At 62.9% G+C, this 56,922-nt stretch carries 52 protein-coding genes and 2 tRNA genes (2 of these 54 only partly in view); 10 read left to right on the top strand and 44 right to left on the bottom strand.

From position 1 onward, the window contains the following. The 6 genes from BM171_RS06600 to BM171_RS06625 all read right to left on the bottom strand — a co-directional run. A protein-coding gene (locus BM171_RS06600) for an MFS transporter (protein WP_093010032.1) crosses the window boundary here: on the bottom strand, positions 1–600 show its start. 657 nt of this gene lie to the left of the window's left edge; the window shows 600 of its 1,257 coding nt (coding positions 1–600); the start codon lies at positions 598–600; the stop codon falls past the left edge of the window. Positions 601–637: 37 nt separating this feature from the next. Then, entirely contained in the window at positions 638–1,975 is a 1,338-nt protein-coding gene (locus BM171_RS06605; RefSeq protein WP_093010033.1) for a serine hydrolase domain-containing protein, read from the bottom strand. Between the two features lie 100 nt (positions 1,976–2,075). Further along, entirely contained in the window at positions 2,076–2,531 is a 456-nt protein-coding gene (ccmE, locus tag BM171_RS06610) for a cytochrome c maturation protein CcmE (protein WP_093010034.1), read from the bottom strand. A gap of 55 nt (positions 2,532–2,586) precedes the next feature. After that, the gene (gene olsA / locus BM171_RS06615) at positions 2,587–3,423 is read right to left on the bottom strand and encodes a lyso-ornithine lipid O-acyltransferase (protein WP_093010035.1); all 837 of its coding nucleotides are present in this window, start codon (positions 3,421–3,423) and stop codon (positions 2,587–2,589) included. Beyond that, entirely contained in the window at positions 3,420–4,181 is a 762-nt protein-coding gene (olsB, locus tag BM171_RS06620) for an L-ornithine N(alpha)-acyltransferase (protein WP_093010036.1), read from the bottom strand. The genes olsA and olsB overlap by 4 nt, the downstream gene beginning before the upstream one ends. Before the next feature lie 116 nt (positions 4,182–4,297). Continuing rightward, positions 4,298–4,486 carry a DUF3553 domain-containing protein gene (locus tag BM171_RS06625; RefSeq protein WP_093010037.1) on the bottom strand — a complete coding sequence of 63 codons (189 nt, stop codon included), beginning with the start codon at positions 4,484–4,486 and terminating at the stop codon, positions 4,298–4,300. Between the two features lie 11 nt (positions 4,487–4,497). Here BM171_RS06625 and BM171_RS06630 point away from each other — a divergent pair, with 11 nt between their 5' ends. Beyond that, positions 4,498–5,118 (top strand): histidine phosphotransferase family protein, encoded by a 621-nt coding sequence (locus tag BM171_RS06630; RefSeq protein WP_175497502.1) that lies wholly within the window; start codon positions 4,498–4,500, stop codon positions 5,116–5,118. 9 nt (positions 5,119–5,127) lie between these two features. Here the strand turns inward: BM171_RS06630 and BM171_RS06635 are convergent, their stop codons facing one another. From BM171_RS06635 to BM171_RS06665, 7 genes are all read right to left on the bottom strand, one after another. Next, positions 5,128–6,393 carry a glutamate-5-semialdehyde dehydrogenase gene (locus BM171_RS06635; RefSeq protein WP_093010039.1) on the bottom strand — a complete coding sequence of 422 codons (1,266 nt, stop codon included), beginning with the start codon at positions 6,391–6,393 and terminating at the stop codon, positions 5,128–5,130. Between the two features lie 41 nt (positions 6,394–6,434). Then, entirely contained in the window at positions 6,435–7,541 is a 1,107-nt protein-coding gene (gene proB, locus BM171_RS06640; RefSeq protein WP_093010040.1) for a glutamate 5-kinase, read from the bottom strand. Beyond that, on the bottom strand, positions 7,529–8,578 hold the full coding sequence (obgE, locus tag BM171_RS06645) for a GTPase ObgE (protein ID WP_093010041.1): 1,050 nt from the start codon (positions 8,576–8,578) through the stop codon (positions 7,529–7,531). Before obgE ends, proB begins: the two co-directional genes overlap by 13 nt. 116 nt (positions 8,579–8,694) lie before the next feature. Next, positions 8,695–9,234 carry a GNAT family N-acetyltransferase gene (locus BM171_RS06650; RefSeq protein WP_093010042.1) on the bottom strand — a complete coding sequence of 180 codons (540 nt, stop codon included), beginning with the start codon at positions 9,232–9,234 and terminating at the stop codon, positions 8,695–8,697. A gap of 196 nt (positions 9,235–9,430) precedes the next feature. Beyond that, positions 9,431–9,700 carry a 50S ribosomal protein L27 gene (rpmA, locus tag BM171_RS06655; protein WP_093010043.1) on the bottom strand — a complete coding sequence of 90 codons (270 nt, stop codon included), beginning with the start codon at positions 9,698–9,700 and terminating at the stop codon, positions 9,431–9,433. 28 nt (positions 9,701–9,728) lie between these two features. Then, positions 9,729–10,379, bottom strand: a complete 651-nt coding sequence (locus BM171_RS06660) for a 50S ribosomal protein L21 (RefSeq protein WP_093010044.1) — start codon at positions 10,377–10,379, stop codon at positions 9,729–9,731. A 205-nt stretch (positions 10,380–10,584) separates the two neighbouring features. Further along, entirely contained in the window at positions 10,585–11,391 is an 807-nt protein-coding gene (locus BM171_RS06665) for a DUF2059 domain-containing protein (RefSeq protein ID WP_093010045.1), read from the bottom strand. Between the two features lie 145 nt (positions 11,392–11,536). Between BM171_RS06665 and BM171_RS06670 the strand changes: the two genes are divergently transcribed. Continuing rightward, a tRNA-Ser gene (locus BM171_RS06670) sits at positions 11,537–11,626 on the top strand. A gap of 172 nt (positions 11,627–11,798) precedes the next feature. On the opposite strand, the gene BM171_RS06675 is transcribed toward BM171_RS06670, so the two are convergent. The 11 genes from BM171_RS06675 to BM171_RS06725 form a co-directional block, all read right to left on the bottom strand. Next, the gene (locus tag BM171_RS06675; RefSeq protein ID WP_093010046.1) at positions 11,799–13,364 is read right to left on the bottom strand and encodes a bifunctional metallophosphatase/5'-nucleotidase; all 1,566 of its coding nucleotides are present in this window, start codon (positions 13,362–13,364) and stop codon (positions 11,799–11,801) included. A 175-nt stretch (positions 13,365–13,539) separates the two neighbouring features. Further along, entirely contained in the window at positions 13,540–14,421 is an 882-nt protein-coding gene (locus BM171_RS06680) for an intradiol ring-cleavage dioxygenase (protein ID WP_093010047.1), read from the bottom strand. 10 nt (positions 14,422–14,431) lie between these two features. After that, the gene (locus BM171_RS06685; protein ID WP_093010048.1) at positions 14,432–16,216 is read right to left on the bottom strand and encodes an FAD-dependent oxidoreductase; all 1,785 of its coding nucleotides are present in this window, start codon (positions 16,214–16,216) and stop codon (positions 14,432–14,434) included. Between the two features lie 48 nt (positions 16,217–16,264). After that, positions 16,265–17,311 (bottom strand): branched-chain amino acid ABC transporter permease, encoded by a 1,047-nt coding sequence (locus tag BM171_RS06690; RefSeq protein ID WP_093010049.1) that lies wholly within the window; start codon positions 17,309–17,311, stop codon positions 16,265–16,267. Further along, positions 17,311–18,174: a branched-chain amino acid ABC transporter permease gene (locus BM171_RS06695; RefSeq protein ID WP_093010050.1), complete on the bottom strand. Its 864-nt coding sequence runs from the start codon at positions 18,172–18,174 to the stop codon at positions 17,311–17,313. The genes BM171_RS06690 and BM171_RS06695 overlap by 1 nt, the downstream gene beginning before the upstream one ends. Beyond that, a complete protein-coding gene (locus BM171_RS06700; RefSeq protein ID WP_093010051.1) occupies positions 18,171–18,878 on the bottom strand; it encodes an ABC transporter ATP-binding protein in 708 nt (235 codons plus the stop codon). Before BM171_RS06700 ends, BM171_RS06695 begins: the two co-directional genes overlap by 4 nt. Continuing rightward, entirely contained in the window at positions 18,878–19,600 is a 723-nt protein-coding gene (locus BM171_RS06705; RefSeq protein WP_093010052.1) for an ABC transporter ATP-binding protein, read from the bottom strand. The genes BM171_RS06700 and BM171_RS06705 overlap by 1 nt, the downstream gene beginning before the upstream one ends. A 58-nt stretch (positions 19,601–19,658) precedes the next feature. Then, positions 19,659–20,939, bottom strand: a complete 1,281-nt coding sequence (locus BM171_RS06710; RefSeq protein WP_093010053.1) for an ABC transporter substrate-binding protein — start codon at positions 20,937–20,939, stop codon at positions 19,659–19,661. Between the two features lie 31 nt (positions 20,940–20,970). Beyond that, positions 20,971–22,026, bottom strand: coding sequence for a maleylacetate reductase (locus BM171_RS06715; RefSeq protein WP_093010054.1), 1,056 nt, complete (start codon positions 22,024–22,026; stop codon positions 20,971–20,973). Next, positions 22,023–22,667, bottom strand: coding sequence for an alpha/beta hydrolase (locus tag BM171_RS06720; protein ID WP_175497503.1), 645 nt, complete (start codon positions 22,665–22,667; stop codon positions 22,023–22,025). Before BM171_RS06720 ends, BM171_RS06715 begins: the two co-directional genes overlap by 4 nt. Positions 22,668–22,671: 4 nt before the next feature. Then, positions 22,672–23,637 carry a VOC family protein gene (locus BM171_RS06725; RefSeq protein ID WP_093010056.1) on the bottom strand — a complete coding sequence of 322 codons (966 nt, stop codon included), beginning with the start codon at positions 23,635–23,637 and terminating at the stop codon, positions 22,672–22,674. Between the two features lie 140 nt (positions 23,638–23,777). Here BM171_RS06725 and BM171_RS06730 point away from each other — a divergent pair, with 140 nt between their 5' ends. Beyond that, on the top strand, positions 23,778–24,725 hold the full coding sequence (locus tag BM171_RS06730) for a LysR family transcriptional regulator (RefSeq protein ID WP_093010057.1): 948 nt from the start codon (positions 23,778–23,780) through the stop codon (positions 24,723–24,725). 63 nt (positions 24,726–24,788) lie between these two features. Here BM171_RS06730 and putP read toward each other — a convergent pair whose 3' ends face one another. Continuing rightward, on the bottom strand, positions 24,789–26,258 hold the full coding sequence (gene putP, locus BM171_RS06735; protein ID WP_093010125.1) for a sodium/proline symporter PutP: 1,470 nt from the start codon (positions 26,256–26,258) through the stop codon (positions 24,789–24,791). A 291-nt stretch (positions 26,259–26,549) separates the two neighbouring features. Beyond that, positions 26,550–26,963, bottom strand: a complete 414-nt coding sequence (locus BM171_RS06740; protein ID WP_093010058.1) for a universal stress protein — start codon at positions 26,961–26,963, stop codon at positions 26,550–26,552. Positions 26,964–27,199: 236 nt separating this feature from the next. On the opposite strand from BM171_RS06740, the gene BM171_RS06745 reads away from it, so the two are divergent. Further along, complete coding sequence (locus tag BM171_RS06745) at positions 27,200–27,472, top strand: hypothetical protein (protein ID WP_093010059.1); 273 nt, start codon at positions 27,200–27,202, stop codon at positions 27,470–27,472. A gap of 12 nt (positions 27,473–27,484) precedes the next feature. Here BM171_RS06745 and yjfF read toward each other — a convergent pair whose 3' ends face one another. From yjfF to chvE, 11 genes are all read right to left on the bottom strand, one after another. After that, positions 27,485–28,465 carry a galactofuranose ABC transporter, permease protein YjfF gene (gene yjfF, locus BM171_RS06750; protein ID WP_093010060.1) on the bottom strand — a complete coding sequence of 327 codons (981 nt, stop codon included), beginning with the start codon at positions 28,463–28,465 and terminating at the stop codon, positions 27,485–27,487. Continuing rightward, entirely contained in the window at positions 28,462–29,487 is a 1,026-nt protein-coding gene (locus BM171_RS06755; RefSeq protein ID WP_093010061.1) for an ABC transporter permease, read from the bottom strand. Before BM171_RS06755 ends, yjfF begins: the two co-directional genes overlap by 4 nt. Beyond that, complete coding sequence (locus BM171_RS06760; protein WP_093010062.1) at positions 29,487–30,995, bottom strand: sugar ABC transporter ATP-binding protein; 1,509 nt, start codon at positions 30,993–30,995, stop codon at positions 29,487–29,489. The genes BM171_RS06755 and BM171_RS06760 overlap by 1 nt, the downstream gene beginning before the upstream one ends. A 52-nt stretch (positions 30,996–31,047) precedes the next feature. Continuing rightward, positions 31,048–31,989: a galactofuranose ABC transporter, galactofuranose-binding protein YtfQ gene (ytfQ, locus tag BM171_RS06765; RefSeq protein WP_093010063.1), complete on the bottom strand. Its 942-nt coding sequence runs from the start codon at positions 31,987–31,989 to the stop codon at positions 31,048–31,050. Positions 31,990–32,094: 105 nt separating this feature from the next. Continuing rightward, positions 32,095–33,612: an aldehyde dehydrogenase (NADP(+)) gene (locus BM171_RS06770; protein ID WP_093010064.1), complete on the bottom strand. Its 1,518-nt coding sequence runs from the start codon at positions 33,610–33,612 to the stop codon at positions 32,095–32,097. After that, positions 33,609–34,553: a Gfo/Idh/MocA family protein gene (locus tag BM171_RS06775; RefSeq protein ID WP_093010065.1), complete on the bottom strand. Its 945-nt coding sequence runs from the start codon at positions 34,551–34,553 to the stop codon at positions 33,609–33,611. The genes BM171_RS06770 and BM171_RS06775 overlap by 4 nt, the downstream gene beginning before the upstream one ends. Beyond that, positions 34,540–36,282, bottom strand: coding sequence for an L-arabinonate dehydratase (gene araD / locus BM171_RS06780; RefSeq protein WP_093010066.1), 1,743 nt, complete (start codon positions 36,280–36,282; stop codon positions 34,540–34,542). The genes BM171_RS06775 and araD overlap by 14 nt, the downstream gene beginning before the upstream one ends. After that, positions 36,279–37,271 (bottom strand): AraD1 family protein, encoded by a 993-nt coding sequence (araD1, locus tag BM171_RS06785; RefSeq protein ID WP_093010067.1) that lies wholly within the window; start codon positions 37,269–37,271, stop codon positions 36,279–36,281. Before araD1 ends, araD begins: the two co-directional genes overlap by 4 nt. Positions 37,272–37,275: 4 nt before the next feature. Continuing rightward, positions 37,276–38,484, bottom strand: a complete 1,209-nt coding sequence (gene mmsB, locus BM171_RS06790; protein WP_093010068.1) for a multiple monosaccharide ABC transporter permease — start codon at positions 38,482–38,484, stop codon at positions 37,276–37,278. Further along, entirely contained in the window at positions 38,481–40,016 is a 1,536-nt protein-coding gene (mmsA, locus tag BM171_RS06795) for a multiple monosaccharide ABC transporter ATP-binding protein (RefSeq protein WP_093010069.1), read from the bottom strand. The genes mmsB and mmsA overlap by 4 nt, the downstream gene beginning before the upstream one ends. 86 nt (positions 40,017–40,102) lie before the next feature. After that, on the bottom strand, positions 40,103–41,167 hold the full coding sequence (gene chvE / locus BM171_RS06800) for a multiple monosaccharide ABC transporter substrate-binding protein (RefSeq protein WP_093010070.1): 1,065 nt from the start codon (positions 41,165–41,167) through the stop codon (positions 40,103–40,105). 195 nt (positions 41,168–41,362) lie between these two features. Here chvE and BM171_RS06805 point away from each other — a divergent pair, with 195 nt between their 5' ends. From BM171_RS06805 to BM171_RS06830, 6 genes are all read left to right on the top strand, one after another. Further along, on the top strand, positions 41,363–42,301 hold the full coding sequence (locus BM171_RS06805) for a LysR substrate-binding domain-containing protein (protein WP_093010071.1): 939 nt from the start codon (positions 41,363–41,365) through the stop codon (positions 42,299–42,301). 277 nt (positions 42,302–42,578) lie between these two features. Next, the gene (locus BM171_RS06810) at positions 42,579–42,863 is read left to right on the top strand and encodes a hypothetical protein (protein ID WP_139218674.1); all 285 of its coding nucleotides are present in this window, start codon (positions 42,579–42,581) and stop codon (positions 42,861–42,863) included. Positions 42,864–42,944: 81 nt separating this feature from the next. Continuing rightward, complete coding sequence (locus BM171_RS06815; RefSeq protein WP_093010073.1) at positions 42,945–44,210, top strand: tyrosine-type recombinase/integrase; 1,266 nt, start codon at positions 42,945–42,947, stop codon at positions 44,208–44,210. A 324-nt stretch (positions 44,211–44,534) separates the two neighbouring features. Further along, positions 44,535–44,744 carry a helix-turn-helix transcriptional regulator gene (locus tag BM171_RS06820; protein ID WP_093010074.1) on the top strand — a complete coding sequence of 70 codons (210 nt, stop codon included), beginning with the start codon at positions 44,535–44,537 and terminating at the stop codon, positions 44,742–44,744. Positions 44,745–44,850: 106 nt separating this feature from the next. Then, positions 44,851–45,471, top strand: a complete 621-nt coding sequence (locus tag BM171_RS06825; RefSeq protein ID WP_139218675.1) for a hypothetical protein — start codon at positions 44,851–44,853, stop codon at positions 45,469–45,471. Continuing rightward, on the top strand, positions 45,468–47,618 hold the full coding sequence (locus tag BM171_RS06830) for an AAA family ATPase (RefSeq protein ID WP_093010076.1): 2,151 nt from the start codon (positions 45,468–45,470) through the stop codon (positions 47,616–47,618). The genes BM171_RS06825 and BM171_RS06830 overlap by 4 nt, the downstream gene beginning before the upstream one ends. Before the next feature lie 415 nt (positions 47,619–48,033). On the opposite strand, the gene BM171_RS06835 is transcribed toward BM171_RS06830, so the two are convergent. From BM171_RS06835 to BM171_RS06870, 7 genes are all read right to left on the bottom strand, one after another. Beyond that, entirely contained in the window at positions 48,034–48,801 is a 768-nt protein-coding gene (locus BM171_RS06835) for an HNH endonuclease (RefSeq protein ID WP_175497504.1), read from the bottom strand. 1,271 nt (positions 48,802–50,072) lie between these two features. Then, positions 50,073–50,735, bottom strand: a complete 663-nt coding sequence (locus tag BM171_RS06840) for a DUF4276 family protein (protein ID WP_175497505.1) — start codon at positions 50,733–50,735, stop codon at positions 50,073–50,075. Beyond that, positions 50,728–51,852: an AAA family ATPase gene (locus tag BM171_RS06845; protein ID WP_093010079.1), complete on the bottom strand. Its 1,125-nt coding sequence runs from the start codon at positions 51,850–51,852 to the stop codon at positions 50,728–50,730. Before BM171_RS06845 ends, BM171_RS06840 begins: the two co-directional genes overlap by 8 nt. Before the next feature lie 1,127 nt (positions 51,853–52,979). Continuing rightward, positions 52,980–53,069: transfer RNA gene (locus tag BM171_RS06855), tRNA-Ser, on the bottom strand. Positions 53,070–53,158: 89 nt separating this feature from the next. Then, positions 53,159–53,878 (bottom strand): alanyl-tRNA editing protein, encoded by a 720-nt coding sequence (locus BM171_RS06860; protein ID WP_093010081.1) that lies wholly within the window; start codon positions 53,876–53,878, stop codon positions 53,159–53,161. A gap of 6 nt (positions 53,879–53,884) precedes the next feature. Beyond that, positions 53,885–56,437, bottom strand: a complete 2,553-nt coding sequence (locus BM171_RS06865) for a DUF3772 domain-containing protein (protein ID WP_093010082.1) — start codon at positions 56,435–56,437, stop codon at positions 53,885–53,887. After that, positions 56,434–56,922 carry the 3' portion of a cysteine synthase A gene (locus BM171_RS06870; RefSeq protein WP_093010083.1) on the bottom strand. The gene runs 540 nt beyond the window's last position, so 489 of the gene's 1,029 nt are visible here — the last part of the coding sequence; its start codon lies off the right edge, out of view — the gene reads right to left on this strand; its stop codon occupies positions 56,434–56,436. Before BM171_RS06870 ends, BM171_RS06865 begins: the two co-directional genes overlap by 4 nt.

The following is a 56,922-nucleotide window of genomic DNA, read 5'->3' on the forward strand; positions in this document are numbered from 1 at the left end:
CGAATTGCGCCAGAGCGCGCGAAGATTGAGCGAGACCTGCGTCAGCGGTTTCGGCGTCATCGTCGCGCTCATCGCGGTCGGCAGAAGCGCGAGACAATAGACCATCGCGGCGATCACGAAGAAGACGTAACCGGACGCATCGCCGAGGGTCAGCGACATCTGTCCGGCGGTGGAGGCGAAGAGGTTCACCATCGTGTAGACGCCGAAGATCCGCCCGCGAGAGCCCGCCTCGGCGCGCTCGTTCAGCCAGCTCTCGACGATCATGGCCGCGCCCGCGAAACAAAAGCCCGACAAGGCCCGAACCGGGATCCAGACCCAAGGCGTAATGAGGAGCAGCGACAGCAAGACCGCGATCGCGGCAATCGCGCACATCGCGCCGAAAGACCGGATGTGGCCGACCCGCGCCACGAGTCTCGGCGTACCGAGACAGCCCGCGACATATCCAATGGCCCAGCCTGTGCCGAGCAGGCCGAGCGAAGCCGCTGTGAAGCCTTCCGCCTCACCCCGGACCGGCAGGATCAACCCGTTGAGGCCACCGGCAAAGAGGAGGAACGCGGACCCCATCAAGAGGGCCGTCAGAGGAAGAAGGCTGCGTACCATGACACGGAAGCTGGCGGTTGTGGTCGCCCGCCTCCTATCAGCCTTCGAAGGCGGCGATCAATGCCTCGGCCAGCGGCAGGGCCGAATAGCCGAGGTCTGACGGCGTAAGGCCCAGCCGCACGATCACCATGTCTTCCGACGGGAAGATGCCGACCGATTGCCCGTCATGACCGCGCATCCAGAACGCGTCTGCGAACTGCGCGCCGTTCCGGGTCCCTTCGAGCCAGAGATGTCCCTGCCCGTAGCGTCCCTCGGACGCGGCGACAGGCGCTTCCATCCAATCCGTGAACCCTTCCGGCAGAAGCCGCGCGCCGCCCCAGGAACCATCCTGCAGAAGGAATTGGCCGAACCGGGCCCAGTCACGCGCGGTCGCGTACATGTAGCTCGAGCCGACATAGGTATCTTCGGCATCGGTCTCCATCACGGCCGAATTCATGCCGAGGGGACCGAAAAGCGCATCGCGCGGATAAGAGAGGCTGCCGTCTCCCACAACGTCCTGCCAGCGGCGCGATAGCATCGTCGAGGTGCCGGAAGAATAGGTGAACTCCGCGCCGATCTCAGCCGCGAGCGGCTTGTTCGAGGCGTAACCGGCCATGTCATCGGTCAGGTAGAGCATCGAGGTCACGTCGGTGACGTTGCCGTATCCTTCGTTCCATTCGAGCCCGCTCGACATCGCCAGCATGTCTTCGACGGTGATCGCCGACCGGTCGTCTTCGGACCAGGCCGGGAAACTGCCCGTGAGATCGCCGTCGCGCGTCATCTCTCCCGACGCGATCAGCGTGCCGATCAGACCGGCGGTCACGGTCTTGGTCATCGACCAGCCAAGAAGCGGCGTCTCGGCGTCGAATCCTTCGGCATATGTCTCTCCAACGATCCGGCCGCCGCGCACGACGACAATCGCGCGGTAACCAGGGCCGAGCAGCGCCTCGTCCGACAGAACGGCGTCTATCTCGGGATCCTGCGAGGGCGCGACCTCGTTGCCTTCGGGCCAGAGCCCTTGAACGTCAGCGGTTACGGGTTCGAGTTCGGCATCGCTGAGCGCCGCGCCGTGAACATTGGTGCAACCAAGCCCCGGCCGATATTCCGAGCGCGCTGGTGCGAAGAACCGGAACAGGCGCGCGTCGACGGCACGCTCGTCTTCATCCACGGTGACGGAGATGTGCCGCAGCAGAGGGTGGCCAGGCGCCTGCACGTCTTCGGCCAGCACCTCGCCCGCATCGCGACCGGCGAGGAAGACGTTGGAACAGACGATCTTCGCGGAATAGTTCGTGCCGACCCGCAGAAGGTCCGGCGGCGCGACAAAAAGGAACCCGATGAGCCCGACAGCCGCGACGACGATGACGCCAATCACCCCGGCAAAGATTTTCCTGAACATCAGATTGAGCCCTTCCCGCTACGTGCGGGACCAGACTGCGCGAGCCAGAGGGCGGCTTCCAGCCTTCCGCGGCGTTACCGAGACCGCTCCTGCCCGGCCCTCAGCTCTCGGGCGCACTTTCCTGATAGACACCCTGCTCTTTCAGCGCGTCGACCACCTCTTTGGGCATATAGGTCTCGTCGTGCTTGGCAAGGATCTCGCTCGCCTCGAAGGTGCCATTCACGTAGCGCCCGGTGCCGACCATGCCCTGGTTCTCTTCGAACAGGTCGGGAAGCACGCCGGTATAGGTGACGGGCACGCTGGCACCGCCATCGGTGACGCGGAAGGAAATCGTCTCCCCCTGCCCGCGCACGAGGCTGCCCTCCTCGACAAGCCCGCCGATGCGAAACACCTCGTTCGGCGCGGGCGGCTCTTCGGCGACCTGGCTCGGCGAGCGGAAGAAGTTGATCCCGTCGCGCATGGCATAGCCGATGAGCGCGGTGGAGATCACCAGCGCCACGGCTGTCAGGGCAACGATCTGGATGCGGCGTTTCTTCTTGAGCGACGTAAGGGCCATGTCACCTCGGAAATAAGGGTATCAGCGAAGATATAATCGATCGGGCGGACCGCGCCTAGAGGCGCTCCTGCCGCAGGGCTGCCTCGTGCCGGGCGCGCAATTCGGCCTCGAGATGCCGGGCAAGCGCTTTGCGATCCGCGAAATCCCCAACGGCGACGGGCGGTGCGAAGACAAGCGTGACGGAGCCGTGTCGCTTTGCCGCCAGCATCCGCAGAAGATGCGGGCCAAAATCCATCTCACCCCACCACCCGTAGAAGTCAGGCCGCGCCGATTTTGGGGCGTGGTAGATGACCGCGACGGATTGCAGATGCATCCGCTCGCTCAGCCCCTCGGTGCGGAACGCTTCGAACAGTGTCGTCTTGAAGGGCAGCACCCGCATCCCGTCCGTGGACGTGCCTTCGGGAAAGAAAAGCAGACGATGCCCGTGGCGGAGCCGCGCCTCGAAAAGCCTGGCCTGCGCTGCGGCATGACGGCGGTCGCGCTCGATGAAAACGGTGCCCGTTGCCCGGGCGAGCCAACCAATCCCCGGCCAGCCGGCAACCTCGGCCTTCGAGACGAAATAGAGGTTTGTCGCGGCGTTCAGCACGAAAATATCGAGCCAGGACGCATGGTTGGCCACCATCGCGCCGGGCTCTTGCAAAGGCGTGCCCTCGCGCACGACCTTGATCCCGAGGATCGCGAGCGAGGCTTGGCACACGCAGCGCGTGATCGAGGGCGTCACCGGCCGACGCATGCCGAAAAGCGGACGCTCGATGAGGCGCAGAACCAGCGTCAGCGCCAGCCCGCCAAAGACGACGCAGCCCATCGGGGCGCCGCGCAGCGCGATCCTCAGCCAGTCGCTTGGTCCGAAGATCGGCTGCGGCGGCTCGGGTGCACCGTGCCAGGTGCTCATGCGCGACCCTTGGCGTAAATCGCCCGCCGCATCGGCTCGAGCGTCGCTGTGTCCATCACGAGGCAGACATCGACGGTATTGAATGCGCGGTCCACGAACGCGCCCTCGCCTACCGCACCGCCGAGCCGCAGATAGCCCTTGATCAGCGCCGGGGTCTCTCGCACGGCCCGTGGCCGGTCCAGCGCGTCTTGAGGAACCAGATCCATCCGCTCGAACGCACGGGAGCGCACACGCAGCACTTCGGGTGCGAGGTGATTGTAGTGAAGATTGGACAGCGGCTGAGCCAGCGCCGAGGTATCGGTGCCATGAAAGGAGGCAACGCCGAAAAGGATCTCGATCCCGTGACGCTCCACATAATCGGCAAGCCCCTGCCAGAGATGCATCATCCCAGGCCCGCCGCGATAATCGCGGTGCAGGCACGAGCGCCCGAGCTCCATCAACCGGCGGCCCGAGGCGTGGAGCGGCGAGAGGTCGTACTCGTCCTCGGAATAGAACTGGCCGATCTCGCGGGCCTGCGTGTCGGGCAAGAGACGGTAGACGCCGACAACGGGATCTGCGGGACGCGCATCGTCAAATAGCAGAAGGTGGTCGAAGATCGGATCGAACCGGTCCATCTCGAGCCGCGCCGCGTGATCGACCATTGCGCCCGATCCGCCCAACTCCTCGACGAACACCTCGTAGCGCAAGCGCTGCGCGGCACGAAGATCGGCCTCGCTCTCGGCAAGGGCCACGCGGAACTGAGGAGCGGTCTTGAACATCGCGAGATGAACTGCCTGATCGTCGTTTCGCGCCCGTTTAGGACAGCAGGGGACCCGATTGCAACTCGAGGCCGGTCCGAGGGTTCGGCCGTTAACCCTTTGCTAACGATGCGCGGCTAGTCTTCGCCGAAGATCGGCACAAGCGACACGCGCTTGCCGTCGATGACGACCTTGCCTTCTTCCCGGAAGTTGACCGTGATGCGCCCACCGATATTCGATTGCACCTGCCCGCGCCCCCATTCGGGCTTGTCGGGATGCTCCACGATCATGCCGGGCTCGAGGATCGAATTCAGGTCTTCGGACATGGGGGACTCTTGTGTCTGAACTCGCCACTCTCGATGGGCGCGACGTTGATCTTGCCGGGCTGATCGGCGCTCGCATCTGTCATGACCTGATATCTCCGATCGGGGCTATCGGCAACGGGCTGGAACTTCTGGAACTGTCCGGCGCAAGCGCCCACGCGCCCGAGATGACACTTGTCGCGGAAAGCCAGCGCGCCTGCGTCGCGCGCATCGGCTTTTTTCGCGTGGTTTTCGGGCCTGCCGGCGCCGATGCGCTGATCGCCCCGACCGACGCCGGCCGCCTGATCGCGGACTTTGCGAGGGATGGCCGCACAAGCCCGGTCTGGCGCGTCGAAACAGCCCTGTCTCGCGCAGAGCTGCGGTTCGGTTTTCTGGCGTATCTCTGCCTCGATACGGCCCTGCCGCGCCGTTGCTCGGTGGAGATGCGCCATGAGGGCGGCCGGTGGCAGCTCTTGACCCAAGGCGCCCTCCCCCGTCTCGACAAGGCGCTCTGGGGTGGGCTGACCGCCCCCGGCCAGACCCTAGAGGTCACGCCCGCGACGGTTCAATTCGCGCTTCTCGCAGAGGCTGCGCGGACAGCAGGGCGTGACATCCGGCTCGACGTCGATGCCGAAGCGGTCACGCTTTTCATCTGACCGGCAGGATCAGGCGCGCACCGTACCGTCGCCGACGACGATATATTTGAACGAGGTCAGCTGCTCGACGCCCACGGGGCCCCGCGCATGCATCTTGCCGGTCGCGATCCCGATTTCAGCGCCCATCCCGAACTCGCCGCCATCGGCGAACTGGGTCGATGCGTTGTGCATTAGGATCGCCGAATCGACGCGCGCGAAGAACCGCTCCGCCGCGCTCGGCTCTTCCGTGAGGATGCACTCGGTATGCGAGGAGCTGTAGCGCGCGATATGCGCGATGGCCGCGTCGATATCCGGCACGACCCGGGTGGCCACGATCATATCGAGATATTCGCGCCCCCAATCCTCCGCATCGGCAGGGGTCACGCCGTCGATGGCTTGAAGGCGCTCGTCGCCACGCACCTCGACGCCCTTGTCGATCAGTGCACGGATCACGCCCTGCCCGATCGTTTCCACCACGTCTTCGTGGATCAGAAGGCATTCCGCCGCGCCGCACACGCCTGTGCGCCTGGTCTTCGCATTCAGCACGACATCGAGCGTTTTCTGCGGGTCGGCGTCCTTGTCGATATAGATATGCACGATCCCCTCGAGATGCGCGAAGACCGGCACCCGGGCCTCGCGCTGAACGAGACCGACAAGACCCTTGCCGCCGCGCGGCACGATCACGTCCACATACTCCGTCATGCCGAGAAGATGCGACACGGCCGCCCGGTCGCGCGTCGGCACGAGCTGGACGGCATCCTCCGGCAGACCAGCCGCCTGCAAGCCCTGGACAAGGCAGGCATGGATCGCGCGGGAGGAATGAAAGCTCTCCGAACCGCCGCGCAGGATCGCCGCATTGCCCGCCTTGAGACAGAGCGCACCGGCATCGGCGGTCACGTTCGGGCGGCTCTCATAGATCACGCCGATCACACCGAGCGGTGTCCGGACGCGCGAGATATGGAGCCCCGTCGGACGGTCCCATTCGGCCATGACAGATCCGACCGGGTCCGTCAGCGCCGCGACCTCGCACAGCGCCGCCGCAATGGCCGCAACGCGCGCATCGTCAAGCATGAGCCGATCCATCATCGCATTCGAAAGACCCTTTTCGCGGCCGAACTCCAGATCCTGGGCGTTCGCGGCAACGATCTCGGCCTTCTGCGCGTCGATGGCGTCCGCGGCTTCGGTCAGGGCACGGGTCTTGGCCGCAGGTGTGGCATAGGCCAGCTCAGCCGCCGCCGCTTTGGCGCGTGCGCCGATCTCGTCCATCGTCGCGGCGATATCGCTGTGGTCTTTCATCTCTGTCGCCCTCTTCTCTGGCAGCGCAAGCCTAACATGGCTCAAAGCGCCATGTCGTCCCTGTGGATCAGCACGGCCCGGCCCGGATAGCCGAGGATCGCCTCGATCTCGTTGGACTTGTGTCCCCGGATCGCGCGCGCCTCGGCCGCGGTGTATCGCGTCAGCCCATAGCCCAGCATCGCGCCGCCCACAGTCTTGATCGCAACCGGATCGCCCCGACCGAAACTGCCTTCGACATTGGCCACGCCCGCGGGCAGAAGCGACCGGCCCGCCGTGAGCGCGGTCTCCGCGCCGGCATCGACAACGAGGGCGCCGCGGGGTTTCATAGCCGCGATCCAGCGCTTGCGGGCGGTATGCGGGTCGGTCTGAGGCGTGAACCATGTCACAGGCGCGCCCGCTTCGAGCGCGCTGAGTGGCTTCACCCCCGATCCTTCGGTGATCGCCATCGCACAACCGGCCGCCGTCGCCGTCTTGGCCGCGAGAATCTTGGTTTTCATGCCGCCCTTGGACAGACCTGACCCCGCATCGCCGGCCATGGCCTCGATCTCTGGCGTGATGCGCTCGATCACGTCGAAGCGCCGCGCGCCGGCATCGAGCGCGGGATTTCCCGAGTAGAACCCGTCGACATCCGACAACAGGATCAGCTGGTCCGCCCCGACCGTCACGGCGACCTGCGCTGCGAGCCGGTCATTGTCACCATACCGGATCTCGTCGGTCGCGACGGTATCGTTCTCGTTCACGATAGGCACGACGCCATGCGCCAGCAGCGCTTCCATCGTGGCGCGCGAATTGAGGTAACGTCGGCGATCGGCGCTGTCCTCGAGCGTGACGAGCACCTGCGCGGTGGTGATGCCGTGGGGCGCGAGGCCCTCTTCCCAGGCGCGGGCCAGCCGGATTTGACCCACAGCCGCCGCCGCCTGGCTCTGCTCGAGCGGCAGGTCGCTGCGCGGCAGGCCCAGCACGCCGCGCCCGAGAGCGATGGAGCCCGACGAGACCAACACGACATCAGCGCCCCGCGCGCGCAGCCGCGCCACATCCTCGGCCATACCGCGCAACCACGCGTCGCGGAACGCCCCGGTTTCCTTGTCGACGAGTAGCGCCGAGCCGATCTTGACGACGACGCGGCGCGCGTCGCTCAGGGCTGCCATCCGCCGCTCTCCTCCTCGTCGCCCGCTTCTTCGCGGCGGCGCAGCGCACGGGTCGCCTCGACCTCGGCGCGCAGCGCGCGCAGAACATGGGTGACGCCCTCGCCCGAGATACCGGACATCACGAAGACGCGGGATCCGGCCACCTCCTCCAGTTCCTCGCGCAGGAAAGTCCGCTCTTCCTCGTCAAGCGCATCGACCTTGTTCAGAACGGTGATGCGCGGCTTGTCGGCGAGTCCCGATCCGTATTCCTCGATCTCGTTGATGATCGTCTTGTAATCCTCAAGGAGCGTGCCGGACGTGCCGTCCACGAGATGCAAGAGCGCCGCGCAGCGCTCCACATGTCCCAGGAACAGATCGCCGAGGCCCCGTCCCTCATGGGCGCCCTCGATGAGGCCCGGAATGTCCGCGACCACGAATTCCACGTTGTCGACGCCGACGACCCCAAGATTGGGATGCAGCGTGGTAAAAGGATAATCGGCGATCTTCGGCCGCGCATTGGAGGTGGCGGCAAGGAAGGTGGACTTGCCCGCGTTCGGCAACCCCAGGAGCCCCACATCCGCGATGAGCTTGAGCCGCAGCCAGATCGTCCGCTCGACGCCTTGCTGACCCGGGTTGGCGCGGCGCGGCGCCTGGTTCGTGGCGCTCTTGAAGTGGACGTTGCCCCAGCCGCCATTGCCACCGCGCGCAAGCTCGACCTTCTGTCCAAGCTCGGTAAGGTCCGCGAGAACGGTCTCCTGGTCCTCATCAAGGATCTCTGTCCCCACGGGCACGCGCAGGGTGATGTCTTCGCCGTCGCGGCCCGTTTTTTGACGGCCCATGCCTGCCTGGCCGTTCTGCGCGAAGAAATGCTGCTGGTAGCGGAAGTCGATCAGCGTGTTGAGCCCGTCCACGGCCTCCACCCAGACAGACCCGCCCGAGCCGCCGTCGCCACCATCCGGGCCACCGTATTCGATATATTTCTCGCGCCGGAAGCTCGCAGCACCCGACCCGCCGGAGCCGGAGCGGATATAGACCTTGCAGAGGTCGAGGAATTTCATGAGCCGGGCCTTTCCTGTCGCGCCCTCGCCGATACGTCCAAAACGCGCCGGCCTCAAGGGATCGGCTTACAGGCGGCGATCATACCGCCTGTCGCACACCCCTCTGCTCATGCGCGTCAGGCGAGCTTCTTGATGTAGGTCCAGGTCGGAACCTTGGCCTCGCGAGCGACGCAGAACGTCTCCGCATCGCCGATATACTCAAAGCCGAGCTTCGTCAGCACACGCGCCGAAGCGGTGTTGTCCTGGAAGACGCTGGCGAACATCGTGCCATTTCGCATCGGGTTGGCCGCGACCAAGGCTTCGACCGCATCCGAGGCAAGGCCGGTATTCCACAAGGCCGGCACGACCCAATAGCCGATCTCGGACTGGTTGCGGTCCATCCGCTTGAGAGAAATCACGCCCATGAGCTCGGGTAGATCGGACTTCTGACCGTCGATCGCCCAGATATCCTCGGTCCGATCGGGGGCATTGGCGCGCGTGACGTAGGCTTCGGCCGCGCCGGGCGGATAGGGATGCGGGATCGCGCCGGTCATGCAGGCCACGCGCTTGTCGCCGGCGTGATGGGCGATGAGACCCTGATCCGACATGCGTAACGGGCGCAGATCGAAGCGCGCCGTCTCGATGACCGGCTGCGTGATGACCTGGTCGAGGCTCATTGTGTCTCTCCTCCACTCATGCCCGCGCATTCCTCCAAAGCTGATGCCGGCATGCATGTTAAATTGGTCTCGGTCCGTGCGATGTCCAGATTATCTTGCACCGAAATGACCAAGCCGTTTCCGGCCATGTCGAGAACGAAAAAAGGGACCGGTGTTTCCACCGATCCCCTGGTTATTCGTGCCCGACGGGGTCGGCTTACTCGGCGGCCTCGGCCACTGGAAGAACGGATACGAAGGTACGTCCCTTGAGACCTTTCGAAAAGGTCACGGAGCCTTCGGCCGTTGCGAACAGCGTGTGATCCTTGCCCATGCCGACGCCATTGCCTGCATAGAACTTGGTGCCGCGCTGACGCACGATGATGTTGCCGGGGATCGCGCGCTCGCCACCGTAGAGCTTTACGCCCAGACGACGGCCGGCGGAGTCGCGACCGTTGCGGGAGGAACCGCCTGCTTTTTTATGTGCCATTGGTTAAGTCTCCTGTCTCAATCGCGGCTCAGGCTTTCGCCTTCGCCTCTTCGATCCATTCGGGTTTCAACTTAACAGCGTCGAAGCTGTCGGCGTCGAGTGCTGCAAGCTGGGAAAAGCTCGTGATCCCGGCTTCGTTCAGCTTCTTTTCTGCGGCAGGGCCGATCCCGTTGATTTCCTTGAGATCGTCCTTCGCGCCTTCGGAGACACCGGCCGCGGGAGTCGGCTTCTCTTCGGCTTCGTCGTTCTTCACGCGGGCCTTCATGTCGGCCTGCTCCGCCCGGTTGGCGGTGTAGCGCTCTTCGCCGAGCCCGCGGGGCAGCGTGCCCGCACCGACGGCCGCTTTCACGCCGGACTTGTCCGCACCCGAGGAAAGGATGTCGGTCACGCGGATCATCGTCAGCTGCTGACGGTGGCCCTTGGTGCGCTTCGACGAATGCTTCCGGCGGCGCTTCACGAAGTGGATGACCTTGTCACCCTTGATCTGATCGACGACCTCGGCCTGCACGGCCGCACCATCGACGAGGGGCGCGCCAACCGTGAGGTCGTCGCCGCCCAGCATGAGAATCTCGTTGAACTGGACCTTGTCTCCAGCATCGGCAGCCAGCTTTTCGATCCGAAGCGTGTCGCCCGCCTGGACCTTGTATTGCTTGCCGCCGGTCTTCATCACCGCGAACATGCGCGTCTTCCTTGTTCTCTCTCGCGTTCTTCGGCCCCCGCCCCGCGGGTGTTCCGGGGTCGCCCCCGCCTCGAACAGCGCGCCCCGAATTGCGGAGCGTCATTGCGTTCAAAAATGACAAGCGGGGCCGTAAGCCCCATCGTCAGAACCGCGCTTATGCAGATGCAGCCCTGTCCTGTCAAGCAGTGTCGCGGGCTTCTGAGCGCTAAAGATCCGTCGCCGCCATCTCGGACGCGGCGGCCAATCCCATCGCGTAGGAGATGTCGTTGTACATCGCGTTGAACCCGGCAAACAGCGCCCGGTTGAGCGCCCGTCCCGCCTCGCTTTCGGAAAGCTCCACGTAGCGTGTCAGCTCGTCCTCGGAGAGCGGGCCGTAGGCCATCAGAAGGTAGGCATGCACCCATTCTGTCGTATCGTTTCGGGTGTCCTCTTCCTGGCTCCAGATTTCCGACAGCATCTCGCTTTCGCTCATCTCGAGCGCGCCGCCATCGGCGAGGCCATTGTAGAAGGCAAAGGACGCGTTGAGCGCGCCCGACACGTTCTGCTCGACAAGATCATTGGCCTCGACGAAATCCTCGACGAGCCCAAGGCGGACGTCGTCGCCGCCCTCGAGATCGCGGTAGCGCTCCCGCGCGGCGTCCTCGACATCCTCGTCGACCATCGCCTCGCGCGCCTCGATCTCGAGCGTGACGACCTCCCGGCCGAGATCGGAGGTGAAGAAGTCCAGAAGCGGAGCGGCCATATCCTCGGGCAATGCCTCGCGGAAGGCCGTCCGCACGGCTTCTTCCATCGCCTCGACATCGTAGACCCGCGCGACCGAGGCTTCCCAGCTCTCGCTCGTGCCGCCGAGCATGTTGTCGGCCAGATCGCGTCCGTAATCGCGCCCTTCAGCCTGCATCACCGCAACCGTCTCTTCGATCTTGAGCGCATCGAGAAGGTCGTCGGCGGTCTGGGCCACCCCGGGACTGGCGAGCGAGACGGCGAATGCGGCGGCAAAAGCGCGGTGAAACATAGTGAACGATCCCTTGTCTGTCCCGATTAGAGATACGCACCGCCCGCATCATGTCCAACCACAATACGCAGACGTGAAATTTTGCGTCTGCCCGGGTTGCACAGCCCCCGCGGCTTCGTTACATGCCCCATCCACAGACCCCCGCGGAGAGGTGCCGGAGTGGTCGAACGGGGCGGTCTCGAAAACCGTTGACCCTTCACGGGGTCCGAGGGTTCGAATCCCTCTCTCTCCGCCATACACCGCTCGTTCGGTTCTCCCAGAAATAACGCGTTCGGAGCATGTGCGGTCAGCAGCGCGATCTGCGGGACCGCATGCCGAGCCCAGGCAGCTAAAACTCCTCCGCATGGGCAAAACAAAGGGGCGCCCGGCAGGACGCCCCCAGCGCTGACCCGAGGGCCAGGTTTTTTTCAGTTGCCCATCACCGTGATGCGCCCGTCGGTATAGGGCTCGTAGGGCGTGTTCTCGGCGAGGTAGTCCGCCACGACCTCGGCAACGTCCGGACCGAAATCGTAGGCATTCTCGGCATCGACGAACATCGAATACCCGTCGCCGCCGTTGCGGACGTAATTGTTGGAGACCACCGCGTAGGTCGCTTCGGGGTCGATGGCTTCGTCGCCGACCATCACCTCGGAGATCCGGCTGCCGACCTCCGCCGAGGGATCGACCGTGAAGGACATGCCCGAGACCTGCGGGAACCGCCCGGCGCCCTCTTCCATCTGGCTCACGCCATTCTCGAGCGCGTCGATCAGATCCTGACCGGTCACTTCGAACGTGGAAAGCGTGTTTTGGAACGGCAGCACGGTGTAGACGTCGCCCATGGTCACCTCACCCGCCTCGATCGAGGCACGCAGGCCGCCGCCGTTCTGGAAGGCGATCACAACGCCCTGGTCGGACACGCGGTCGAGCATGGCGTCGGTGACGAGGTTGCCCATCTGGCATTCGCCGGCGCGGCAGACCTCGCGGGAGCCTTCGATGGCGCTTCCCGTCTCGGCGACGACTTCGTTGCGGAGCTCCTCGAGCGGCTGCGCCAGTTCCTCGATGCGCGCCACCGCCTCTTCGTCCTCGGCAACCGATGCGTCGAGAAGGATCGGATCGCCCGAGATCTCGGTGACCTCGCCGTTATCGTCGAAGGTCAGTTTCACCTCGCCAAGGTACTTGCCGTAGGCGTATGCGGTGACGATCGGCACGCCGTTGACCTCGGTCGGGTAGCTGCCCGCCGCGTCCTCATCGTCGTTCGACAAGAGCGTATGGCTGTGGCCGCCGATGATCAGGTCGACATCGCTGACCTCTTCCGCGAGTCGACGATCGGCGGGAAAGCCCACATGGGTCAGGAGGACGATCTTGTTCACGCCCTGCTCGGTGAGCGCATCGACCTGCGCCTGTGCCGCGTCGATAATGGAGGAGAAGATCACCGTATCGCCCGGAGAGGAGGTCTCGGGGGTGTCCTCGGCAAGAACCGAGATGACGCCCACCTGCTCGCCATTCACATCGAGCGTCACCGACTTCTGCACCCTGTCGGCGAGCATGTTGTTCTGGCTCACATCGATGTTGGCGGAGAGGACCGGGAAGTCCACGAGATCGAGGAACTCCGCCAGACCTTCGGGCCCGTTGTCGAATTCGTGGTTGCCCACGGCCATCGCATCATAGCCGATCTGATTCATGAACTCGGCCGAGATCTCGCCGCCATATTCGGTGAAGAAAAGCGAGCCCTGGAACTGGTCGCCCGCGTCGAGCAGCAGCACATTGTCGCCGGCCTCTTCGCGCGCCGCCTCGATTGCGGTGACCATCCGGGCGATACCGCCGAAGCACTCGCCGGCCTCGTTATCCTCGGGCGCGCAAGTCGAATCGTATGCGTTGATCGGCTCGAAGCGATCGTGGAAATCGTTGGTGTGCAGGATGGTCAGGTCCCAGGCCTGCGCGGTGCCGGCCGTCAATGCCAGTGCACAGGTCGTTGTCAGAATACGGGCCTTCATTCTTGTCTCCCTCAGGTTGGATGACGTCAGCTTGGCGAGCCGCGCGGCGCAAGTCAAAACACTCCGTGCCGCGGCCGATAATACCCTTGCGTAACGCGTGCGTGACGGGACCGTCGAGATCAATCCATCGGCACTTTTCGTCCAGCCCGGTCGCCCGCCCTGGCCGAGTCTGCCCCTAGCCCCGCGCCAGCACGAAGTCGTGCTCGACCTCGAAATACGGCGCATCCTGACCGGCGGCACTTAGCTTGGCCGCATCTTCTACCCAAATGAATTCGGCCATAAGGCTTTCCTTCACACCGAAGACCGCGTCCGAGTGGATATAGGGGTCATCCGGGTCGAAGATGTGGGTGACCAGCGTCTCGTACCCCTCGGCCTCGATGATGTAATGCAGGTGCGCTGGCCGGAACGGGTGCCGTCCCAGCGCGCCCAGCATTTTGCCCACCGGTCCGTCATCCGGGATCGGGTAGAATTTCGGCTTCACCCCCCTGAACCAGTATTCGCCCTTCTCGTTGGAGCGGAAGACGCCGCGCAGGTTGAAATCGGGCTGCAATCCCTTCTGCTGGACATCGTAGAAGCCTTCGTCATTGGCCTGCCAGACGTCGATCTTCGCCCCTGCGATCGGATGCCCGTCGATGTCGAGGATGCGGCCCTTGACCAGCATCGGGTCGCCCTTTTGGTCGAGGCAGATATCGTCGCCGAGCGCGCGTTCGGGCGCATCGGCAACATGGAACGGCCCGAGAACGGTCGACTCGGACGCACCCGAAGGTTTGCGGTTGTTGATCGCGTCCACGAGCATCGACACTCCGAGGACGTCGGACAAAAGGATGAATTCCTGACGCCATTCGTTGCACATCTGTCCCGTGTCGGTGAGGAACAGGATCGCCTTCATCCACTCATCCTGCGTGGGTTCGACCTCTTTGACGGCCGCATGCAGATGCCGGACGATCGTCTCCATCACCTCCTTGAGACGCGCGTCCTCGGCGGTCGCATTGCGCGAGACGACGACATCGGCCGAGCTTTCCTCGGTGAAATAGCCCTGTTCGACTGGATCGGTCATAGCATTCTTCCTATTCGGCGGCCTGACGCGCGGCGGCGCTTTCGGGTTGCAGGATCGCGGAGAAGACGCGGCGCAGCTCTCCTTCGGGATCTTCGGCCATCTGAGCGGCTCGGAAGCAGACGTGCTGGTCGGGCCGGGTCATCACCGCCCCCGTGTCGGACGTCTCGCGCAGCCGCGCCCAATCTCCGAGATGATCCTCGATCTCGCGGCGGGGGCCGATCACATGCACGTCGATTGCGAGTCCCGTCTCTGCGGCGACGTTGCGCGCCGCATCGGCCCAGACCTCGCCGCCGATGCCGGTGAAGATCGCCCAGCGCCCCTTGCCGCAAAGATCGAGCGTCGAGACACGGCTGCCATCCGCGCGATAGAGCCAGGCATGCGGCAGGCGCGCGCCGGGCCAGGTCGTCGGCTGGTAATGCAACTCGGAATCACGCGCGAACCCCGGATCGGGCTGTCCGTCCCGGACCACCGCGCCGCTGTCGTAGCGCTGGTTCATCTCGACACCGTGGCAATCGAATTCGTATTTCTTGAACTCGATGGCCTTGCGGAGGGCTTCGCGCTGCGCTTCGGCCGCCGCGCTGGTCTCGACGCGCTTGTCCATATTGGCCTGCATCACGTCGGGATCGGTGCTTTCGGTCAGGCCCAGCGCTTCGAAAATCGCGCCGAATTCGCCGATCGACTGGTTGGCGCGGGTCACGATCTGCTTTGCCACCGGCGCGCGTTCTTCGGAATAGCTGGTCAGCAGCCCCGGACCGGCCTTGCCCGTCAGCACATGCGCGAGCTTCCAGGCAAGATTGTAGCCGTCCTGGATCGACGTGTTTGAGCCGAGCCCGTTTGACGGCGGATGCCGGTGCGCCGCATCGCCCATGATGAAGACGCGATCCGTCTGCATGTGCGTTGCGTACATGTTGTTCACCGTCCAGGTATTGGCGGAGAGAAGCTCGATCTCGAGCTCGGGATCGCCGACGAGCTGACGCGCCACCTCGGTCGCCATCGCCTCGTCCACTTCCGGGGCTGGCTCGTTGATGTCATAGCCCCAGACGATAAGCCATTCGTTCCAGGGCCGAACCATCCGCACGAGGCCCATGCCGATCCCGCCGACATTCGCGCCGGGCTGCATCACCCAGTAAAGAACGGACGGGCGGTGCGCGACAAAGCGCGAGAGATCCGCGCGGAACAGGATGTTCATCGATCCGCCGATACCCATCTGCCCCTCGAAGGGCAGGCCAGCGGTCTCGGCGACGCCCGAATTGCCGCCATCCGCACCGACAAGGTATTTCGAGCGGATGTCGAACTCGCGGCCCGTGAGCCTGTCGCGGCAGCGGGTCGTGACTCCGGCCTCGTCTTCCGAGTGGCTCAGATATTCCGTCTGCAGCCGCGCCTGCGTGCCGCGCGAACAGGCGGTCTTGAACAGCAAGGGTTCCATGAAGGTTTGCGGCAGATCGTTCATGTGGCACGGCGAGGAGCGCAGATGTTCGGCCCGGCTCTCGGGCGAATTGCCCCAGGACAGCATCCGGCCCAGCTCTTCTCCTGCAAGGCTCTCACAGAAGACGTTGTTGCCCATGAGATCGCCTTCGGTGGCGTGCATATAGGCTTCGTCCTCCACCTCGCGGCCGAGATCGCGCAGCACCTCCATCGTGCGCTGGTTGGTGATATGGGCGCGCGGCGTGTTGGCGAGCCAGCGGTAGCGGTTGATCGCAACGTTCTCGACCCCGTAGCTCGACAAAAGCGCGGCGGTCGCGCTGCCGGCGGGTCCGGTTCCGACGATCAGGACATCGGTTTCAATCTCGGCCATGTCTGCTTCCTCCCTTCGCCGCGTGCGGCGTCTTGCAAATTGTCGGTCTCAGTCCCTGCGGTTGAGACGCCTCCGGATCGGAAAGAGCTCGATGCCCGTGCGTCCCGAGACAAGGCCCCAGAGGCCGCCCGGCGAGAACAGCATCACGGCGATGCCGACCCCTCCCAGCACCATCAGATACCACGCCCCGAAATCGGCCAGCAGCGTTTGCAGGGCAAAGAAGACCAGGACGCCCACGATCGGTCCCTCGATCGTGCCGATTCCCCCGATCACCACGATGAAGATGACGAAGGCAGTCCAGTCGATGATCGAGAACGCGCTGTCGGGGCTGATCCGCCCGTTCTGCATGAAGATGAGCCCGCCGGCGATGCCAGTGCCGAAGGCCGCAACAAGGAAGACCAGCCATTTCATGCGCGCGCTGTCGACACCAACCGATCGCGCAGCCTCCACGTTGTCGCGGAGCGCGGCGAGCGCGAGGCCGCGCTTGGTTCGCAGAAAAAGATAGATCCCGCCGATCGTCGCGACCGCAAGTGCCAGCGCCAGCCAATAGGCGAGGATGTCGCGCGCAGCGGACGCGCGGGTGTCGAAGATCATCTCGATCCACTCCACTCCCCACATGGCATCGCGCGCATCGCGTGGCAGGGACGTCCCGGTGCCGCCACCGACCGCCTTCCACTGCGCGACGCTGAGCCGCACGACCTCGGCCACCACCCAGGTGCCGATGGCGAAATAGGCCCCTTGAAGGCGGAAGGCGAAGAACGCCATCGGGATGGCGAGGAGCAGAGCGAAGACCCCCGACAGCAGCAGCCCCGCCACCGGGTTCACCCCCCACAGGATCGCTCCGCCGAAGAGCATATAGGCCCCAAGGCCCACGAAAGCCTGCTGCCCCACGCTGACAAGCCCGCCATATCCTGCGAGGAGGTTCCAGAACTGCGCCAGCGTCAGCATCGTCAGGATGAAGAACATGTCCTGGATGAGAGAGCGCGAGGCGAAGGCAGGAAGCGCCACGGCGATCACCAGCAGCGCCAGCGCCGCCAGAGCCGCGGCTTGCGACGCGGCGGTGCGCGTCACGACCGTATACTTGCCCGCCGCCATCAGTCGAACGCCCTCGGAAAGAGGCCGCGTGGCCGGATCAGCAAGACGACGAGGAAGGCGATATGGCCTGCGAGGATCTGCCATTCTGGATTGATCTGCGCGCCCACGGTCTGCGCCACGCCGATGATGATGCCACCCGCCAGCGTGCCCCAGAGTGAGCCGAGCCCCCCGATAATGACCGCCTCGAAGGCGTAGATCAGACGCGCAGGGCCCGTGGTCGGGTCGAAATTTGCCCGCGTGCCAAGATAAAGCGCGGCGATCGTCACCACGATCATCGCGATGCCCGTGGCCTTGGCGAAGACGGAGGCCGGCTTCACGCCCATGAGGCTTGCCGTGACCGGATCGTCCGAGGTCGCCCGGAAGGCCCGGCCAAGCGATGTGCGGTAGAACAGCCATTGCAGCGCCAGCGTCACCAGGATCGCCGAGGCGAAGGTCATGAGCGGCATGACGCCAAGCGAGATCGGCCCAAGCGGCACCGATGCGGTCTCGAGCCAGCCAGCGGGAATGCGGCGGCTATCCGCGGAAAAGCCCTCCTGCAACGCGTTCTGCAAGAGAACGGAGAGGCCGAACGTGACGAGAAGCGGCGGCAGGATATCGGTGCCAAGCACACGGTTCAGCACCAGCCGCTGCAACGCGAAGCCGAGCGCGAACATGATCGGCGCGGCGATGGCCGCCGCGAGGAACGGCCCGAGCCCCAGCAGCGTCACGAGAACGAGGATCAGGTATGCCGCGAAGACGATGAGATCGCCGTGTGCGAGGTTCACCAGGCGCATGATCCCGAAAACGAGGCTCAGCCCGAGCGCAAAGAGCGCGTAGAGGCCGCCGAGCAGGATGCCCTGCAGGATGGTATCGATCCAGATCATGCGGCAGTCCCGAAATAGGCGTCGTGGATCTCTTCGCGGCTGAGATCGGCGGGCGCTCCGGACAACGTGACCCGGCCCTCCATCATGCAATAGACGCGGTCGGCGACCTTCATGGCCTGCCCGATATCCTGCTCCACGACCACGATGCTGGCCCCGGTCGCGCGGATCTGCGGAAACGCGGCATAAATGTCCTTGATGACCACCGGGGCGAGGCCGAGGCTGATCTCGTCGCACAACAGAACGCGCGGATTGGACATCAGCGCCCGGCCGATCGATACCATCTGCTGCTGCCCGCCCGAGAGTGCCGTTCCGGGCCGATCCCGGCGTTCCTTCAGGATGGGGAACAACTCGTAGACGCTTTGCAGCGTCCAGGGCCCGTTCACCTTGCGACGGTGGCAGCCCATCAGGAGGTTCTCCTCGACGCTGAGCGAAGGGAAAAGCTTGCGGCCCTCGGGGACCATCGCGATTCCGGCCGCCATGATGTCATCGGCCGCCGTCGCGCCGATCTCCCGGCCCTCGAACCGGACCATGCCGGGCGCCTGCGCGATCACGCCCGAGATGGAGCGCATCAGGGTCGTCTTGCCCGCGCCGTTCGCGCCGATCACGGCGACGGTTTCGCCCTCGGAGAGCGACACGTCGACACCGAACAGCGCCTGGAAGTCGCCGTAAAAAGCCGTCAGCCCTTTGGTCTCCAGAAGCGCCATCAGACCTCGATCCCCAGATAGATTTCGCGCACCTCCTTGGAAGCCATGATCGCGTCCGGTGCGCCGATCCCGATCACCTTGCCGAAATCGAGAACCAGTAGCCGCTCGACCACGCTGTTGAGCGCATGAAGCACGTGCTCGATCCAGATGATCGTGACGCCTTCGGCATGGATGGCCTTGATCGTCTCGACCAACGCCACGCATTCGGCCTCGGTCAGCCCTCCGGCGATCTCGTCGAGCAGGAGCAGCTTGGGCCGGGTCGCCATCGCGCGCGCCATCTCGAGCCGCTTGCGCTGCAGGAGCGTGAGCCCGCCCGCCGGACGGTTCGCAACCTCGATAAGCTCGGTCCGTTCCAGCACCTCGGCGCAATCGTCGGTGACGGCTCGCTCCGGCAAGCCGCGGCCATGCGTGGCCGAGACCAGAAGGTTCTCGAAGACGGTCATCCGGTCGAACGGTTGCGGGATCTGGAAAGACCGTCCGATCCCCGAAAGGCAGCGCTGCATCGGCGGTGCCTTCGTCACGTCGCGCCCGTCATACTCGATCCGCCCTGCATTCGGCGACAGGTTGCCCGTGATCAGGTTGAACAGGGTCGACTTGCCCGCACCGTTCGGTCCGATGATGCCGAGCGCCTGCCCTTTCGGCACGTCGAACGACACGCCATCGGCGACCGTCAGGGCACCGAAGCTCTTCGTAACATTCTGCAACGACAGGATGGGCGTCATGGAAACCGCATATCTCGGAGGGTGCCCGCCCGGACGGGTATCCGGGCAGGCCAGTGCCTTACGAAAGGGGCTGCATCTCGCCCTGGGTCGGGATGTCGGGCGCGGTGGTGTTGTCGACCGTGACGAGATCGAACGTACCATCCTCGTTGCGCCGCCATTGCCCACCGACGAGCGGTGTCTTGCAGACGTTCTGCGCGGCGAAATCCGGCACGCCCTCGCCGTTCCAGGCCACCCGCCCGACGATCGTGTCGAGATCGGTCGATGCGATGGCGTCGGTGAGCTGATCGAGATCGGTGGGGTCTCCGGCCCGCTGGATGACGTCGGCGGCCGTTTCGAAAAGCGAGTGGATGAAGCCGATAGGCTGCGTCCAGGGCCGGCCCGTCGCATCGGTGAAGGCTTGCGCGAGCTCGGCGCAGCCCTGCCCCGTCAACGAGGAGGTGAAGGGATGGTTCGCCGACCACCAGACCTCGGACGAGAGGTTGTGCCCCGCCTCGCCGAGGGTCTCGACCGATTGCGGGAAGAGGATCGCCTTCGCCACCGTGATCGCCTTCGGGGTGAAGCCCTGCTGGCTCGCCTGGTTGCGGAAGGTGGTGAAGTCGGGCGGAATCACGACGCCAGTCACGATCTCTGCATTGGCCTGTTTGAACGCGTTGATCTGCGCCGAGAAATCGTCGGTCAGGTTCTGGTAGCGCCCCGGGTCGATCGTCTCGTATCCGGCCTCGGCGAACCCGGGCGCGACACCGACATTGGGATCGCCCCAAGCATTGCCGTCGGCATCATTCGGAAAGAGCCCGCCGACAACCTTGTTGGTCTCGAGCTGGTTCCACATGTTGGTGAACACGGCGATGACGTCTTCCAACCCCCAGAAATAGTGGAACGTGTAGTCGAAGGGCCGCCAGCCCGACGGATCACCCGGATTGCCTTGCTGCCCGATGAACCAGGGCTGCCACGGCGCCATGGTCGAAATGGTCGGAATGCCTTCGCTTTCAGCCACGGTCGAGACTGGGTTCGTCGTCTCGGGCGTGGAGGCCACCAGCATCAGGTGGATCTCGTCGTCGATGATCAGCTCCTGCGCCACGTCGGCGGCACGGTTCGGGTTCGACTGGCTGTCCTTGACGATCACCTCGACATCGAGCCCCTGATCCGCGGCGATGCGGTTGAAGGCGTCGATCGTGAAGGCATCGGCTTCGGCAAACCCGGCAAGCGGGCCCGTCTGCGGGCTCACATAGCCGATGCGGACGCGCGCGCCCTGTGCGAGCGCAGGCGCGGCGAGCGCTCCCGCACTGGTGACAAGGCCGGTCGCGGCAGCGGATTTCAAAAGGCGTCTTCTGGTCAGCATCGTGGTCTCTCCTCCCTCGGTGTGAGCGTCATCATGCGTCTGGCCGCCGGCCCTCCCAAGCCGCTTGCAGCAGATCCCGTATATCCTTCTGATCGAAGGGACGGGGATTTTCGTACTCGTTTTTCAACGCGATCTCGGATGCGCGGTCGAGATCGGCTTCGGACAGGCCGAGATCGGCCAGCCGCAACGGCGCACCCGACGCCTCCGCCAGATCCCAGAGCCCGCCGCCGACAGAACCGCCGAAGATCTCGGCGACCGGATCGAGAGCGGCCGTGCCGGTCTCGTTGAAGTGCGCCGTATGCGGCAAAAGGATCGCGTGGGTATTGGCGTGCGGCATGTCGAAAGAGCCGCCCACCACATGCGCCAGCTTGTGATGCAGCGACATCGCGACATAGCCGAGCGCGGTGGAACACAGCCATGCGCCGTAAAGGAGCCGGGCGCGGATCTGGGCATCGCGAGGGCTCTTCCGCAGGTCCGGCAACGCGGCCTTGATCGCGCGAAGCGCATCCAGCGACATCAGCGTCGTCACGGGATTCGCGTCGGGCGCATAGATCGCCTCGACCGCGTGGGCCGCCGCGTTCAGCGCGGATTTGACCGACATATCGACCGGCAGATCGAGCGTCAGAGCGACATCGTAGATCACCGTCTCGGGCCGGATCGACGGATCGCGGCGAGTGGTCTTCTCGCCGTTCTCGGTCTCGCCCAGAATATCGGTCATCTCGGAGCCGGCATAGGTGGTCGGGATCGCAACCTGGTCGCATCCCCTGCGCGTGGCGATGGCCTTGCCGAGCCCGATGGTCGAGCCGCCGCCCAGCGCGACGACGCAATCCGCACCGGCCGCGTCATAGGCGTCGAGCGCGCGGGCGGTCACCTCGACCGGCGTGTGCATCGCAGCCTCGGCAAAGGTGCCCGCGGCGAGATCTCCGAGCTGCTTGGCGAGTGTCTCTCCCGCCGCGTCCTGTTCGGGCGTGGTAAGCACCAAGGCGTGCGAGGCGCCGAGCCGGCGGAGCTCATCCCCGGTCTGCGCCAAGGTGCCCTCTCCGAAGACGACGCGCGTCGAGATGCCGGGAAAGACGAACGGGGTCATTGCGCTCCTCCAAAGACGGTGGTGCCGCGCACGACATCCGAGAGGAGCGCATCGACGACTGACGCTTCCAGCGCCGATATCTCGTGATCCCGGCCGGGCAGCACGTCGCTCCGCACGCGCGCACCGCACGCCACGAGATCGGAGACGGCATCCTGGAAAGCCCAGGCCGGAATCCAAGGATCCTCGTCACCATTGCTGCAATAGATCGGCAGGCCGGGCAGCTCCGCGCGGGGCAGATCTTCACTTGCCGCACCGACGCGGCATCCGGTCAACATCGCGGCCGCATCCGCGAGGCCGCCACGCATCAGATGTTCGATGACGAGGCACGCCCCTTGCGAGAAACCGATCAGCACAACCGGACAATCCGGGCAGTCCGCGCGGGCCGCAGCCTCGGCATCGGCGACAACCTTTAGCGCCGCGCGAAGCTGCGTTTCAGTATCCTCGGTCAGCGTCTCGACGGCCTTGGCGTCATACCAGCCCTCGCCCTTTGATGCGGGCAGCACGTAGCGCACGCCCTCCACGGACAGACGGCGGACGAGGTTATCGAGCATGTAGTCCGGCGCTTGCCCGCGCCCGTGCAGCACCAACGCGACGGCTTTCGCCGCCGCGGGACCTGCGCCTTGTGTGACCAAGTCGGACAAGAGTTCAGGCGTCCTGGAAGCTGGCGGGCTCGAGCCCCTCGATGAGCTCCGCCTTTCGGTCCTCGAACCAGGGCGGGAACACCAGCGTTTGGCCGATCGCGTCGGCAGGCTCGTCCCGCGCCCAGCCTTCGGGAACCGTCCATGCCAGTTCGAACAGCGCGCCGCCGGGACTCCGGACGTAGCAGGACTTGAAATACATCCGGTCCTTCTGCTCCGAGATATCGGTGAAGCCGAGCCCCTCGATATGGGCGCGCAGGTTCATCTGGTTTTCTTCATCGCCGGTATTTAGCGCGAAGTGGTGAATCGTCCCGCCCGAGAGCGTCCAGGAGCCCTGCGCTTCGTCGCGGATCTCCATGACTTCGACGACACTGGTCGGACCATTGGCGTTCGGCACCTCGTAGGCCATGCCATGATCGTCGTCAGCCATCTTCTTGAGGGGAAGTGCGATGGTCAGGAACTCGTCCATCGCGGTCTTGTCCATCACCGCGACGACGCCGCCATAGATGCCCTTGATGCCATGCTCAGCAGTGACGCCCGCCTCTTCGCTGACGATGGACGGTCGCGGATCGCCCGGATTCTCCACGAGCTGCATCTCGATGCCGCAAGGATGGCGGAAATCGACCCGGTCGATACCGAAGCGGTTGCTTTTCGTGGCCTCGATGCCGTGCTCGCCGAGACGGTTCACCCAGTAATCCGACGCACCTACGGGTATCGATTGCTGCACGATCTTGGATTGGTTCGTTCCGCGCCGTCCATAAACGCCCGGCTTGCGGAACGGGAAGGTCGTGATGATCGTCGATTCGTCGCCGTTCTTCGATCCGTAGTAGAGATGGTAGACGGGGATCGTTCCGTCGAAGAGCACCGTGCGCTTTACGGAATGGAGCCCCAGCGTCTTGGTGAAGAAATCGAAGTCTTCCTGAGCCCCGTCGGTGCTCATGGTCAAATGATGATACCCCTTGATCTGCGCCATGGGCCCTCCTCCCTGATCTTCGGTCTGACACGGCTGCGGCGCTCGGAAAGCGGCGCGGACAGGTGTCTCCACGGATGGAACGATACGCCGCCTGCACGGCAGGGCTATGCAATTTCATATCGGCAGCATAACAATTCCTCATGAAGTTCGAGGAAAAGCACCTGGTCCATCTGGCCGCCGTGATCGAATACGGTGGCGTCACCGCTGCCGCGGAGCAATTGGGACTGTCGCAACCGGCCGTCTCACGCACCTTGTCGGCGCTCGAAAAACGGGTGGGCGAGCCGCTTTTTCAACCCGGCAGGCGACCATTGCGCCCGACGGTGATCGGCGCGGAGCTGGGTCGTCACGGCCGCGTCATCCTCGAGGCGGCGCGCGAGGCGGCGGAGACCATGTCGAGCTTTCGGTCGGGATCTTCAGGCAAGGTGCGGATCGCGGGCGTTCCCTTCTTCATGGACGCCTTCATCAGCGGCATGATCGGCGGCTTCCAGCGGATCGAGCCGGACATCCTCGTGGAGCAGGGGTATGGCAACCTTCAGGATCTCGAGAACGGCATCGCCTCCAAGCGGCTCGATCTGGCGATCTGTCCGCTTGGCGCGATAAAGCCCAAGCCGGAGTTCCGCTTCACCCCGATCCTCAAGGCGCGCAACGTGATCGCCTGCCGTCAGGGGCATCCGCTTCTGCGGCGCAAGAAGCTGAACCGCACCGACGTTGCGGACTTTCCCTGGGTCGCTCCCCTGCCCGGCTCGCCGCTCATGGCCGATTTGCACACGGTGCTCCTGAACCTCGGCCTGCAGGAGATTTCCATCCGCTATTCCGGCGGGTCGCTTCTGTCGGTGCTGAACTATCTTGAAGAGACGGACGCGCTGACGATCCTGCCCCATTCGGTGACGTTCGCGCACCGCAAGGATCGCAAGGTCACGGTTTTGCCGCTCGATATCCCGCAGCCGCCACGATCCCTCGGCATCCTGCGCGCCCGCGAGGCGCAGCAACCGGCGGCCGAGCATCTTGTGGCGCATATTCTCAAGGAGTTCGACGCGTTGCGGGCTGCGATCGAACGCCACCAGACCTCGGTCGTCTGGGGGCCCTGAGCGCAAGCGCGATACCAAGACCGGGGTCGCAGGGGCCGGCACTCCGGCCCCTGCCGAACCGGCTCATTCGGCCGGCGATGCCTCCGCTGCGCGGAACTCGCCCTTATCCTCGGTGGCAAGGCTGACCACGTAGATTGCGAGCCAGGACAGCGCGAAGCCGGGGATCATCTCGTAAAGCCCGGTCGCGGCCTTGAGCGGCGTGAAGATCCAGAGCCCGACGGTCACGGCGCCCACAACGAGACCCGACACGGCCCCGGCGCCGTTCATACGGGGCCAGGTGAGCGACAAGATGACGAGCGGTCCGAACGCCGCGCCGAACCCCGCCCAGGCGTTGGCGACAAGACCGAGAACCTGGCTCTCGGGATCACCTGCGATCAGTGCGGCGACGATGCCGACCGCGACGACCGCGATACGTCCGACCGTTACCAGCGTGGTCTCGGAGGCGTTCTTGTTCAGGACGAGCTTGTAGAAATCCTCCGCCAGCGAGGAGGACGAGACGAGAAGCTGGCTCGACACCGTCGACATGATCGCCGCCAGAAGCGCCGCCAGGAGGAAGCCGGTGATCAGACCCGGAAAGAGGTTCTCCGCGAGATAGATGAAGATCGTCTCGCTGTCCCCGATCTCGACGCCGTTCCGCTCGACATAGGCCCGGCCGAAGATGCCGACGCCCACCGCGCCAATAAGCGCGATGCCCATCCAGGCCATGCCGATATTGCGCGCGGTCGAAACCGCCGCGACGCTTTTCACGGCCATGAAGCGCACGATGATATGCGGCTGTCCGAAATAACCGAGGCCCCAGGCGAGAAGTGAGATGAACCCGATGAAGGTCATGTCGGCGGTCCAGAGGTTGAGACTGAAGCCTTCGACGCCCGACAGGGTCTCCTGCGCCTGACCGAAACCGCCGCCTTCACCAGCATAAAGCACGATCGCGGGCATGATGATCAGCGCCAGCATCATGATGAGACCCTGGCAGAAATCGGTGAGCGATACGGCGAGGAACCCGCCGACGACAGTGTAGGCCAGAACGACGCCGAGGGTCAGCCAGACCCCGAACTGGTAGCTGCCGTCGAATGCGCTCTGGAAGAGTTTCCCGCCTGCGACGAGACCCGAGGCGGTGTAGACTGCGAAGAAGACCACGATGATGACCGCCGAGACCATGCGCAGCGTGCCGCCTTGCGAGGGGAAGCGATTGGCCAGAAAGGCCGGGATCGTCAGCGCGTTGTCATATCGTTCTGTCTGCTCGCGCAAGCGCGGCGCAACGACGATCCAATTGACCAGTGCCCCGATGAAAAGGCCGATCCCGATCCAGGCTTCCACGAGACCAGAGGCATAAAGCGCCCCCGGAAGCCCGAGCAATAGCCAACCGGACATATCCGACGCGCCCGCGGACAGCGCGGCGACGGCCGGGGGAAGATTGCGTCCGCCGAGAATGTATTCCTCGGAACTCGAAGTGGCATTTCGATAGGCGTAAATCCCTATCCCGAGCATCAGGATGAAATAAGCCGCCAGGCTGATGAGAACTCCTAAAGACATAAAGGCCCTCCAATCCGTGTTGGTTTTATCGACATGGCACCATTCGCCTGCCGCAAGGCCGAGCATGTCTGAGTTTCAATGGCGATCAAGAAATCTCCCTGCAGCGCTCTTTCTCGAACGGAATTCGTCAACCGGTGTCTCATTGAAACCTAGGACGAGATGACGCAGCGGCCAGCTCGCGATTTTCACGCGCCTGACGCAAAAGCCGCTATGCGCGCGCGATGAGCCTTCCGAGCCATCATCGAGGCACCTACCAACGGCGTCGAAGTCGCGTCCCGGCACCCGGCGCGATCAGGTTCGGACAACGAGAACCGAGCAGTCCGCATGGGCCACAACATGGCTCGCGGTGGTTCCGAGCAGGTAATCCTTCACCTTGGGGTTCGCCGATTCCATGACGATTATGTCGACCTTGCGCTCGTCTGCGAGCTTCACGATCTGGCGGTGGGTCGAGCCTTTCCTGACGACGAGCTCGACCTCGATCCCTTCCGCGGGATGGCTGCGGATGAATTTCTGCAATTCCTGCTTCCAGAAGGCTTCGGAATCCCGGATGTTCAGATTTCGCTCCATCTCCGGGGCGATCGTCGTCACGATGAGCTTCGCCCCGCGGCGGCGGGCCATTTCAACGGCCTCGTCATAGGCAGCGAAATCCACGGCCGCGTGCCTGAGGTTCACCGGACAAAGGATGAGCTTGGTCTCACGGGCCATGACACGTTCCCTTTCGTGCAAATCGATATGTCTGACCGGACCGTGAAGATGCCGGAGGCGTCGCGCAAGCCGCCAATTTCCCTTTGAGGGCGTCAAATCCAGATTTTTGCATTGCTGTTCACTCAACGAAACCCGCTGGCTATCGCAAGCCTCGATCACGGATCCTTTCATCGCCTTTGATTTTGAAACGCCAACCTACAGGCTTAGCTCGTCATATGAAGGAAAGGAGCGCTCTTATGGCACCGCAACTCATCGCACTGATCATCGTGACACCCTTCATTCTTATCTTCATCTATGCCGGTTATCACGAATACCGCCGTTACAAGACCGAAGGACGCGCAACCTACGGCCTGATGTTCGACGAAGAGACGGGAACGAGCCACGTCACCGGCATTGCGGATCACGAAGACGCTTATGATCCCGATGAATTTGACCCAAGCGCCTACAACGACCCGGATGTGAAAACCTCGGAGGACGACGAGACGGACGCCACGCCCGAGCGGTCCTGACCGCTTGGACCCCTAGCCTTCGCTTGAGGCGCGCACGGGCGTCGCGATCCGCAGAAGGCTCTTCTGCAAGAGGATGAAGCAAAGAAGAAGCACGCCAATCACGATCTTCGTCCACCAGCTCGAGAGCGTACCATCAAAGACGATGTAGGTCTGGATAAGCCCCATTGTCAGAACACCGAAGAGCGTGCCGACGACGTAACCGGCCCCGCCGGTCAACAAAGTGCCCCCGATCACGACCGCGGCGATGGCGGTCAACTCGGTTCCGACCGTCGCGAGCGGATAGCCCGAACCGGTATAGATCGCGAAGACGATGCCCGAAAGGCCGGCCATCAAGCCAGAGAATGCGTAAATACCGATCGTCGTGCGTCCAACCTCGACGCCCATCAGGCGCGCCGTGTCGGGCCCGCCCCCGATGGCGAAGACGCTCGCCCCGAAGCGTGTGCGATGGGCAACGAGAGCGCCGCCCGCTATGGCGAGCAGCATCAACGCCCCGATCAGCGTGAACCGTCCGCCACCGGGCATACGCCAATGGCTGTCCTGCAGCGCCTCGAAGAAGGCATGATCGATCGGCACGGAATCGATGGTGAGCATGTAAGCCGCGCCGCGCGCCAGGAACATGCCAGCCAGCGTGACGATGAAGGCGGGCATCGCGAGCCCGTGTATGATCGCGCCCATCACGGCGCCGAACGCGGTCGTTACGACCAGCAACAGCGCGAAGACGATGATCGGATGAAGCCCTGTGTCCCTCAGCATCACCGCGATGAAGACGCCCGAGAAGGCGATGACCGACCCGACGCTGAGATCGATGCCGCCCGAAAGGATCACGACGGTCATGCCGACGGCGACGATGCCGAGATAAGCATTGTCCGTCAGCAGGTTGCCCACGACGCGGGTCGACAGCATGAACGGAAATTGCAGCCAGCACAACAGGTAGGCTGTGAAGAAGATCGCGATTGTCGCAAGCAGCGGGTAGAGGCGTGGATTGGGTCTCATCTGGTGTCTCGGCTGCCAATGGGTTTCGGCTCGCGCTGGCGCCGGATCTCCATTCGCAGCCAATGCCAGTGCTGCGACAGGTTCGGCGATTGGACGAGCAGGATCACAAGCACGAGCCCGGCTTTGATCACGAGGTTGTATTCCGACGGAAAGCCCGCGAGCAGGATGCCGGTATCCACCGTCTGGATGATGAGTGCGCCGAGGATCGAGGCCGCGACGGAGAAGCGCCCGCCCAGAAGGGAATTGCCGCCGATCACGACCGCGAGGATGGCATCGAGCTCCAGCCAGAGGCCGGCATTGTTGGCATCCGCACCGCGGATGTCGGCAGTGGCGACAATGCCGGCCAACGCCGCGCAGAAGCCCGAGGCCGCGTAAACGGCAATCAGCAGCACCCTCGCGTTGATCCCGGCCACGGTCGAGGCCGAGCGGTTGATGCCGATGGCTTCGACCAGAAGGCCGAGCGCCGTGCGCCGCATGATGAAGGCGACCGCGATCCCCGTCACGAGCCAAAGGAGGGCCGGAACGGGCACGCCTGCCACCGTTCCCGACCCGATCCAGGCGAAGGCCGGGTCCGAGAAGGTCAGGATCCGCCCCTCGGTGATAAGCTGGGCGATCCCGCGCCCGGAGGTCATCAGGATCAGCGTGGCGACGATGGGCTGGATGCCGACATAGGCCACGAGACAGCCGTTCCAGAGACCGCAGGTCAGCCCTGCGACGATTGCCAGGAGGACAGCCGGGAACACGCCCCAGCCGGCGGCAAGCGTCCAGGCCGCCACAGCGCCGGAAATCGCCATGACCGTACCGACGCTGAGGTCGATGCCTCGCGTCGCGATGACCAGCGTCATGCCGATCGCCAGTAGCGCCACGGGCGCGCCACGCTTCACGATATCGACGACCGGCCCTGTCAGGCGTCCGTTTTCGAAGGAGATCGCCAGGAATTGCGGAAAGAAGATCGACACGAGCGCGACAAGCGCCAGGAGCGTCAGGATCTGCGGCAGGCAACGGCGGAGCGCACGGGTCATCACGCGACCTTCCCTGCATCTGGCGCAGCGATGGCAGTCACGATCGCGCCGCTGGTGATCTCCACCCCGCTCAACTCCGCGACATGGGCGCGGTCCCGCACGACGATAATACGGTCGGAGGCCGCGACCAGCTCGTCAAGCTCGGACGAGATCACGAGGACCGACATGCCGCCCTCGGTGATTTCTCCGATCAGCCGCAGGATCTCGGCATGTGCCCCGACATCGACACCGCGTGTCGGCTCGTCGAGGATCAGGAACCGCGGGTTCATCGCCAGCCAGCGCGCGAGGACGACCTTCTGCTGGTTGCCGCCGGACAGCTCGCCCACCGCCTTCTCCGCATCGGAGGTTCGGATATCGAGCCGCTTGATATAGGTTTCGGCAAGCCGGGCCTGTTCGGCGCGCGGCACCGGTTTGGCCCATCCGCGCCGGGCCTGCAGCGCCAGTATGATGTTCTCGCGCACGGACAGGTCCGCAACGATGCCGTCGGTCTTGCGCTCTTCGGGGGCGAAGCCGAACCCGGCCGCGATGGCCTCGCGCGGGCTGGTCAGCGATACGGGCTCTCCGTCGACCTTGGCCTCTCCGCGCTGCGCGGCGCGGATGCCGAACATCAGCTCCGCCGTTTCCGTGCGGCCCGACCCCAAAAGACCGGCGAGCCCGATCACCTCGCCCTCGCGCACGGTCAGATCGAACGGGTCTACAAGCCCGTCGCGCCCGTATCCCTTGAAGTCCACCACGGTCCGGCGCGCCTCGCTGCGGGTGTGATCCGCCCCTTGCTCCGCCTCAACCTCTTCGAGCTCGCGTCCCAGCATGTGGCGGATCAGGGCCACGCGGTCGAGTTCGGCGGTCTTTTCCGTGACGATCTTCGCGCCGTTCCTCAGAACCGTGACCCGATCCGTCAGCTCGAACACCTGGTCAAGGAAATGCGAGACGAACACGATGCCGAGCCCGCGATCCCGCAGACCCCGGACCACATCGAAAAGCATCCGCGTCTCGGCCGCATCAAGGCTCGCAGTCGGCTCGTCGAGGATCAGGATCTTGCCGGACAGCTCAACCGCACGGGCGATGGCGACGATCTGCCGGATCGCCACGGAATAACTGCCAAGATCGCGCCCCACATCGATATCGAGCCCGTATCCTTCAAGCATCCGCCGCGCCTCGGCGCGCTGCGCCCGTCCGTCGATCAACCCGAAGCGGCGCGGCTCGCGTCCAAAGGTCAGGTTCTTGGCAACCGTGAGGTTATCCAGAAGGTTCACCTCCTGGTAGACAGTCCCGATGCCGAGCGACTGCGCCTCGGCCGTGCTGCCTGGCGAGATCGGCTCGCCATCGAGACGGATATCTCCTTCGTCGCGCCGATACGCGCCAGTCAGGCACTTGATGAGCGTGGACTTGCCCGCGCCGTTCTCGCCCAGAAGCGCGTGAACCTCGCCCGCTGCAAGATCGAAATCGACGCTGTCGAGGGCCTTCGTGCCCGGAAACGACTTGCTGAGGTCGCGGATGGTCAGAAGCATGACGTCTGTCCCGTGTCAGGGCCGGGGCGGCGATGCGCCCCGGCTCGTTCGCTCAGTAACCCAGATCCTTGCGGGCCTCGTATTCCGCCATCGGATCATCGTCCTGCGTATAGAGCCGCGATTCCGTCTGGATGAACTTCTCGGGCTCGGTGCCGTCCGCCCAGTATGCCTCGAGCGCATCGAACGCCGGCCCCGACATGTTCGGCGTCAGCTCGACGGTCGCGTTCGCGTCGCCATTGGCCATCGCCTGGAAAATGTCCGGCACCGCGTCGATGGAGACGATCAGGATATCTTCGCCGGGGTTCATCCCAGCTTCGTTGATCGCCTGGATCGCACCGAGCGCCATGTCGTCGTTATGGGCGTAGAGCGCGCAGATCTCGTTGCCGCTTTCGGCCTGCAGGAAGCTCTCCATGACTTCCTTGCCGCCCGAGCGGGTGAAATCGCCGGTCTGGCTGCGGACGATCTCGATGCCCTCCGCCCCGTCGATGGCGTTGCGGAAGCCGGTCGCGCGGTCGATAGCCGGCGACGAGCCGGTCGTGCCTTGCAACTCGACGACGCGGCACTCGCCCTCGGGCTTGTTGTCGACGAGCCATTGCCCGGCGACCTCGCCTTCATGCACAAGATCCGAGCCCACCGCCGTCAGGTACAGGTCTTCGGAGCTGTCCACCCGGCGGTCGAGCAGCACGACCGGGATGTCCGCCTCTGCGGCTTCCTCGAGCACGCTGTCCCAGCCGGTCGCGACAACCGGTGCGAGCAGGATGGCGTCGACGCCTTGCGCCACGAAAGACCGGATGGCCGCGATCTGGTTTTCCTGGCGCTGCTGCGCGTCCGAGAAGCGCAGATCGATCCCGCGCGCTTCGGCTTCCTGGCGCGTCAGCGTCGTTTCCGCCGCCCGCCAGCCCGATTCCGAGCCGATCTGCGAGAAACCGACGGTTTGCGCGCTCGCCGCGGTGCCCGCGAGCAGCGCGGCACTTGTCAGAAGAATACGTTTCATTATCTCACTCCCTTTGATGAACGGGACCGCCGTTTCGGTGCAAGCCCCTTTGTCTGGCCGGGTCCGGGAGACCGCCCGGGTCCGGCCATCTTGTAAGAGGGCTCCTCAGTCCCTCAGATCCTCGGGCAAGAGCGCCTGAGGCATGTTCTGGTAGCAGACCGGCCGCAGGAAACGGCGGATTGCCAGTGTTCCGACACTCGTCGCGCCGAAATTCGTCGATGCCGGGAAAGGTCCGCCATGCACCATTGCGTGGGCGACTTCGACCCCGGTCGGAAAACCGTTCACGAGCACCCTGCCCGCCTTGCGTTCGAGGATCGGCATGAGCGCCTTCGCGTCGTCCGTATCGCCGTCATCCATCTGCAAGGTCGCGGTGAGCTGCCCGGCAAGATCCGCCGCGATGGCACGGCGCTGACCGGCATCCTTCGCACGCACCACGATGCCCGCGGGTCCGAAGATCTCGTGGGCCAGCACCGGGTGGGCCTGCCAGTCATCGCCCGAGACCGCGAAAACCGCCGGCGCGCCTTGCCGCCCCTCGCAACTGGCCGCGAGGATCCGTTCGACCCCGTCCGTGCCGGAGACGGCCTCGACCCCGCCGCGATAGGCCTTCGCCACGCCCGCAGTCAGCATCGGCTGCGCCGGAACCTTTCCAAGCGCTTCGGCAGCCTGCGTGAGGAACGCTTCGGCCCCCTCGCCCTCGGTCAGGATAACGACCCCGGGATTGGTGCAGAACTGACCGACGCCCATCGTAAGCGAGCCGGCCCAGGCCGCCCCGATCTCTCCGCCCCGCGCGGCTTGCGCCGCCGGAAGCACGAAGACGGGATTGATCGCGCCCAGCTCTCCGAAGAAGGGGATCGGCTCGGGGCGCGCCATCGCGAGGTCGAACAGCGCCTTGCCCCCGCGGAACGAGCCGGTGAAGCCGACAGCGCGTGTGATGGAATGCGTGACCAGCGCTTCTCCTGCCTCGTTCGTGTTCGACTGGATGAAGCCGAACACCCCGGCCGGCATTCCCGTCTTCTCGCTCGCCGCAGCGATGGCGCGCGCGACAAGCTCGCCGCAACCGGGATGCGCCGGATGGCCCTTGTAGACCACCGGGCAGCCCGCCGCGAGCGCAGCGGCGGTGTCGCCGCCTGCCGTCGAGAAGGCCAGCGGGAAATTCGAAGCTCCGAAGACCGCAACGGGCCCGAGCGGGCGCTGGATCATCCGAAGATCGGGGCGCGGCATCGGTTGGCGGTCTGGCAGGGCCTCGTCGTGCCGCCGGTCGAGATAAGCGCCGTCTCGGATATGGGTCGCGAAGAGGCGCAGCTGGTTGGCGGTGCGGGGCAACTCGACGCTACGCAGGCGCGGCTCCGGCAGGCCGGTCTCGGCCATACCGATCTCCGTGATCGCATCGACCCGCGCTTCAATCTCCTCGGCGATGGCGTCGAGAAACAGCGCCCGATCCTCACGGGACCTCCAGCCATAGGTTTCGAAGGCGGCCTCGGCGGCCTTCATCGCCGCGTCGATCTCGGCCTTGCCGCCGCTATGGACATGCAGGGGCGTACCGGACACCGGGTCGGACTCGAAGGTCTGGCCTGCCGAGACCCAGTTTCCGTCGATGTAATGCTGTCCTGTCAGGTCGGTCATGAAATCTCCTGTGGGTCGTCGTGAAAAGCTGCAACGGCGATGTGACGTCCGAGCATGAATGCATCAGCGACATGAACGAGCGGTTCGACGTCCACATCGCTCTGGCCGGCTTCGATCAGTTCGGCGAAACGCCGGTAGAGGCTGGGGTATTCGCCTGGCGCCTCGACACTCTGTTCCGCGCCGTCGACATGAAGCCGGGCGCCACCCTCGGTCAGCTTCAAGGTGCTGCTGTCGGTCTCGATCTCGATCTGCCAGATCTCGCCGCCCTCCTGCCGCCAGTCGAAGACAGCCTCGGCGCGAAGCCCGTCCGGGCCGGCGAAGGTCAGATCGGCGGCGATCGGGGCCGCACGGTTCTCGGGGAAGGACAGCGTGGCACCGGTCAGATGCAACGAGACGGGCAGGATCTTCGACAAGAGCGAGAGCGCGTTGATCCCGGGATCGAACACGCCGAGCCCGCCCGGTTGCCAGATCCAGTCCTGGCCCGGATGCCATTTCCGCACGTCTTCCTTCCAATCGACGCGCACCGCCCGGATCGCCTTGCCTGCAAGCCAGTCCCGCGCTGCGTCGGCGGCCTCCGCATGGCGGCTGTGCCACGTGGCAAAGAGCGTCTTGCCCGCCGCGCGCGCCTGACGCTCAAGCTTCAGAACCTCGGCGATCGAGGCGCCGGGCGGCTTCTCCAGCATGACGTGGCGACCTGCGCCCAAGGCGGCGCTCGCCGCGGCGAAACGCGGCACCGGCGGCATGGTCAGCGAGACGGCCGGGATATCGGGCCGCGCCGCCAGCATCGCGCCGATCTCGGCATGGTTCTCGACGCCCACTATGCCGCCAGAGCCGCTGACCGTGGCTGCGAGATAGAAAGCCGGATCGGCCGCGATGGACGGGATATGCTGGTCGCGGGCGATCTTGCCGATGCCGACGAGGGCGATGTCAGTGACTGTCACGCGGCACCTCCCGTCCTCGGCAGCCTTTGAGGAAGTCGAAATCGACCCCGGTATCGGCTCCCTCCACGTGATCGTGGAACAGCTTGGCATAACCGCTGGCGGGCGGCTCGACTCGGGATTGCCACGCGGCGAGGCGCTGTTCCAGCTCCTCTTCGGAGATATCGAGATGCAAGCGCCGGTCGGGCACGTTGACCTCGATCATGTCGCCGGTACGGACCACCGCCAGCGGGCCGCCGACCGCCGCCTCCGGGGCGGTATGCAGGATGACCGTGCCATAAGCCGTACCCGACATGCGCGCATCCGAGATCCGCACCATATCGGTGATGCCTTTCCTCAGCAGCTTTGGCGGAAGCCCCATGTTTCCCACCTCGGGCATGCCGGGATATCCTTTGGGCCCGCAATATTTCAGCACCATGATGCAGGTCTCGTCGATCTCGAGCGCGTCATCGCCGATACGCGCCTTGTAGTCATCGATATCCTCGAAGACGACGGCGCGGCCGCGATGAACCATCAGGTGCTCTGAGGCGGCCGACGGCTTGATGACCGCGCCGCCCGGCGCGAGGTTGCCGCGCAGAACCGCGATGCCGCCGCTCGTCGCGAGTGCCTTGTCGGCTGGCCGGATCACGTCCTCGTTCCAGTTCACCGCGTCCTTCACCTCGTCCCAGATCGGCCCGCCCGAGACGGTCAGCGCGTCCTTGTTCAGCATGCCCGCCTCGCCCAGCCGCTTCAGCACGACCGGCAGGCCTCCGGCGTAGAAGAACTCCTCCATCAGGTACTGGCCAGAGGGCATGAGGTTGACGATCGTCGGCACGTCGCGGCCGAGCCTGTCCCAATCGTCGAGCGTCACATCGACGCCGACGCGCCCCGCCATCGCCAGAAGATGCACGACCGCGTTCGTCGAGCCGCCGATCGCGCCGTTGGTGCGGATCGCGTTCTCGAACGCCGCCTTGGTCATCACGTCCGACGGCTTGAGATCGTCCCTGACCATCTCGACGATGCGCCGGCCGGACATCTGCGCCATCACGCGGCGCCGCGCGTCGACGGCCGGGATCGCCGCATTGCCCGAAAGCGCCATGCCCAGTGCCTCGGCCATGCTCGCCATCGTGCTCGCCGTGCCCATCGTGTTGCAGGTGCCGGTAGAGCGCGACATCGCCTGCTCGGCCTCGAGGAAGTCCTCCTGGGTCATCTTGCCGGCCTTGATATCCTCCGACATCTGCCAGAGCGCCGTGCCCGACCCCACACGCTCGCCGCGGAACCAGCCATTCAGCATCGGCCCGCCGGTGACGACGATCGATGGAATATCGGTCGAGGCCGCGCCCATGATGAGCGAAGGCGTGGTCTTGTCGCAACCGACCATCAGCACCGCGCCGTCGATCGGTTGGGCCCGCATCACTTCCTCGACGGCCATCGCCGCGAGGTTGCGGTACATCATCGCCGTCGGGCGAAACGTATTCTCGGAAGCCGAGAAGACGGGCACTTCGAGAGGAAAGCCTCCCGCTTCCCAGATCCCGGCCTTCACCTTCTCGGCAAGCTCGCGCAGATGGCCGTTGCAGGGCGTCAGCTCCGACCAGGTGTTGAGAATGCCGATGACCGGCCGCCCGTCGAACACATCATGCGGGTGACCCTGGTTCTTCAGCCATCCCCGGTGGTAGATCGTGTCCCGGCTGGTGCCGCCATACCATTCCTGGCTGCGCAGCTTTCTCGGCCATTCTGCAGGTTTGAACGTCACAGCGGGCGCACCTCCGTCATCGGCTCCGCCTTGCCCAGGGGGGCAAAGGAGAGCGGGTTTCTGAGGGGAAGACCGAAGGCTGCGGCCTCGATCTCGAAGACGTCGCCATCTCTCGGCTGCACCCCGTCGGCAAAGGACAAAGTCGCCGTGCCGAACATATGGACATGCACGTCGCCCGGCTGGCGGAAGATGTCATACTTGAAATGGTGGTGTTCGAGATTGGCGATCGTGTGGGACATGTTGGCCTCTCCCGAAAGGAAGGGCTTCTCGAAGATCACCTCCTCCCCGCGCCGGATCCGGCTCGTGCCCTCGACGCTCTGCGGCAACTCGCCGACGAGGAGTTCCGGCCCGATGGCGCAGGGGCGCAGCTTGGAATGGGCGAGGTAGAGGTAGTTCTGCCGCTCGGTGACGTGATCCGAGAATTCATTGGCGAGGGCAAAGCCCAGGCGCACGGGCGCGCCGTCCGGCGCGATCACGTAGATCCCTGCGATCTCGGGCTCTTCGCCGCCATCGAGCGCGAACGGCGGGCTTACGAGCGGCGCGCCGGGCGCGACGAGCGCCGCGCCGGTGCCCTTGTAGAACCATTCGGGCTGCACGCCCGCCGCGCCGTTGCCGGGCTTACCGCCCTCGACGCCCATGCGGAACATCTTCATCGAGTCGGTTTCGTCCTCGGGTTTCTTGGCATGCATCGAGGCCCGCGTTGAGGCCGACCCCAGATGCGTCAGGCCCGTTCCGGTGAGGTGCAGATGCGCCGGGTCGGCATGGGTCACGGGCGGCAGGAGGCGTCCTTCGGCAGCCAGAACCTCGAGATTGACCGCGCCATTGAGACCAAGCGACAAGACAAGGTCACGCAGGCCCACGCCCTCTTCGAGAGCGCGCATGGCAAGGTCGTAAAGCGACAGCTCGCTTTTCACCTCGTAGGCTTCGGACCCGTCGCGCGCGACGACCTGAATGCTTCCCGAGGATGTGCGGTATTGGGACAGATGCATCGGCTCAGCCCTTCTTTTTGTTCATGACGTCGAAGATGACCGCAGCGAGCAGCACCAGGCCCTTGATGACCTGCTGGTAATCGATGCCGATCCCGAGGATGGACATGCCATTATTCATGACACCCATGATGAAGGCGCCGATCACCGCGCCGATGACCGTGCCCACGCCGCCGGCCATCGACGCGCCGCCGATGAAGACCGCCGCGATCACGTCCAGCTCGAACGTCGCGCCCGCTTTCGGCGTCGCGGTGTTGAGCCGCGCAGCGAAGACGAGGCCCGCGAGGGCGGCCAGCATGCCCATATTGGCGAAGGTCAGGAAGGTCAGCCGCTGCGAGTTGATGCCCGACAGCGATGCCGCCTTCTCGTTGCCGCCAATGGCGTAGATCCGCCGGCCGATCGTCGTGCGGCTCGTGATGAACGAATAGACCGCGATCAGGAGCGCCATGACGATGAAGACATTCGGCAGGCCGCGGAAATCGGCCATGAGCCAGCTCATCCAGACGATACCGAAGAAGATGAGCGCGGTCTTCGCGGCGAAAAAGGCGAAGGGCTCGGCCGGAACGCCGGTGCGCGCCTCGGCCTGCCGGTTCCGGATCGCAAGCCATGTCAGGACAGCCGCAACCCCGAGGCCGATCAGGAGAGAGAGCAGGTTGAACCCCTCCATTCCGAAAGGATCGCCGATGAAGCCTGACGAGATCAGCTGAAACTCGCGTGGAAATGGACCGACCGACTGCCCGGCCAGAAGCCACAGCGTCAGCCCTTTGAAGACAAGCATGCCCGCAAGCGTCACGATGAAGGACGGAATGCGGAAATAGGCGACCCAGAAACCCTGCGCCGCCCCGATAAGCGCGCCCGCGGCGAGGCACAGGATGCCTGCGAGAAGGTAATGCATGTCCCAGTTGACGATCATCACCGCCGCAAGCGCCCCTATGAATCCCAGCACCGAGCCAACAGACAGATCGATATGCCCCGCGACGATCACGAGCAACATGCCCACGGCCATGATGATGATATAGGAATTCTGCAAAATCAGGTTGGTGAGGTTCACCGGACGCAAGAGAATGCCGCCGGTGGCGATCTGGAAGAAGGCCATGATCGCGATCAATGCGAACAGGATCCCGTATTCGCGCAGATGGGTCTTGAGAAACCGCCAGCTCGCGCTGGCCTGTTTCGCCGCCGGAGCCTCTCCTCCGCGGTCTACGGTCTCGCTCATGTCACGCGCTCCCCTGTCTTGATGATACGGGCCATGATCTTTTCCTGGCTGGCTTCGTGGGTGGGCATCTCGCCGACGAAGCGGCCCTCGTTCATGACGTAAAGACGATCCGTGATGCCAAGAAGCTCGGGCATCTCGGAGGAGATCACGACGATCGCCTTGCCCTGTTTGGCGAGATCCCGAATAACCGTGTAGATCTCGAATTTCGCGCCGACATCGATGCCGCGCGTCGGCTCATCGAGGATCAGGATATCCGGATCTGCGAAGAGCCATTTCGACAGGACAACCTTCTGCTGGTTGCCGCCCGAGAGGTTCACCGTTTCCTGCTCGATCGAGCTCGACTTGATGTTGAGCCGCTCGCGGTACCGCTCGGCGACCTCGGTCTCGCGGGCGCGATTCAGCACCATCCCGTCTGCCACGGCATCAAGCTTGGCCATCGAGATGTTGCGCCGGATCGTATCCTCGAGCACCAGCCCATAGGTCTTGCGATCCTCGGTGGCATAGGCCAGCCCGGCATTGATCGCGCGTCGCACGCTCGACAGGTCGACCGGCTGGCCGTTGATCTTCGCGCTGCCCGAGATGTCGCGCCCGTAGGACCGGCCGAAAAGGCTCATGGCCAGTTCAGTCCGGCCCGCGCCCATCAGACCGGCAATCCCCAAGACCTCGCCTTTCCGGACATGGAAGGACACGTCGCGCACAACGATGCGGTCAGCGTCGATGGGGTGATGAACGGTCCAGTTCACGACCTCCAGCGCGACCTCTTCGGTGAAGGTCGGCTCGCGCGGCGGGAAGCGGTCGTCGAGCGCGCGCCCCACCATGTCGCGGATGATGTCGTCTTCGCTGATCCCGCCCGAACAATCGAGCCGGGACACCGTCGATCCGTCACGCAGAACGGTGATCGTATCGGCCACCTGGCTGATTTCATTGAGCTTGTGACTGATCAGGATCGAGGTCACGCCCTGCCGGCGGAATTCCTTCAGAAGCGAGAGCAGCTTCTCGCTGTCCTGCTCGTTGAGCGACGAAGTCGGCTCGTCCAGGATCAAGAGCCGCACATCCTTCGACAGCGCCTTGGCGATTTCCACGAGCTGCTGCTTGCCGAGGCCAAGATCGCCGACCGGCGTCTTGGGGCTTTCGTTCAGCCCGACCCTTTCGAGCAGCTCGGCCGCCCGCCGTTCGGTCTGCCGCCAGTCTATGATGCCCCCCGCGGCGCGCTCGTTGCCGAGAAAGATGTTCTCCGCCACCGACAGAAGCGGCACCAGCGCCAGTTCCTGGTGGATGATGGCAATGCCGACCGCCTCGCTGTCGCGGATCGTGCGGAAGGATTGCACCTCGCCGTCGAAGACGATCTCGCCGTCATAGGTTCCGTGCGGGTAGACGCCCGACAGCACCTTCATCAGCGTGGACTTTCCCGCGCCGTTCTCTCCGACCAGCGCATGGATTTCTCCCGTCTTGACGCTCAGGTTCACCCGGTCGAGCGCCTTCACGCCCGGGAATTCCTTCGTGATGTCCCGCATCTCGAGGATCGTCGACATGTCGCGATGTCCTGTGTTTGATCGTCCCCCCGGCGCGCCGCCGGGGGGCTTTCGTGACCGGCGCCGAAGCGCGGCCACAGGGAGGATCACTCGAGCTCGGAGGCCTCGTAATAGCCCGAGTCGATCAGCACTTCGGTGATGTTCTCCTCGGTCACCGGCACCGGCTCCAGGAGGTAGGAGGGGACGACCTTGACGCCGTTGTCATAGGTCTCGGTGTCGTTGATCTCGGGCTCGCCGCCCTGCAGGAGCGCATCCACCATGCCAACGGTCACGCGCGCAAGTTCGCGGGTGTCCTTGAAGATGGTCGAATACTGATCGCCGCGCTGGATCGCCTTGACCGAGGGGATCTCGGCATCCTGCCCGGTGACGATGGGCATCGCCATGTCGCCTGAGCCGTAGCCGACACCGCGCAGCGACGAGATGATGCCGATCGAGAGCCCATCGTAAGGCGACAGAACGCCGTGGACGCGCGCATCGGTGTAGTTCGCGGAGAGAAGGTTATCCATGCGCGCCTGCGCCACCGAGCCGTCCCAGCGCAGGGTGCCCACCGTGTCCATGCCCATCTGGCCTGACACGATCTGGATCGAGCCGTCATCGATCAACGGCTGCAAAACGCTCATTGCGCCATCGTAGAAGAAATAGGCGTTGTTGTCGTCGGGGCTGCCCCCGAAAAGCTCGACGTTCCATTGCTCGGCATCCGGGAACCTCTCTTCGAGGCCGTTCACGAGGTTGGTCGCCTGCTGCACACCAACCTGGAAATTGTCGAAGGTGGCGTAGTAGTCGACATCGCCGGAATCGCGGATGAGACGGTCATAGGCCACGACCGGAATGTCCATCGCAGCGGCGTTGGCCAGCGCGTTCGTCAGCGTCGTGCCGTCGATCGCCGCGATCACCAGCGCGTCGACGCCCGTGGTGATCATGTTCTCGATCTGCGCGAGCTGGTTGGGAATGTCGTCCTCGGCATATTGAAGGTTTGTCTCGTAGCCGGCTTCCTCGAACTGGGCGACCATGCTCTCTCCATCGGAGATCCAGCGCGCCGAAGATTTCGTGGGCATCGAAATGCCGATCGTTCCCGAATCCTGCGCGAAGGCGGGCATCGCGATCAGGGTAGCCAAAGCGGTCGCGCCGAGGGCGCGTCTCGTGAATGTCATGTTATCCTCCCAGACAGGCGGAGCGGACTGCCCCACATCGGCCGCCCCTCGTGCCATCCGTGTCTCCTCACGGGCTGCAAGCGAGCGGCTCGCGCCCACACTTGCGCTACGGATATATATCAGTCAAATGATTAAATGGCAGATAGATATATCATTTCTGATATGTTATTTCCGTGGGAGACCAGAGGCAGACCGATGACTGAACTCATTCGAAGCGGGCTGAAATTCTCGCATCTCCGAATCCTCGCGGCGCTCCGCGAAACCGGGAAAATCGGCGCTGCGGCGCAACATGCGGGCATGACCCAGCCTGCGGCCTCGCGGCTTCTGGCACAGCTCGAGACGATGCTCGGAACGCCGCTTTACGTGCGCCACGCACAAGGTGTCGTTCTGACCGAAGCGGGGCGGACGCTCGCAGACCAGGCTATCGCCACCTTGCGCGATCTCGACCGGACGCATCAGCAGATCGGCCAGATCGCGAGCGGCACGCGCGGCCATGTGCGGATCGGATCTGTGACCGGCCCTTCGCTCGACCTTCTTCTGCCCGTCCTGCGCGAGATCCGGGTCGCCTATCCCGACATCCAGACGAGCGTGAACATCGACACGTCGGACCGGCTGGCGGAGGGGCTTATCGCCGATGAGCTCGATCTCTATATAGGCCGGATCCCGGACCAGGCCGATGCGCGCCCTTTCGCGATCAAGACGATCGGCCCCGAGCCCATCAGCCTCGTGGTCCGTCTGGACCATCCCCTGAGCGGACGCTCGGGTCTCACGATCGACGATTGCCTGCCCTTCGATTGGGTGATGCAGCCTCCGGGCGGCCTTCTGCGCCGCACGGCGGAAGCCTATCTTCTGGAGCGCGGCAGGCCGCTTCCAAGGCGCGTTCTCGGCACGACCTCGATCCTCTTCACGCTGGCCCATGTGAACGAGACGAACGCCATCGCCCCCCTCGCCCGCGCAGTCGCAAGCTTCTTCATCGAGCGCGGCGGTCTCGGAAGCCGCCTTTCGATCCTGCCTGTCGCCTCCGACATGGCCGTGGGCGATTATGGCATCGTCACCCGCACGGAAGAGGCGCTGTCCCCAGCCGCGGCGCAGGTCTTTGACCTCTTGGGACGATATAGTCGATCGAAGGAATGATGGTCGAATTGCAGGAATGGGCCGGGCGCTTGCGCCAAGCGACCCAGCGCCAGAACATGTGCAGTAATTCCGGCTGAGGCGAATTCGCGATAGCGCTGCAAGGGAAATGGCGGAGAGGAAGTCCGGTACACTGCCGTCCAGAGAAGTCCAGGGGTGATTTTTTAAAGCATCCAAATCATGTGGTTACATTAAAATATGGCCGCTACTTGTCCATTATAGTCCAGACTTATCCATTGACAGCCCCTAAAATTTAGGGGCAGCGTAGGGGCGTCACAACATGAAAGAAGGCTGCCCCATGCACCCCACACGGATTACCGCTGGTATCAATCGCGGCAATGAACGCCCCTTGGAAACCATGCTTCGGTGCTTTGCCGGTTCGTCCCGTCCGTTCACTTTAGAGATCGAGGCAGAGGACGCGGAACAGTTGAATACTGCGATCGTGCAAGCAGCTCACAGCTTGGGCGATCCCGACCGGGTTTCAGCCATCCGCCTCGCGGCAAACGCCATCTGCGCCGAGTTGGATATTGAGCCTCGCCCGGTGGAGCCAGCCAAGCTCCATTGAACTGGCGGCCCACCCGGCCAAGCACATGACGCAGCTTGGTTGAACAGCCAAGCCAACCAGCCAAGCGCAGAAAGACCTCCCATGACCCGTGGCATCCACAGGCTAACAGCCAAGCAGATTGAAAACGCAGAGGCGGGCAAGAGCCTTTCAGACGGCGGCGGTCTGTCACTCAGATGTGGCCGCTCTGGCGCTTCGCGATGGGTTCTCCGATACAAGATGCGGGGCATGCCCCAGCGCGAAATGGGGCTGGGCTCATACCCGGCCACAACGCTGGCACAAGCGAGGCAAAAGGCGGCGCGAGCACGCGAAAGCATTGCCCAGGGCCAAGACCCGATAGAAGCTGCCGACCAACAAGCCGCCCAGGCCAAAGCCGCAGCACAAGCTGCCAAAGCTGAGGCAATGACATTTGGTCGCTACGCGGACGAGGTATTTCTTCCCGCCGTGCTGCCCCGATTTTCCAACGCTGCCCACGTTCAGCAATGGGAGGCAACGTTTCGACGCCACGCCGCCACGCTCAAGGATAAGCCGCTGGCAGCGATAACGCGGGAGGATATTCTGGCAGTGTTGGAACCGATTTGGGCGACGAAGAACGTCACTGCCAGCCGAAGCCGTGAGCGCATCGAGCGACTATTCAGCCACGCGACACAAAACGGTTTCTATGTTGGAGATAACCCCGCCGCATGGCGTCAGTTCGATGCAACCCTGCCCGCGCCGCGCAAGCTGACGAAAGGGCACCACGCCAGCATTTCGCATCGTGAGATTGCGCCTTTCATCGAAAAGCTGAGGGCCAGACAAACGGAGAGCATGGCCGCGCTCATGCTTGAATGGATTGCCCTTTCAGCGTGCCGCACTGGCGAGGCGCGCTTTGCAACGTGGTCAGAAATCGACCTGGAACGTATGACGTGGACCATCCCTGCCCAGCGCATGAAAATGCGGCGGGCTCATGTAGCGCCGATCACAGAGCGCATGGCCGCCATCCTGTCGGAAACCAAACGACGCCTTGGCCGCGAGGCGCGCGAAGATGATTGGCTGTTTCCCGGCCCGAGAGAGGGAATGCCTCTGTCCGAAATGGCGGCGATGATGCAGCTCAAGCGGATGGATTTCGGCGGCTACACCGTACATGGGCTCCGCGCGACGTTCAAAAGCTGGGCCGCGACTTGCACAGAGTTTCCGCGCGAATTGATCGAGGAACAGTTGGCCCACCAGCTTGGAGCCGTTGAGGGCGCATATCTCAGAGAGGCCACCGTAGAGCGGCGGCGCGGCATGATGGAGGAATGGGCGCGTCACCTGAACGGCAGTCACGCCGAGCAGCAAGAGGGCAAACAAGTGTCGCTGAGCGCCCATTAAGCTTTCATTTCACCGATCCGCCCAAGTCATTGAACGCAAGTCTAAAATCATTTTACGCCAAATGCGAAGCTACATGAAAAACACACGAAAGATACAAAGCGACTGATAATAAACGATTTTTTTCGATAATTCTTCTTGGTGCGCTTGCGTAGTTATACCCACTCCAGATATTGTGGGACGTAGCCGGATAAGCTGAGACTGCGAAGCCCCGGTCGCGGTGTAGACCGCCATTAAACCTCTCGCCATCGCCGCGCAGTTCCCGATGGGAGGGGAAACTCACAACCGCTGAACAAACAGCTGGTTGGCATCCCATGGAGGCATGGCATGCAGAGCCCGACCTACAATCAAGCAAGCCCCGAGCGGCTACTCAAAATGCCGGAAGTGACGCATATGACCGGCTTTGCCCGCAGTCAGGTCTACGCGATGATTTCGACAGGTGCATTTCCTCGCCCAATCAAGCTTGGCCGATGCTCACGCTGGCCCGAAAGCGAAGTCTTGAGCTGGATCGAAGATCGCAAGTGCGAGCGCCAATAAGCTTACCACCCGAATGAAAACGGCGGCCCAAACGAGCCGCCGAATATCTGAAACGCGCTGAGCCCCCACGGTCCAAGGTGGAACCAGCGCGATTGGAGTATTTGACATGCCTAAAACATATACCCTCACCCGCGAAGATAGCAAGAAGGCGCAATCCAGAGCCCACGAGCTTCAAAACAAACTCCGGAGCGGTGAAGCGCGGCGCTCCGCCGCCGCAATGATCGCGGCGGCTTTGATACAGGGAAGGAGCGCTATCGAGGCCCGCCAAACCGGCTCTGCCCTTCTGGAAATATCCTGGCCCCTCTACGAACTTGAATTCGGCCAGGGCAATAGAATTCGCTTCGCTGGCGATGCTGAACACGCAAAAGCATTGACCCAGAAAATAGAGGCCATGCTGGGGGAGCACACTCCTGAAATGGTGGCGTCTCATTGGCTCGAAAGCGCGTTGGCCGTCCTTACCACGTGTCAGATCATGCTGGCGCGAAATGTCGAATTCCCTGGCCTGCCGCTTAAGATGCAAAGCCTTGCGGAGCGCAATCCGAGTGCGATCGGCGAGCTGATCGCGCTCATCAATGCGCCCGAGAGCGGCTTTTCTGACGTGGATCGCCTCAGGCTCTTGGAAGGCATGACGCCTACAAACCCGCCATCCGCTGTCGCGCGCCACGTCGCTGAGCTGCTTGAACGTGCGTTTAGGCAATCGAATGCAGGCGCGGAGGCGATCCAATGAGTTCGGGGCACGCCACAGTAAGGCCCCGCTTCAACCTTTCCGGCACCGTGTGGAAGCAGGCAGAGAAAGAACGGAACTGGCTTTTGCACCGGGACAAGATACCCGTAAATCCCACGGGGGTGACCTCCGTGCACCGAGAGAAGGCCGCAACGCTAACCCACGAGGAAGCGCTTGATGCGCTTGCCCGCGTAGGCGAAGCGGGCGGATATGGCATCGGCTACTTGCCCCGCCCCGGTTCAGCTATGGTTGCCGTTGATATTGACGATGCATTCGACGCCGACGGGCTATTCCTTCGGCCAGAGATCGCGGCGCTTGTCGAAGACGCCGGAACCTATGTTGAAATCTCGCCGTCTGGCACCGGACTGCGTGGTCTGATCGCGCGAAGCGACGGAGACGAGAAGGTAAACGGTGCTGAACACGGGGGCGTCGGGCTATTCGCAGACGGAAAGAAGTTCTGCACCGTCACCGGTCACAACTACAACGGCGTTTGTGAGGTCAAAGAAGCTGCCACCTTTAAGGATCGTGTGCTGAGATATCGCGAGGAACACGGAGCGGCGAAGGGAAAGGCTGAGACCGGGGCCGACGTGGACACGAGCGCACAGCGGCACCAGGAGTCCAACCGCTCGACCTGGCGGGGGATACCCACCCGGAACCGCGCCGCTGCACTCACAGAGGCGCTGCAGCGCGTCCCTGCGCCGGAAACTGACGACGAGTGGGTGCGGATTAGCGCTGCGATCCACAGCGCTAGCGACACTTTGGGCGAACACGTTGCCCAAGACATTTGGCAAAACTGGTGCGACGAGATCGGCGGGGACCAAAGCCAGAACGAAAAGCGCTGGGGGAGCTTCGACAGTTCTCAACAGGGTGGCGTCACGGTTGCCACGGTATTCTCGGAGGCCGAAAAGAACGGGTGGCGATCCGCGCCGCACGTGTTCAGCGCGATCGGGCCGGGAGACTTGGAAGCGCTGGGTATCAGCCCCAATGCATCGGGGCCAGCTTCCGGCAATATCTTCTTTCCCGCGTCCGACTTGCACGGCCAAGCCGTCCCGGCGAGACAATGGCTCGTTCCGGATATGATACCACGGGGGACCGTCACGCTTCTGGGTGGCGACGGGGGCACCGGCAAAAGCCTTCTCGCGCTGCAATTGGCCGTTGCGGTGGTGCTTGGCCAGAATTGGCTTGAACGATCGGCTGCGAGCGGAAATGCGGTCTACCTATCCGCCGAGGACGACAGGGCCGAATTGCATCGGCGGCTAGACAAGATCACGCACGCAGCGGGGTCATCGCTATCAGCCCTGGATAAGCTGTCATTGTGCAGCCTCGCCGGTAAGGATGCTCTACTCGCCACCGGGCCGGACAAAATGGGAAGGCTGAACACGTCGCCTCTGTTTCGTGCTGTGCAGCGCGCGGCGCTCCGTGAGAAGCCGTCGCTTATCGTTCTGGACACGCTCGCAGACTTGTTCCCGGGCAATGAAAACGACCGGGCGCAGGCGCGGCAATTCATCGGAATGCTGAGGGGGCTGGCAATGGCGACGGACAGCGCCGTGTTGCTTCTGGCGCACCCCAGCCAGCACGGGCTTTCGACGGGGGCTGGAACCTCGGGCTCAACAGCTTGGAACGGCTCTGTCCGCTCACGCTTATATCTCGCGCGGGACACTCGGGACGGATACGAGCCAGACCCGGACGCGCGAATGCTTAGCACGAAAAAGGCCAACTACGGCCCGGTCGGCGGGGAAATCCGCATCCGGTGGGATGACGGGGTGTTTGTGCCGATGCATTCCACGGGGGGCTCAGCCAGCGCGCCCGACGCGGAGGCCGAGCGCGTGTTCCTCAAATTGCTAAACGATTACCAAGCCAGGGGGCAGCACGTGAACGCAAAAGGGGGGTCCAATTATGCCCCATCCACATTCGCAAACGACTCGGATGCAGAGAACGTCCCCAAGCAAGCGTTCCGCCGCGCAATGCAGTCCCTGCTCAAGAAGGGGCGCATAGTCGAAGCTGAACACGGCTCCCCGACCAGATCGCGAAAGCACTTGGCGCTAGCATCAAGCAACGAGACCGAGACGAGCGATACAGGGGCCGCCGGAGAAAATGGGCTTTCAGACACCACGGGGGAGATCGAGCCCCGAGCGTTATCTAGCGAGTAACTAAGTCAGTCAGTTTCAAGTTGGTCGAGGGGGTGGGACACCCAAACCCAAAGGGGTGTTCCACCCCCTGGGGGGTATAAGGGGGGGGGGCGGAAGGTGGGTCGGAACGGGGTCGGAAGGGGGTTGGCAGGGGGTCGGAAGCCGGGCGCAACAGCCTCGATAGCTCGGAAACTAGAGGCTAACTAAGACAAATATCGCCAAAACTAGTGTTTATATCACTATGATCTTGTGCCTGAATACAACGCAAGCTTTCCAATCAGCTTCTCTACAGCGGCCATTCGCATAACGGGCAGCGAGCAAGAACTTTAAGCTAGTTGCGATCTCATAGATCAACCTTGCCTGTCGCGCCTACAGCTACCCGCTATAAGACACCGAAGCCCAGGACGCGAACCGCAGCGAGTACATTAGTGATGCATCACCCGTACGGCATGAAGATCGCCCTTGGGTGCGCCATGCCGTAGTTTGGCCAGTGCAGCTTATGCCTACGATCACCCACTGAAATCCCGCTGCCGCAGCGGATAAATCTGCCCCCCGAAATCAAAGCTGTACCAAGATTTGTTGAGGTGGGATTGAACCTAAATTCCTGCCCAAGTATCGAACACTGTCCTTCTATTTCAGCAACTTCTTTTCGCAGATCTAGTTGAAAGTAGCTACTCCCCCGTACTTTCTGAACGCGCAAAAAGTTGGTTCGGAAGTCAACGTCCCATTTATCACCCGAATTTACCATCAGGTCGTTTTTTTCAACCAATATATCAGGCCACATATCTTCTTTTGGAATATATATATCAAGTAGAGCCTGACCGTCGTCCAACGAATACTGGATAATTGGTGTCTCGTAGTACGAGAAGATGACCGGAGTATCAATGAAAGTGTTCGAACCAACCATAAAAGAAGTGGTGTCGGCATCACTTCCAAGTTCACCTCGAACTTTTCCCGCGAGCTTATTACATGGATTTTCCTTAAGCGCGTAGCAACGCTCACGACGCATCTTACCAAGGCTACGATGGCAAGTTGGGCATAATGCAATCATTTCATTGGGATCATGATGCGGCTGCTCAGAAAATTGAACAATGTGGTGATACTCAAGGATTGGAGAACCGCATTTCGCGCATCCAAAGTACGCTTCTTGCCGCAGTTGTCGCCGCACCTCCGCCGGAATATGTCGGCTCACCTTACCGTCCATGCCCAACCTTCTCATTGAAAATGCAATCCATAAATTCCGCCTCATGATATAAGCAGCGAGCGAGTTTTGCAGGCTACACAGCAACAGCTGATCGTCCACAGCGTTGGTAACAGATAGCAAGCCGTTCAAATGTTTTGCCGCCAGTATAAATGCTCAAATGGCGATTTTAAAGTTGCGTGCCGCGTTCCTGAGATGGAAATGCGGAATCGCTCGCAATCTGGCCACAAGGCTAAGCGCTACGGGTGACTAGGAGGCCCAGCGAGGCCCTCAATTCGTTTCCGGCACGGCGCTAGGGTGAGTCCGAAATCGGTTGCGCGGCGGGCGCAGCTTGCCCTTGAGATAAAGCCTGCCCGCAGCCGCAGATCCAGGAGCGCGCTCAATGCCTTCATGTACGCGGCATCTGTCAGAGCCCCGGACGCATGCTTGACGACACCGAGCACCCGTCCGCGTTTCGGCGGTGCATCGTGGCGCGTTCGCCAAACCGGCTTGCAAGGCTTCCACGGGGGGCGTGCCCCAAGAATATCCACCGCATGCCTTCCGGTGGAGCCCAGCCGCGCGGCACTGCATCACTTTACGCGCCGCAGCTCTTGCCTCGTGGTGCCAATCCTCGCGCGAGCGAGCTTTAGGGTCGATCGCATCCGGGTCGGGCCGACCAGACTGCCCACGGGTCAGATCACCTATTCGGCGGTTTGTGGTCTTGTCGCGCATGTCAGTTTTGCCCCGCGCCAGCACTGTCGCCATACAAGATACCACATCGTCTCACTATTCGCACCTTGCGCCTCTAGGGGCGATCTTTGCAAAGCCGTGCAATACGACACTAAGCTTTTAACTATGTAGGAGATTAATTTTGGGGGTCTTCGCAAACTGTGTTGGTCGGCTCAGCGGGACGTTTCCGCCGTTCGCAGCAACTGCTCAGCTTGCACTCCACTGAAAAATCACTCGGACGGAACGGTGGAGAGCTGCCATTCGCCGTGGGGTGGGGGGTCAAACGAACCTCCAAGGAGCGCAACCAAACGGACCAAGCACTCGTCACAGAAGACTTTCGATAAAGTTTCTATTTGGAAAAACCACGAAGAAAGGAAATCCGTCAGTCACAATGTACAATTCGGTAAACGTGGCAGAAAGACGATCTGGGAGTGTTTGCGGTGATCTGCGTCAAGCTAAAATCCGCGAGAAATCAAGACGACACATGAATATAGATCAATGTGATCTCCTTATCGCCAGGCCGGAGTGAGACAAAGTGGAAGTTTGCCCCATGATCTGAATGAGAGTCACAATCTCTCGATACTTTTTAGCCACACATCGAACCCCGGGCATTCCTTGCGGATTTTATCAACTCCAATCCCCTCGGAAATTAACTCTCCATTCACTACCTTATTATACCCACTGTGAATGGATATCAGCCTTTTACTTGGTGCGGTGAGCGCGCCGTTGTTGATATCTTCAGGCGTCTCGTAGGAATTCCTTATTTCCCAAAGTTTCGGCAAATGCTCATCGCCGATAAGCGACGATATCACTTCAACGTCCGAAAATAAAAGCGCCTCAAACTCATGCATTTGAACGTAGGGAATAAATCTTTCGGAGAGATCTTCGCCGATTTTATCACGAACTTGACTCTCGAACTCTTCCATAAATATCCACGCCTTCTCCTGCGAGTTTGATCCACCACGGCAGGCTTCGCTATATCCAGGGAAATCACTATCCATCCTGAAGTAATCAAAGAATGTAGTGCAGAACACCGCCCGATCGGTTTTTAAGGTCAGCTTTACATCAAGCAATACTCTGGCGAAGTTAACATTCCCCCCTTTGCGACCAGGGCGACCAAGCAATGAAGGCGAAGCATATATCTGCTTTGGGGCAAGATATGGTGACAAAACCTTCTTGACAAACGCCTCCTCAGTCTGCCCTTCGCAGATAACAATAACTCTACTCATGTCCAGGACGCCCGCCGAGGATATTTTTATTCCAAAGTTCTCCGAGAGAGTACTCTTCAAGCCAATCCTGCAAAAGATCAGCATCCAGTTTCCCAAAGGTGCTGCTGCCACCATCACGCTCAACAATTAGGATATTTTCTGGTGAAAAATGGTTCACCAACTCTGTAGACTGAGTTGATGTAATAACTTGCATTCGATTGGACGCACTTTGAAAAAGAGAGGCCAGCAGTGTAATGGCGTAAGGGTGGAGTCCCAATTCTGGCTCATCAATAATAATGGTCGAGGGTGGATCGGGCTGGAGTAATGCCGTAGCCAAGCAGATAAATCTAATTGATCCGTCCGATAGTTGGGACGGCCAGAGAATGTAGTCACTTCCTTTTTGGCGCCACCGAAGATTTATTTGTTGTTCTTGGCTTGGCAACTCTCTTGGCTCAAGGTGGAAATCATCAAAAAACGGTATTGCTAGAGAAATCGTATCTACAATGCTCTTGTAGCAACGTTTATTTTTCTTCTTTAGGCGATACAAAAAAGCAGCGAGGTTCGCAGCGTCGTGTCGCAAGAATAGATTGTCATCTTCCGCGCCATATCTTTTTACCAAGGCGGTGTCGCTAGTGTCGTGGAAGTGATAGATCTGCCAGTGCGATATAGACTCGTAGGCATATGATATCATATCGCCCTCAGTCCCAGTGAACTCTCGCTCGTAATGAGATTTTGGGAGTTTTGCCTCTGCGTGCCCATTCCCCAAGTTTATCCACTTTTCCCCGTAGCGCCCATTAAAATAAATATCCTCACTTAGGAATATAAGTCCACCATTATCTACGGGTACTAATTTAAAGTCATACCCGTTTAGACCAAATCTAATTTTCGAACGAATTTCTTGACTATGCTTTATACCGTAGCTTAGGAGGCGGTCAGCGCCGCCCTGCTGACCAGACCAGACTTGAAGGTTTCCCTTCATCATCTCGGATAGTAACTTGAAGAATGCCACAAAACTGCTTTTTCCTGCGCCATTGGCACCCAAAACAACATTGAGTCCCGTTAACTCAATTTCTTGTGTTTGATCAATAGACTTGAATCCCGAGATAAAAATCTTGCTGATAGTTTTTCTTTTATCCATCCCAAGCCCTCCATGTGTCCACTTCACATCCGATGCAACGTGAGATGTTAGCGCCGCACCATAACGCTATCTTTTGCATATGATGAAAAGTATCAAAAATGTCCATGCAGGCTCTTGAAGCTCGTGATGTTTCACGCACCTAATGTCGTCGTCCCACAGGTCAGGCGCGATCATGTCGAGCGGGTGAAGGGAATTACAGCTCCAAATTGCTGCATCGCAGCAGTCGTTTGGCAGCTTGGAAGGCTGCTTTGGCCTGGCAGCGAAAGGCGTGCCCATGCTGCAACTGCGGAGCCGTGACGGTGGACGCGGTCAGTTTGGGCTCGAAGCTGACGTCTGACCACAGTAGCACCAAGCGTATGAGGCAAGCATCATTTCTGCTGGTTGCATCCCTTCCATCCGGACTTCCAGCCACCAGATGTAGCCATTCAGGTTCTTTATAACTGGCCCGGAGAAGGTCTTGATGCAGCTGCCGTAGAGGGCGTGCAGCGAGTTCACATTGCGGACACCCCCTAATTTTAGGTTGGCGTACCCAATTTTGGTCTCGCTGCATTACAACTAAAACCGTGGCGAATTTAGGGGTGCCAGGGGGGTAAAGCGCGGGTGTTCGCCCGGTTCGACTCCTGCCACACCCACCGGGCAAGAAAGAAGCCAACGGCAGCGCCCGCGAGCGTAGGAGCGGAACTTATGTGCCCGTCACTCTGCACGAGCGCCACAATTGCGCCAAGCAGTATGGCTACGAAGAATAAAGCGACAGCCAACGCCCGAAGAAGCCACTTCGACAAGGCAGGCTTCTGCGCCACGTGGAAAATGCCAGAGAAATCCAAGCGCCTCGACCACAGAGCCCAGGCTGTAAGACCCATACTGGCCCCGGCAGCGATGCGTTCGGGGCTTAGGCACGGCCCCATTCGGCAAATGCTGTTGTCGTATCTGTCCAACTGAACGCCCGACACGATCAGCCAAACCGCCAGCATCGACATGATAACCGCAACAATTATCCGCATTTCGTCCCCGCTTGTTTCCGACGCACGCTAGTCCGGGGGTTTCCGCGCGCAAGCGAAGCGAATTTAGGGGCGATTTAGGGGCAGTGAGCCCAGCAATCAAAATTGTCGTTTAATTTTAGGGGTGTATGGCGGAGAGGAAGGGATTCGAACCCTCGAGACGGTTTCCCGCCTACACACTTTCCAGGCGTGCGCCTTCGACCACTCGGCCACCTCTCCGCCGCGCGGTCTAGCGGAAGTCTCTAGGCAGGTGCAAGGGCCTCGGCGCGATAAATTTCCTCGGACATGGCGACGCCGCGTGAGCCGGCTCAGCCGCCGATGTGAAGGGTCAAGCGGCGGTTCTGCTTGCCCTTGTTCTCGATCTTGCCGAGCCGTGCGGGGCCGATCTCGCCGGTTCGGGCGACATGCGTGCCGCCGCAAGGCTGCAGATCGACCTGGCTATCGCCTTCGCCGATGCGGACCAGCCGGATCCGGCCCGCGCCGCGCGGCGGCTGGACGGACATCGTCTTCACAAGGCCCGGATTGGCGTCGAGATCCGCCTCGTCGATCCAGTCTTCGCTCACCGGCAGATCGCGGGCGATGAGCGCGTTGAGCTCCGCCTCCACCGCATCGCGGTCCTCGGGCGGCTCGGGCATGAGAAAATCGAGCCGGCCTTTTCCCGCGCCGATCTGGCCGCCCGTCACCGGAAGCGGGATCGCGACGGAGAGAAGGTGCAGCGCGGTGTGCATCTGCATATGCGCGAAGCGCCGGTCCCAATCGAGCCGCTGGGTCACCTCTGCGCCCACGGGCGGCAGGGAGACGGGCTCGGAGGGCACCAGCACCACCGCGTCACCCTGCCCCTTTACCGCCGTCGCGATCGCAATCTCTCCATGCTCCGAGAGAAGCGTGCCGCTATCGCCGGGCTGTCCACCACCCGTGGGGTAGAACAGCGTGCGGTCGAGCACGATGCCGCCTTCCTCGGTCAGCCCGGCCACGCGGGCACTGGCCTCGCGCTGATAAGGATCGGTCCGAAACAGCAAGTCCGTCATCTCGTGTCACTCTCCGTCGGGATCGCCGCCGCCCGTGCTGCGTTTCATCGCAGCCGGCATCGCGGCGCGCTCGTCCATGCTTTGTGGTGTCTGGTCCTGCCCTGCAAACCCGCGATGATCCGCGCTGCCGCGCCCCGTGAGCTCTTCGGCGTTGCGAAGCCACAAATCGCGCTGCGGGAACGGGATCTGAATCCCCTCCTCGGCGAAGCGCTCGGCGATCTGGTGGTTCATCTCCGTCTGAACTTCGAAGATCTCCAGGATATCCGTCAGGATCACGCGGATCTCGAACTCGATGCCACTGTCGGCAAAGCCCTTGAACCAGACATAGGGGGCTGGGTTCATGAACACGAGCGGATGCGCGCGCGCGATGGACAACAGGATCCGTTCGACCTTGCGCGTGTCAGAGCCGTAGGCCACGCGCACCGGCACGATCAGGCGGCCGAACGTGTTGCCGCGCGTGTAGTTTGTCACCGTGCCGGTCACGAGGTCCGAGTTCGGCACGATCACATCGAACCGGTCGAAGGTCTCGATCCGGGTGGAACGCACCGAGATGTCCTTCACGAAGCCCATGTTGTCGCCGACCGCGATCCAGTCGCCCTCCCCGATGGGCCGCTCGATCAGAAGGATGATCCCCGAGACGAAGTTCGACACGATGTTCTGAAGGCCGAAGCCGATGCCGACGGACAACGCACCGGCGACGAGCGCGATGGAGGACAGATCGATCCCCGCCGCCGCGAAGGCGATCAGCGCGGCGGTAAAGACGCCGATATAGCCGACGCCGGCGACGATGGCGTTGCGCCCGCCGATATCGATCTTGGTCTTCGGCAGGACGCTGGAGCGCAGCCCGCCCTGAAGGCCCCGCGTCAGTGCGTAGCCGATCAGAAAAACGGCGATGAAGTAGAGAAAATCAGCCGGGCGGATGCGGCTGTCTCCGACCTGGTAGCCGGCAGTGAAGGTCGCCCAGAGCTCCGTCAGGTCGGAGACCCGCGCGCCCCAGATGAGCGCCAGCGCGGGCAGCGCGGTCAGCAGAAGAAGGAAGCCCGCGAAGACCGGCACGAGGCTGTTGGCCTCCTGCACGGTCTTGCCCGCCACCAGCAGATAGAGATCCGACACGAACCGCAGAAGCACCAGCACCGTGCCCGCGAGCACCAGCGTCGCGATCATCGGGAAGGTCAGCGCCTGCGCGACCTGCAGGTATCCGGCAGCCGCGAAAACAGGTGCCGCGACGGCCGTCAGCACCACGAGCCGCCCGAACACGCGGCCGATCCGCATACGGAACGCCATCGGATCGGGAGATTCCGGATCGTCGATCTCGGTATCGAGCACCGCGCGGCTGAAGATCGTCCCGATGCGGAACATCAGAACGCTGGCGACCACGATGATCGGGAAGGCGAGGACCGCCGCCACTTCCGAGGAATAGTCGTCGACCTCGGTGAAAACGGAGCGCACACCGCTCAGCACGACGAGGATCGCGAGCGCACTGAAATAGAAGCGCGCCTCCGTCCGCCGCGCGGAATCGAGCGGCATAGTCGCCTCGTCATCGTCCGGCGAGAAGGTCTGTTGTGCCAGCCAGCGGATATAGACGAAGACGCCGACCCAGATCGGCAATCGGCGCAGGATCACCTCGCCGCGCTCCCCGATCAGTTCGGTATATTCCAGACCGAGCGCGATCAGGATGATGCCGGTCAGCGGCAGGATGATCATGCCGAGCGACGCGATGAAGCGCCACACGCCCGAGGCGCGGCGCGAGATGCGGTTGCGGAGCCAGTGCACGCCCGATTCCGCCCAGGCCCGTCCGCGCGCCAGGAGCAGGATGCCGAAGAGCCCCATGCCCAGTGCGACCGGCAGCCGCTCCCGGTCAAGCTCGTCGTCACCGGCGAAGATCTCGCCTTCCGCCTCGTCCCAGAAGGCCCGGATCGAGCGCGCAAGTTCCTCGAGGGCGCCGGGCCAGAGCGCGGGATTGAGCGGCGTCGGACCTTGCGAGAAGAGCCGCTCGGCCGCACGCGCCCGGATGCGCGCGTCGATCTCGCGGATGAGACCGTCGGCGCGGGTGAAGGCCTCCTCGGCGGTCACGATAGGCGCGCGCGCCTCCTCGAGCTGGGCGTTCAGCGCGGCCCGGCGATCAGCCACATCCTGCGCCTCTTCTTCGCCTTCCTCAGGTGCGGGCCCCAGAGCGTTCAGCTGCGCTTCAAGCGTCTGGATGCGCGCGTTCTGCTGATTCTGAAGGATGCTGAAACGGTCACGATACCCGACGAGGTCGCCCCGGATCCGCTCCAGAAGGCCGGTTGGCGGCTCGCCATCCGCGAGCGTTCTCTCGATCCGCTCCGCGGTATCGCTCCAGGCGGAGAAATCGACATCGAGCGCGTCGTCAGGCGGCGCGATGTCGGACAATTCGTCGGATGGGTCGGGCCCGGTGAGCGCTTCGCCCAGTGCCTCGACGCCCTCGGTGGCCGCCTCGGCGGGTGCGGATTGCTCCTGTGCGATGCCCGCGACCGGCAGCCATGCCAGACACAGGACGAGCGCTGCGGCGAGCCGGCGGATCGCCGCGATGCGTCTCATGTGTCCTCGAAAACGCCCGGAATGGAGGCAGGCGCCTTGTCGAGCCACGGCGGTGTCGGAAGGCCCTTGGCCTCGAGAAACTCGCGGTTGAAGAGCTTGGACTGGTAGCGGTTGCCGTAATCGCAGAGGATCGTGACGATCGTATGCCCCGGCCCCATCTCGCGAGCCATGTGCATCGCGCCCGCGACGTTGACCCCGGTCGAGCCGCCCATCACGAGCCCTTCATGCTGCAATAGGTCGAAGACGATGGGCAGCGCTTCGGCGTCGGGCACGCGGCACGCGAAATCGGGCGTGTAACCGTCAAGATTGGCGGTGATCCGCCCTTGCCCGATCCCTTCGGTGATGGAATCGCCAGGGTTTTCCTCGCCGGTCATCAGCTTGAGCAGGCCCGCGCCCTCGGGGTCGGCAAGACCGACTTTCACGCCCTTTGGCTGCAGCGCCGCCGCGACACCCGCGACCGTCCCGCCCGATCCGGCGGCACAGAT

The sequence above is a fragment of the Roseivivax halotolerans genome (assembly GCF_900115815.1).
Taxonomy (GTDB): domain Bacteria; phylum Pseudomonadota; class Alphaproteobacteria; order Rhodobacterales; family Rhodobacteraceae; genus Roseivivax; species Roseivivax halotolerans.

Excerpts from the sequence above, each read along its gene's own strand:
- BM171_RS06680 (WP_093010047.1), bottom strand. The coding sequence starts at position 14,421 with ATGACCGATCCAGTCGAACAGGGCTATTTCACCGAGGAAAGCTCGGCC.
- BM171_RS06860 (WP_093010081.1), bottom strand. The coding sequence starts at position 53,878 with ATGACGGACTTGCTGTTTCGGACCGATCCTTATCAGCGCGAGGCCAGT.
- BM171_RS06830 (WP_093010076.1), top strand. The coding sequence starts at position 45,468 with ATGAGTTCGGGGCACGCCACAGTAAGGCCCCGCTTCAACCTTTCCGGC.
- obgE (WP_093010041.1), bottom strand. The coding sequence starts at position 8,578 with ATGAAATTCCTCGACCTCTGCAAGGTCTATATCCGCTCCGGCTCCGGC.
- BM171_RS06845 (WP_093010079.1), bottom strand. The coding sequence starts at position 51,852 with ATGGATAAAAGAAAAACTATCAGCAAGATTTTTATCTCGGGATTCAAG.
- chvE (WP_093010070.1), bottom strand. The coding sequence starts at position 41,167 with ATGACATTCACGAGACGCGCCCTCGGCGCGACCGCTTTGGCTACCCTG.
- BM171_RS06725 (WP_093010056.1), bottom strand. The coding sequence starts at position 23,637 with ATGGCGCAGATCAAGGGGTATCATCATTTGACCATGAGCACCGACGGG.
- BM171_RS06825 (WP_139218675.1), top strand. The coding sequence starts at position 44,851 with ATGCCTAAAACATATACCCTCACCCGCGAAGATAGCAAGAAGGCGCAA.
- BM171_RS06770 (WP_093010064.1), bottom strand. The coding sequence starts at position 33,612 with ATGACCGACCTGACAGGACAGCATTACATCGACGGAAACTGGGTCTCG.
- olsA (WP_093010035.1), bottom strand. The coding sequence starts at position 3,423 with ATGAGCACCTGGCACGGTGCACCCGAGCCGCCGCAGCCGATCTTCGGA.
- ccmE (WP_093010034.1), bottom strand. The coding sequence starts at position 2,531 with ATGGCCCTTACGTCGCTCAAGAAGAAACGCCGCATCCAGATCGTTGCC.
- BM171_RS06685 (WP_093010048.1), bottom strand. The coding sequence starts at position 16,216 with ATGGCCGAGATTGAAACCGATGTCCTGATCGTCGGAACCGGACCCGCC.
- araD1 (WP_093010067.1), bottom strand. The coding sequence starts at position 37,271 with ATGCATCTGTCCCAATACCGCACATCCTCGGGAAGCATTCAGGTCGTC.
- BM171_RS06760 (WP_093010062.1), bottom strand. The coding sequence starts at position 30,995 with ATGCTTCTGACCATCCGCGACCTCAGCAAGTCGTTTCCGGGCACGAAG.
- BM171_RS06700 (WP_093010051.1), bottom strand. The coding sequence starts at position 18,878 with ATGGCGCTTCTGGAGACCAAAGGGCTGACGGCTTTTTACGGCGACTTC.
- BM171_RS06605 (WP_093010033.1), bottom strand. The coding sequence starts at position 1,975 with ATGTTCAGGAAAATCTTTGCCGGGGTGATTGGCGTCATCGTCGTCGCG.
- BM171_RS06705 (WP_093010052.1), bottom strand. The coding sequence starts at position 19,600 with ATGACGCCCATCCTGTCGTTGCAGAATGTTACGAAGAGCTTCGGTGCC.
- BM171_RS06690 (WP_093010049.1), bottom strand. The coding sequence starts at position 17,311 with ATGGCGGCGGGCAAGTATACGGTCGTGACGCGCACCGCCGCGTCGCAA.
- mmsA (WP_093010069.1), bottom strand. The coding sequence starts at position 40,016 with ATGTCGACGATCCTCGAGATGCGGGACATCACGAAGGAATTCCCGGGC.
- BM171_RS06805 (WP_093010071.1), top strand. The coding sequence starts at position 41,363 with ATGACTGAACTCATTCGAAGCGGGCTGAAATTCTCGCATCTCCGAATC.
- ytfQ (WP_093010063.1), bottom strand. The coding sequence starts at position 31,989 with ATGAAACGTATTCTTCTGACAAGTGCCGCGCTGCTCGCGGGCACCGCG.
- BM171_RS06840 (WP_175497505.1), bottom strand. The coding sequence starts at position 50,735 with ATGAGTAGAGTTATTGTTATCTGCGAAGGGCAGACTGAGGAGGCGTTT.
- BM171_RS06745 (WP_093010059.1), top strand. The coding sequence starts at position 27,200 with ATGGCACCGCAACTCATCGCACTGATCATCGTGACACCCTTCATTCTT.
- putP (WP_093010125.1), bottom strand. The coding sequence starts at position 26,258 with ATGTCTTTAGGAGTTCTCATCAGCCTGGCGGCTTATTTCATCCTGATG.
- proB (WP_093010040.1), bottom strand. The coding sequence starts at position 7,541 with ATGGCAGCCCTGAGCGACGCGCGCCGCGTCGTCGTCAAGATCGGCTCG.
- BM171_RS06625 (WP_093010037.1), bottom strand. The coding sequence starts at position 4,486 with ATGTCCGAAGACCTGAATTCGATCCTCGAGCCCGGCATGATCGTGGAG.
- BM171_RS06820 (WP_093010074.1), top strand. The coding sequence starts at position 44,535 with ATGCAGAGCCCGACCTACAATCAAGCAAGCCCCGAGCGGCTACTCAAA.
- BM171_RS06635 (WP_093010039.1), bottom strand. The coding sequence starts at position 6,393 with ATGAAAGACCACAGCGATATCGCCGCGACGATGGACGAGATCGGCGCA.
- BM171_RS06755 (WP_093010061.1), bottom strand. The coding sequence starts at position 29,487 with ATGACCCGTGCGCTCCGCCGTTGCCTGCCGCAGATCCTGACGCTCCTG.
- olsB (WP_093010036.1), bottom strand. The coding sequence starts at position 4,181 with ATGTTCAAGACCGCTCCTCAGTTCCGCGTGGCCCTTGCCGAGAGCGAG.
- BM171_RS06810 (WP_139218674.1), top strand. The coding sequence starts at position 42,579 with ATGAAAGAAGGCTGCCCCATGCACCCCACACGGATTACCGCTGGTATC.
- BM171_RS06740 (WP_093010058.1), bottom strand. The coding sequence starts at position 26,963 with ATGGCCCGTGAGACCAAGCTCATCCTTTGTCCGGTGAACCTCAGGCAC.
- BM171_RS06835 (WP_175497504.1), bottom strand. The coding sequence starts at position 48,801 with ATGGACGGTAAGGTGAGCCGACATATTCCGGCGGAGGTGCGGCGACAA.
- BM171_RS06815 (WP_093010073.1), top strand. The coding sequence starts at position 42,945 with ATGACCCGTGGCATCCACAGGCTAACAGCCAAGCAGATTGAAAACGCA.
- BM171_RS06665 (WP_093010045.1), bottom strand. The coding sequence starts at position 11,391 with ATGTTTCACCGCGCTTTTGCCGCCGCATTCGCCGTCTCGCTCGCCAGT.
- BM171_RS06675 (WP_093010046.1), bottom strand. The coding sequence starts at position 13,364 with ATGAAGGCCCGTATTCTGACAACGACCTGTGCACTGGCATTGACGGCC.
- BM171_RS06710 (WP_093010053.1), bottom strand. The coding sequence starts at position 20,939 with ATGCTGACCAGAAGACGCCTTTTGAAATCCGCTGCCGCGACCGGCCTT.
- BM171_RS06650 (WP_093010042.1), bottom strand. The coding sequence starts at position 9,234 with ATGAGCCTCGACCAGGTCATCACGCAGCCGGTCATCGAGACGGCGCGC.
- BM171_RS06730 (WP_093010057.1), top strand. The coding sequence starts at position 23,778 with ATGAAGTTCGAGGAAAAGCACCTGGTCCATCTGGCCGCCGTGATCGAA.
- rpmA (WP_093010043.1), bottom strand. The coding sequence starts at position 9,700 with ATGGCACATAAAAAAGCAGGCGGTTCCTCCCGCAACGGTCGCGACTCC.
- BM171_RS06715 (WP_093010054.1), bottom strand. The coding sequence starts at position 22,026 with ATGACCCCGTTCGTCTTTCCCGGCATCTCGACGCGCGTCGTCTTCGGA.
- mmsB (WP_093010068.1), bottom strand. The coding sequence starts at position 38,484 with ATGAGCGAGACCGTAGACCGCGGAGGAGAGGCTCCGGCGGCGAAACAG.
- BM171_RS06865 (WP_093010082.1), bottom strand. The coding sequence starts at position 56,437 with ATGAGACGCATCGCGGCGATCCGCCGGCTCGCCGCAGCGCTCGTCCTG.
- BM171_RS06660 (WP_093010044.1), bottom strand. The coding sequence starts at position 10,379 with ATGTTCGCGGTGATGAAGACCGGCGGCAAGCAATACAAGGTCCAGGCG.
- yjfF (WP_093010060.1), bottom strand. The coding sequence starts at position 28,465 with ATGAGACCCAATCCACGCCTCTACCCGCTGCTTGCGACAATCGCGATC.
- BM171_RS06695 (WP_093010050.1), bottom strand. The coding sequence starts at position 18,174 with ATGATCTGGATCGATACCATCCTGCAGGGCATCCTGCTCGGCGGCCTC.